Here is a 57,671-nt window from a genome sequence, read left to right on the forward strand (position 1 = left end):
AAGCGCCCCCTCCGACCCACCCCACACCACATCCCGCACCGGCGCATCCCACAAGGAACACACCTCATCAAACGCCCCCGCGAACACCGGAAACGCCTCATACAACCCCCGCCCCATCCCCAACCGCTGCGCCCCCTGACCCGCGAACACCACACCCAGACGCACACCGTCACGTGCGCGACTGAGAGACGCGGCAGTCAGGGCGTTCAGTCCTTCGATGGCCTGCTCGGCGTCTGCGGCGTGCACGACCGCGCGATGGCGCAGCGGGGATCGTGTCGCGGCCAACGACCGGGCTATGGCGGGGAGTTCGAGCCCCCGGTCAGCGGACAGCCGGCCGCGCAGGAGCTCGGCCAGACGCAGGGTGCCCTCGGGCGAGGAGCCCGACACCAGCAGAGGCATGCGGTGGGGCGGGGTGGCCGCCGCGGGTTGGCCGGCCTGGGGCGGCGGGGCCTGTTCCAGGATGAGGTGGGCGTTGGTGCCGCTGATCCCGAACGACGACACACCCGCCCGACGCGGACGCTCCCCCACCTCCCACGGCCGCGACTCGGTCAACAGCGACACCGCACCCGACGACCAGTCCACATGCGGCGACGGCTCATCCACATGCAACGTCCGCGGCAACGTCCCCTGCCGCATCGCCATCACCATCTTGATCACACCCGCCACACCCGCCGCCGCCTGGGTGTGCCCGATGTTGGACTTGACCGAGCCGAGCAGCAGGGGCTTCTCGGGGCTGTGTCCTGGGCCGTAGGTCGCCAGCAGTGCTTCGGCTTCGATGGGGTCGCCGAGCCGGGTGCCGGTGCCATGGGCCTCGACCGCGTCCACATCCGACGGCTCCAGCCCCGCACTCGCCAACGCCGCACGAATCACCCGCTGCTGCGACGGACCGTTCGGCGCGGTCAACCCGTTCGACGCACCGTCCTGGTTCACCGCCGAACCACGGATGACCGCCAGCACCCGATGCCCCCGGGCCACCGCATCCGACAACCGCTCCAGCACCAGCACACCCACACCCTCGGACCAGCCCGTGCCATCGGCCGCCGCGGCGAACGACTTGCACCGACCGTCCGCAGCCAGCCCCCGCTGACGGCTGAACTCCATGAACATGGCGGGTGTAGGCATGATGGCGGCGCCACCCGCGAGGGCCAGGTCGCTCTCGCCGCTCCGCAGGGACTGGGCCGCCAGGTGCAGGGCCACGAGTGAGGACGAGCAGGCAGTGTCCACGGTGATGGCGGGGCCTTCGAGGCCGAGAGCGAAAGCGACCCTCCCGGAGGCGACGCTGATGGTGGTGCCGGTGAGGGCGTATCCCTCGGCGGGACCGGTGACTTCGTGCAGACGCGGGCCGTAGTCGAGGAAGGTGGCGCCGGTGAAGACGCCGGTGGGTGTGTTGCGCAGGGAACGGGCGGGTATGCCGGCTCGCTCGAGCGCTTCCCAGGAGACCTCCAGCAGCAGTCGCTGCTGCGGGTCCATGGCGAGGGCCTCGCGGGGGGATATGTCGAAGAACTCCGCGTCGAACTCGGCCGCGTCGTGGAGGAAGCCGCCCGAGCGGGTGTAGGAACCGTTGCGCCGTTCGGGGTCCGGGTCGTAGAGGCGGGTGAGGTCCCAGCCGCGGTCGACGGGGAAGCCGGAGATGGCGTCACCACCGGAGTCCACCAACTCCCACAGCGACTCGGGCGAATCGACCCCGCCCGGATACCGACACGCCATACCGACGATCGCGACCGGTTCCCCGGCACCGGCCGTGGCCGCCGCCGGCACGGATCGGGGGGCGGGTGTGCCGGCCACCAGGCCGGCCAGGTGGTCCGCCAAGGCGGCCGGGGTCGGGTGGTCGTACAGGACGCCCGCGGCGAGGTCGCAGCCTGTGGCGGTGGCGAGGCGGTCGCGCAGTTCGAGCGCGCCGATCGAGTCGAAGCCGAGGTCCCGGAAGGTCCAGCCCGTTTCGATGCCGTCGGTGGAGCCGTGGCCGAGGACGGCCGCGATCTGGCCGCGTACCAGGTCGTGCAGGGCTCGGCCGCGTTCTCCCGAGGACAGCCGGGCCCAAGAAGCGCGTGGCCCGTCGGCAGCGGCGGGCTGCTCCTGCTGCGGGCTCCGGGACGGCGTGGCGGTCGCGGGTTGGGGGCTGTGCGGTGTGTCGGGGGTCTGCGGCTCCAGCCAGTGGCGCCGGCGCTGGAAGGCGTAGGTGGGCAGTGCGACACGACGGGGCGTGGTGGCGGGCAGTGCGCGGCTCCAGTCCGCGGGCGCGCCGTTGACGTACGTCGTGCCGAGGGCGGTGAGGAAGGTGCGTTCCTCCGAGTGGTCACCGCGCAGCGCGATGGCGAACGCGGCCCCCTCGACACAGCTCCGCCCGAGCGTGCACAGCACTCCGTCGGGCCCCAACTCGACGTACGTGGTGACCTTTTGCTCTTGCAGGGTCCGCATGCCGGCGGCGAACTGCACGGCGTTGCGCAGGTGTCGTACCCAGTGCTCGGGGCTGCCGAGTTCCGAAGCGTCGGCGAGGCGGCCGGTGAGCGTCGAGACGATCGGGATGCGCGGTGCGCGGTAGGTCAGGCTCTCCAGCACCGACCGGAACTCGTCGAGAACGGGGTCCATGTGCGGGGAGTGCGAGGCGCAACTGACCGCCAGTCGTTTCGTCCGGTGGCCTCCCGCCCGCAGTCGCGCGGCGATGTCCATGGCCGCGTCCTCGTCGCCGGAGATGACGACGGAGCGCGGTCCGTTCACGGCGGCCACGGACACTCGCCCGGCCGTACCGTCGAGCAGCGGACGTACGTCCTCCTCGGTGGCCTCCAGTGCCACCATCACGCCGTCGCCACCGGAGCACGACTGCATCAGGCCGCCGCGGGCAGCCACCAACGTGCATGCGTCGGCCAGCGACAGCACTCCGGACACATGTGCGGCGGCGACTTCGCCGATGGAGTGACCCATCAGGACGTCCGGGCGCACACCCCATTGCTCGAACAGACGGAACAGCGCCACCTCGAGCGCGAACAACGCGCCTTGGGTGTAGACGGTCTCGTCGAGCAGAGCACCCTGCTCAGGGGCGTCGGGGAACACGACGTCCCGCAGCGGCCGGTCGGCATAGGCCGCCAGTCGCTCGTCCAGCAATGCGCACGTCTCGTCGAAGGAGGCGGCGAACACGGGGTGCAGCTGGTGGAGTTCGCGTCCCATGCCGACGCGCTGGCTGCCCTGGCCGGTGAAGAGGAATGCCACTTTTCCGCTTCCGGCCACGCCGCGGACCACGCCCGGGGCACCGAGGAAGGGTTCGCGGGCCAAGGCTTCCAGCCCGTCGGCTGCTTCGCTTCTGCTCCCGGCCAGGACTACTGAACGGTACTCGAAGGCGGTCCGGGTGGAGTGGAGGGAGTGGGCGAGGTCGGCGAGCGGATGCTCGGGGTGCACGTCGAGATGGGCACGCAGGTGTGCGGCTTGGGCGGCCAGCGCGGCGGGGCTGCGGCTGGATACGGGAAGAGCCAGGATCCGGTCGGGGTCCTCGGCGGGCTCGCCTGCCGCCACGGGCGCCGGCGTCCCCTCGGACAGTACGACATGGCAGTTGGTGCCTCCCATCCCGAAGCTGTTGACGCCGGCGATCAGCGGCCGGTCGGTCGCGGGCCAGGGTTCCCTTGCGGTCTGGACGCTCAGCCGCAGGTCGTCGAGGGGGATGTGAGGGCTGGGGGTGGCGTGGTTGAGGCTCGGCGGCAGTTCGCGGTGGTGCAGCGCCAGGAGGGTCTTGACCAGGCCGGCGATGCCGGAGGCGCCTTCCAGGTGTCCGATGTTGGTCTTGACCGAGCCGACCCGCAGGGGTGATCGCCGTGACCGTTCGCGGCCGAGGACCGCGCCGAGTGCCGCCGCCTCGACCGGATCCCCGGCCACGCTCGCCGCACCGTGCAGTTCGACGTACTGCACGGCGGTCGGGGCCAGACCGGCGCGCTCGTAGGCAGCGTGCAGGACGCCTTCCTGGGCGGCTTGGCTGGGTGCGATCAGGCCGTCGGTCGCGCCGTCGTTGTTGACGGCGGTGGCCCGGATCACCCCGTACACGGTGTCGCCGTCGGCGCGAGCTCGTGCGAGTGGTTTGAGGACGACGACGGCGCCGCCCTCCCCTCGTACGAAACCGTTGGCGCGCGCGTCGAAGGTGAAGCAGCGTCCGTCCGGGGACAGTCCGCCCAGCTTGGACATCACCACCGCGTTCTCGCGCAGCAGGTTGAGGTGGACGCCGCCGGCCAGTGCCAGGGTCGACTCCCCGTCGAGCAGGCTGCGTACCGCCAGGTGGACGGCCACAAGGGAGGACGACTGAGCGGTGTCGACGGTGACACTGGGGCCGCCGAGACCGAGCACGTAGGACACTCGGTTGGCGATGACGGCTCGGCTGAGTCCGGCGGCTGTCTGCTGCGTGATCACGCCGGTGCCGTGCCGGTCGGTGAGCTTGGCGTAGTCGTCGGCGAACGCACCGACGAACACCCCGGTCGGCGTCTCCTTGAGGGAGCCGGGCACGATGCCCGCGTCCTCCAGAGCCTCCCAGGCCAGTTCGAGCATCAGACGCTGCTGTGGGTCCATGACGGCGGCCTCGCGGGGCGAGATGCCGAAGAACGCGGCGTCGAAGCCGTCGATTCCGTCCAGCGAACCGGCCCATCGAATGCCGGTCGGCTCCTGGCCGTCCGGGTCCGCCGCGCCGGCCCCGCCTCCTTCGTCCCGGGGCCAGGTGCGTTCCTCGATGCTGTCCACGCCGTCGCGGAGCAGTTCCCAAAAGCGCGTGGGGCCGCTCGCTCCGGGGAAACGGCAGCCCACCCCGACCACCGCGATCTGTCCGGTGTCGGCCGACGACGAGAACTCAGGCGATGACCCAGTCAAAGCGACCTCATTATCAGCGAATACGCCAGAAGACGGTTCCTCAGACTGACACCCCCACCGGTCGGCAACAAGGAAACCGCGAGTGAATCGGGGTGGCGAGGCAGGGATACAGGGGCCCCTATTCGGCCTGGCACCCCTATGCCCTCAGGGGGACTTCAGTGGATGGCGCCGCCGAATTACATTGACACCACGCGCGAGGGAAATGAGGAAGTGTCGAATGACCGAGACCCTGCCCGAGCCCAAGCCCTTACCCATCGATCGGCCCCATCCGCTGTCGGTGCCGCAGGAACTGCTCCGTCTGCAGCGTGAGACGCCCATCAGCCGACTGACCTACGCCGATGGCACGGTCGGGTGGCTGGTGACGGGTCACGCGCAGGCGCGATCGGTGCTCGGCGACCCGCGTTTCAGTTCCCGCAGCGATCTGCGGCGGGCGCCGATCCCGGTGTGGGCCATGGGACCACAACCGATCCAGCCCGGCTTCTTCATCACCATGGACCCGCCCGACCACACGCGCCTTCGCAAGCTTCTGACCGGTCAGTTCACGGTTAAACGCATCCGGGCGATCGAGGCTCGCATCGCCGAGGTCGCCGAGGAGTACCTCGACGAGATGGAACGCCGGGGTTCGCCGGTGGATCTGCTGCCGGTCTTCGCCATGCCGCTGCCCGCCCTGGTCCTCTGCGAAATTCTCGGGGTGCCCTTCGACGAGCGCAGTCGCTTCACCGAGTACCTGACGGCGCTGGTCGACATCACGAGCAGTCCGGAACAAGTCGGTATCGCCTACAACATGCTGGGCGAGTACACCCACGGCCTCGTCCGTCGCAAACGCAGCGAGCCGACCGACGACATGCTCAGCGGACTGGCCGCCAGCGACTCCGTGACCGAGCAGGAGGCGGCCGGCGTGGCAGGACTGCTGCTGACGGCGGGCTTCGAATCGACCGCTTACATGATCGCCACAGGCGCGTACGCGCTGTTGCAGAAGCCTGACCAACTCGCTGCCCTGCGCGCCGATCCGGCGCTGATCGAGGGAGCGGTCGAGGAGTTGTTGCGATACCTGACCCCCCTCCAGGCCGGGCCGGTGCGAGCCGCACTGGAGGACGTCGAGATCGACGGGCACCGCATCGCCGCGGGCGAGGTGGTCACGGTCTCACTGCCGACCGTCAACCGGGACCCGCAGCGCTTCGACAGCCCGGAAACCCTAGATGTGCAACGCAGCGCACGCGGGCACATGGCGTTCGGGCATGGCGTACATCAGTGCCTCGGCCAACAACTCGCGCGCTGTTCGCTGCGCGTGGGCTACACAGCACTGTTCCGGCGCTTCCCGACGCTCCGCCTGGCGGTCCCGGCGGAGGAGGTCCCGATGCGTCGGGAGATGCCGGTCTACGGAGTGAACGCCCTGCCGGTGACGTGGTAGCGGGCGGTAATCGTGAACATCTCTGTGAACACGCGGCGCTGCTGTTCATCCGGAGTGTGCGCGCTGACCGCTCCTGACGTCTTCGATCAGTCCGACGAGGACGGCACAGTGGTCTTGCTGACGGCGCAGCCACCGGTCGCGGCTCACGCCGCTGTCCGCGAGGCGGCGGAACTCTGCCCGTCCGGGGCCATCGAACTTCGGGAGCGCTTATGACGGACCGTCAACCCGACCTGCACAGCGGGGGATCACTCGAGTACCGACACGACGAAGCCACGCTCAAAGGGCTGCTGGAAGAACACTGCCGCCGGATGAACACGGGCGACGTCGAGCACATGCTGGATCTCTACACCGAGGACATCTACGCGGAGGATCCGGTCGGCTCACCACCGATGATCGGCCACGACGCGCTGCGTGCCCACTTCTCCCGCGCCGCCGAGTCAGCCACCTACGACATGCCCGGGACGCCGGTGGCCGCACAGGACGGCAGGCACGCCGCCATTCCGGTCTCCGTCCAGATGACCTATCTGCCCTTGGGGCCGACCCTGGTACACCACGGAGCACTCCAGGCGCCGGCCCGCCCGCGCCACACCCTCCTGACCCTGGAGGTCGTCGGGGTCATCCGCGCCAGCGTGGATGCCCGCATCGAAGCTCTGTGGATCTACTGGGGACGTTCGGACGTCGGACTCATCGACGCCTCAGCCGGCCTACGGCTGCGGCGGTGATCCTCGTCGCCGGCTTCGAGCGCCGAGTAACCGACCCTCATGCGAAGTGGGGCTGCATCCCGCAGACCCACTTCGATTTCCCTCTCCACACAATTCAGTAACTGCCCACTCCGGCAGTGATCTGGTTGAATTTTGCGGGCAGATCGCCTCTCCCCATGACTTCCAGTTTGCGGTAGACACGGGTGAGATGTTGCTCGACGGTACTCACCGTGATGAAAAGCCGTCGCGCAATCTCCCGGTTGGTGTCCCCACGAGCAGCGAGCGTAGCGACGCGCCACTCCGCCTCGCTGAGCTCGGTGAATCCTTCGGTGTCCTTGGTCGCCCCGTTGTCGTCCGCGACATCACGCACTTTTCCGATCAGGGAGTCCAACAACGGTCGCGCCCTGCACTCCCTCGCGATTTGGGCTGCCAACTTCGATGTCATCCTGGCATGCTCCAGTTGGCCCAGCTCGTGCTGAGCATGGGCCAGATCCGCCAGCGCATGCGCCATCTCCAGCCGGTCCCCGCTACGCTGCAAGTGGTCGATGGACTCTCGCAGCACCATGGGCCGGGACTTGAGATCGCCCGTCGCCGCCAGCACCCGCAGGAGGCCGCCCTTGGGCCTCGGCTGTTGGGCACCGGGCCGCTCCATCTGATCCCGCACGAGTTGGCGAGCGAGCTTGGGTTTGCCGACGCGCAGGCAGGCAGCCGCTGCGTCAGCGCGCCAGGGGATAAACCCCGGCAGGTCCATCTCCCATGACTTCATCAGGTCGCCACAGGCCAGAAAGTCATCGAGTGCGGCGCGGAACCGTCGCATCGTGAAGTGCAGGCGCCCCCGCGAATAGAGGTAGCCAAGACCGTAGCGACTCTTGAGCAGTGCCTCCGGCGTCGGTTCGTTCAGTACCGCCTCAGCCTCCGCGAACCGTCCCATCACCGACAACGCCTGGACGCGCACGGACATGGACAGCCCCACGGCCACACCCCAGGCCGTTGGCGACATCCGCCGGAGCGCTGCCGATGCAAGCAGCTCGGCACTGTCGGGGTCCCCACGCCGCAGGGCGATCTCGCCGCGTACGGCACCGAGCATCGCTGCCCAGCATGTGGCATCGCGCTGCCTCGCCGTCTCGAACAGCCTCTCGCACCAACGGCTCGCCGCATCCAACCGGTCGGCATAGACCAGCGTCAGAAGGGCGAGGGTAATGGGCTCCAAGGTGACGTCGTCCAGCCGTGCCGATTCGAGAACCTGCTCGGCCCGGCTCACACCGTCATCAGGGTTTCCACCACCCAGAACTGTCGTGAGGGCTACGGCCGCCGTCGTGTCCGGCCCCCCGGCCACCAGAGCCGAGGGCCGCGGCGACTGCGTTCCCGGCACCTCGGCAGAGACTTCGCGTACGGACGGGAAGCAGGCGGCCAGCCAGCGCCCGACCGCTTCCCGTGCCCCCGTGTCGTCGATTCCGTCCGTCCGGTGCAGCAGGTCGACGACCTCCTCCACGCGGCCGTGCCACAAGAGCGCCCGTAGGGCCAGCACGGCGTTGTGGTCGCGCAAGGTCCCGGCGCGCAGGGCTGTGGCGATGGCGGGAAGGCGGGACATGGACCGGCCTGGGTCGACCCGCCATTCGGCCGTGACTGCCGCCACCTGGAGGACCGCGCGGTCAACCGGATCGGTCGCCACCTTGTGGGCCAACTCCAGACACCGGACTGCTACGTCTACCTGGTCGTGGAGCTGCGTGGAGCGAGCAGCGTCTCGCAGCACCGGCAGGCTCCATGCCGGAGGGGTGCGCTCGCTGGCGATGAAATGGCTCGCCACGGTCACCGCTGCCGCACCGGCGTCGTGAAGGAGCCGGCCGGCGTCCAGGTGCAGACGAGCCCGCTGTTCAGGCTCCACATCGGACAGGACCGCGGTTCGGACGTGCGGGTGCCTGAATCGTCCTCCGGCCAGCAGGCCGGCTTCATTCAACGTGTGGATATGCAGTCCGACCGTCACGGGGTCCATACCGACCAGGGAGGCGACCAGCGCTGTAGGGACAGTCTCGTTGAAGATCGCGATCCCGTGCAGTACCGCGCGCGTCTCGGGAGCGCACCTCTCCAGACAACTCAGCACAGCCTGACGGAACGCCGGCCCGACCACAGGCTCACCCGGCCATCGCTCCGCTGCCGAGTGGGCCGGCTGGTCCTCCGCCAAGGCGCGCAGCAGCAGCGGGTTCCCCCCGGTCAGGTTGTGCCAGACGGGCGCGTGCCGCTCCGCGTCGGCGAGACCGAGTTCGTCGCGCAGCCCTCGGGCGACACCGCGCTCCGACAAGAGGGGCAGCCGTATGCGATGGCAGTAGGACAGCCCCAGTAGCTCGCGAAGCTCCGGTGAACGGTCCAGACGGGGCGACTCGGTACCGGTCAACACCACCAGGACCGGTGCGGATCTGATGCGGCGCACGCAGTAGAGCAGACACTTCAGTGACAAGGAGTCGGTGTACTCGGCGTCGTCCACCTCGATAACCATGGGGCGATCGCCCGCGACGCAGAGGAGCGCCTCACGGATGGTTTCCATCGCATGCGCGCCCTCCCGCCCCCCAGCCTCCAAGGCCGAACTCAGCGCCACGTGGCCCTGCTCGCCGAAGGGCGGGGACGGGTCTCCCCCCTGCGCCGGCGCGTTGTGCAGGAGCTGTCCGAGCAGCCCCAACGGCAGGGAGCTCTCAGCGTACGAACCCGTAGCCGACACTACTACGGCACCCGCTTTCAGGGCCTCTTGTGCGAATGCTTGCAACAGTCGGCTCTTCCCTGCGGCCATAGGCGACGTGACTACCGCCACGGTTCCCTCTCCTGGCCGACAGAAGTCGAGAAGTCCGATCAACTGGGACAGTTGAGAATCGCAATCCACAAAGTTCATAGGCGCGCACCACACGAAGGCGATACGGGGACCTCTGCCTTACCTGTTCCCTTGCGGGACTGCACTGGAAACACTTCTCTCACGCGCGACAACTCCCTTGATCTTCGGATAAGATCCGATCAATCTCAGCCGGCACAGGCACGACACCCGGGCAGGGCACCTCGACCTACCCATGTCGGACTTCTGCACTCTACCTTTCCGGATAGACCACAGATAATTTCACACGCACACCATCAAAGAATCAGATCGGCGAGCGGAATTTACGACTCCTTCACCGAAGTTCATCGGCTATTTTCTGCCACTCTTTGGAACAGTTCAGCGCGATCGCGGCCACGACATCCGCCCAATGAGCTGGAACGGCATCCACCAACCGCTTCCACTCGTCAGCCTCAACCGCATGCACGTCAAGCCACCGCAAAAGCGCACGACCTGACTCCGAGTACTTCAGCGCCGGGTCGTTCCTCAGTCGCTGGCGCACAGAGGCCCAGGCCGCATCATCGGCACTGCGCCCCTGGCCCGCGCGGTCGCCGCTCACCGAACGTATGGCCGAGGCATCGGCTGCTTCGGGAGCGCTGCCCTCGGTCGGCGGCACGGCGCTCTCAGTAATCACGGGAGACTCGTCCTGCTCGCCCTGCTCAGCCAGCTCGGTCCGCACCCTGTGGGCGGTGGAGACCGAAACTCCTGCCTTGCTTGCGATGACACGCAGCGACGCCTTGGGATGCTCGGAGATGACCGCGATCGTCCGCCGTCTGCCTTCCTCGCCATTGACGGGCCGAGCGCGCCCATCCCGTCCGATCCTGATGTTCGACTGCTCAAGATACGCAGTCGAACGCTGCCGGATCCGACGCACTGTCCCTGCCGCAACCCCCGAGGCCTCACCGACAGCCCTGTCCGACCACCAAGGATTCATGGCCAGAATACGCTCGGCCGCCGCCTCCCTGTCAGCCAGCGACAGGGGAAGTCCGTGCGATATGTTCTCCCGGACAGCCAGCAAGAAGAGTTCTTCGTTGCTGCCTTCGACGAAGCAGACAGAGATTCGCTCATCGCCACGTAGCCTCGCCGCCTGAACTCGATGCACACCATCCACGACCCGCATCGTGGCACGGTGCACCAGGATGGGCGGTAGCTCTACTTCGATCTGAGCCAGCAGGCGGGTGTGATTCACGTCTTCACCGCCGAGGCGAGGGGACTCCGCAAGCACCAGCTCGCTCAAAGGAACGACTTCTAAGCGTTCACGCCTGGCGACATGATTCACTCCGCCTTCGGCCACAGCTTCCCCCGCTTCAGCTCGAAATTCCAACCTCTAATCACGACTGGGACTCAGGAACGAGATACACCAAAAAAGAGCACGTGAAATTTCAGCACTGCAGCAGAAATGCACCAACTTTCGTTCACGGCCAGTTGTTACTCAGCCAACATTGCTCACTTTGATGATAGACACCCCCAAAGGAAGGGTCCAGGCAATCCGATCGCAGCCCCCGAAACACCTGACGTATGGGAACATTCGGACATTTGATCCCCGTATGGGCGCCCTCCTTAAGTCGGCCGTTCTGGTCACATACAGCAGGGGCAAACTTGAGCGACCCACCGATCAATCGCCCTCCGCGCCTTGGCGGGGTGATGGTCGGCGGACGTCATCAGGGCACGGCCAACTCGGCCGTTCACTCATGCCCCTCAACGCAACCTTGGCCCGGAGGCGCACGGGCCGGCGTCGCTCGACGTTGGCAGAGAGAACAGTCCTGAGCCGTCACGTCCTTGCGGAACATCGCCTGGCGGGTTGGGCATCAAGGCTGCCCAACCTGGCCTGCTCGCCAGTGAGCATCACCTGGGCAGCTGCCCTGTCACCCAGGGGACGACGGGCGTTTCGCCGATGACGAGGAGCCTCTGCCGGAGACAGTACGGAGCAACGTCGCACACGTTGGGTACGGACATGCGCGGCTTGAGGGGCACGTCTCCTCCCGTCGATCAACGGGAGCGAAGCGACGGTCATCGTCGCAGCCCGAGAATGCGTCCGGAGCCCGCTGAGACGCTGCACGCGAGCGGACTACTGACGAGTCAGTGCACTCGGTTGGTTCGAGGTGGTCAGGGAGAAGCCTTTCTGACGTCGGCGAGAACGCATCAAGGAGTCTTCGCCGACCAGACTTTCGGGCATACCGCTCAAGACGGTACGGCAAGACCACATCGCTGAGAGGCCGAGAATGAGTCAAGGTCTGGCGATACAGGTGTTCCACGAAGGGGAACGATGCGCCTGTCGGCGAGGCGCTCTGCACCTCTCCAACAGCAATGGCACCTGGTGAACGTTTTCCCGCCTCCCTACGACCGGAATGTTTCAGGCGCCGGTCCGGGGCCCACGCGTTTGCGGGGACGTATCTACCAGGGCGTTATGTGAGTCGCCGGTGGTGTTGTCCGGTTTGAGGGCTTGCGGTCGGCTGAGCCTGCGGTCTGCTGGTAGGCATGGGCGAACAGCAGCCTTGCCCGAGTGATCTGTCGGACGAAGCGGGGGAGCTGATCCGGCCGGTCATCACGTCCGGTAGCGGCAGCACCGCTCCTGCTCTGCCTGGCGTCCCGGAGGGCCGGATCTTCCTGGACCACGGACTGACCGGAACCAATGGCGACCGGCCCGGCCTGGCCCAGGCCCTCGCAGCCGTGCGCGCCGGCCACACCCTCGTCGTCTCGAAGCTCGACCGCCTCACGGACCTCGGCGTGCGGGTGACGGAGGAGGGGGCAGCAGGGCTGCGTCATCGGGGTTCCCCGGCTCGGCGAAGCCGAGGACCGCGGTCGGGACGACGGTGGCCGGTCGGAGCACAGTGCCTGGTAGTGCGCGCGGAGGTCGTACCCCTTCCACCCGGAGTTCGTGGCACGCGGTCACGCGCACGCCTCGGGACGGGTCCGTCAGGTACCGGGGCAGTTCGTTTCCACGGCCGGCACGGCACAGTCGTCCCACGGCGGCGAAGCGCACGAAGGTGTCCTGGGCGGAGAGCAGGGTGCCCGGTGGTCTCGCCGACCCCTGCACGCTGCGCGGCAGTTACGACGGCGTCGACGTCCTCGTAGCCTGCGCCTCCCGCGTCGGCGGCGCATACGATCGGCGCGAACTGATCGAGGTGTTGACCGTTTGAACACTGGCCGTCGAACACCACGGCATCCCTCTCCCCCACACGACCGCCGCCCTCGCCGACCACGCGACTGTGCGGAGCACTCGCGCGAGCCCGAGCCGACCGGGTCCGAACGCCGCACCTGCACCGCCACGGACCGGGCCGACCAGGAGAAGGTGTCGTCCCCACGCCCAAGCCCGGCAACGACGCAGTCGACGAGAACCGCTGGGACCGGCCCGCAATCGGCGAGCGCGGTCAGATCGGGACGTGCGCCCAGCCACCCGGGTCCGCACCGACCTCGCGCAGCAACTGCCCGAAGCGCTCGCCGTCGTAGAGAACGCCGCTGTACTCCACCGGATACGCCTGTCGTTGACGAAGGCTGTCGGTGTGCCGTGGCCCTCAGGCTCCTCCGCTCCCCCGGCCCGCTCGTACGCCTTCTGAGACGCGGTCACGAAGGATCGATACTTCATGGACCTGACCGCCGCGTCGAACGACGGGCCGCGCAGCCCTTTGACCTCGAAGTCCCGGCAGTACGGACAACGCGGGTCCTCGTACATGTGCACGACCGTCTCGGCGGCCGGATCACCCACCATGACGGTCGTGCCGTCCGCACCCAGCTTCTCCGGCACTTCCTCCGCGCGCGTACGGCGCCTGCGGGGCTTGCGCCGCGCTCTGCCCGCAGCCCGCCGGTACCAGCAACGCGACCGCACACAATGCGGCCCGCCGACCCCCACTCACCATGCGCATTTCCTCCCCGAGATCAGCGCGACCCCGGAGCATCCCCAGGACACGCCCGCCACCGGGTGGTGCGCCTAGTGGTTTCGTCAACCTGTTAGAGCGGGTTGGGGTTCGGAGAAGGCTCCGTCGCGGAGCATGGCGAAGAGCACGTCGGCTCGGCGCCTTGCGAGGCAGAGGAGGGCTCGGGCCGGGAGACCGGGTCGGCCAAGGCCGCGAACGCGGAGAGGAAGAAAGCCCGTTTGAGCTGCTTGTTTCCGCGTCCGGAAGGTTGTTCGTCGCGGACCGAGGTGCCCAAACTCCCCCTGTAGTACCCTCTACATAATGTCGGTCATTACATGGACGCCCGGCGCGGTCGCCGTACGGCAGGCAGTCGCCCAGGACGCCAAGCGGCTCACGCGGCTCGTGCGCAGGTCGCGCGCCTATGAGGGGCCGTACGCGGCGATGGTCGCCGGTTATCGCGTGGGCCCGGACTACATCGAGAGTCACCGGGTCTTCGTCGCTGTCGACACGTCGGATCCCGCGGGGCGGGTGCTCGGTTTCTATGCGTTGGTCCTCGCAGCCGCGGAGCTGGACCTGCTTTTCGTCGCGGACGAAGCACAGGGCCGGGGCATCGGGCGCCTGCTCGTCGGACACATGAAGTCAGAGGCACACACGGCTGGACTCGACCGCGTCCGCGTCGTGTCGCACCCTCCCGCCGAGGGGTTTTATCGCAGCCTGGGCGCACAGACCATCGGAACCGTCGCCGCGAATCCGCCCGCGGTGATGTGGGATCGCCCCGAGCTGGAGTTCCTGATCCCGTAGCCGCCGACCGCACCGCGACCGACCTGCTGGTGGAAGTCTTCGGCAGGTAGCTTCCGGGCCTTGAAAGTGGCTTGCGGGGCGCACGAACGCGCACCGGCCGGCCTGCTGCTGTGCCTGACTGCGGCCACGTGGGCTGCAGCGACAGCTCTCGCGGCGCTCACGCCACGAGCCACTTCGACTCCAGCGCACACCCGGTGGCACGCAACCTGGCAGGCGACCGGGAATGGGCCTGGTGTTACGAGGACGAGGTGTATCTGGAACCGCTGGAAGAGCCTGTGCCACGTTTCACCCTACGGACGCGCGAGTCGGTCTGGGACTACCCGCAGCCGCCCGTCATGCGGGAGGACGACCTGTCGTGCGGGTGGAGTGCGCCGGACAGGTGGTGGCCGAGACCCGCAGGGCCGTCCGGGTGCTGGAGACCAGCCATCCCCCCGTGTTCTCCATTCCACCGCAGGACGTCCGTACGGAGCTTCTGTTCCCGGCGGTCGCGGGCAGGACCTGGTGCGAATGGAAGGGGACGGCCCGGTACTGGGACGTCGTCGTGGGAAACGACGTGCGCGCTCGCGCCGCTTGGAGCCACCCCCGTCCTGAGCCCGGCTACGCACCTCTCGCCGACTTCATTGCCTTCTACCCGAGCCGCATGGACCGCTGTACGGTCGACGGAGAGGACGTCACGGCGCAGAAGGGCGACTTCTACGGCGGCTGGATCACCGCAGATGGCATGGGCCGTTCAAGGGCGCTTCGGGCACCCAACCTGTGGTGAGGCGGCGACGGTGAGAGCAGCTCAGCCGAGGATCGCAGTCGCCTCCACCTCGACGCGTCGAGACGGTCCGCGCCATCGCAATGACCGAACACCGCCCCCGCCGGCCGGTTCCGGACGGCCGCCAGGCCGGCGCCCCGCGGAGCGCCACCTTCACACGGGGCGGTACGGCCACCGTCACGCCGCCCGGTCCAGCTACTGGGCGTGATGATCATGAGCACAGAGTTCGGTGACCCCGCCGCTGCCCATGTCCTGCTGCCTCAAGGAGGTATCGGGGCGGCACCCGACGATGCGGCGATGCTGCTGGTGATCATCGCCGTGTGGTACATCATGAATCCTATGCATGCGTGCGCGTGCGCGCCGGCATCGGAGTTGGGAAAGCTCGGCACGTGCGAGAAGCTGTTCGTCGGCATGAACCGGTAGCCTGCGGGCGGGTTTTGCCGGAACCGCTGGGTGTAGCAGCTGGAAACGGCGCCGGGTGAGGGGGTCAGCTCCGCGGGTTCGGTGAGAATGAAAGGGCTGTCGAAGTCGATGACTTCGCGTATGAGTCCCGAGGGCTTCATCGCGGCGATGAACTTCCGCATAGCCTGGATGCCGGAGCTGAACGAGGTGACGCCGACGTCCGTGAGATTCGGTGGCGGGAGGAACGGGACGAACGCGGCCTGGGTGGCCGCTGTGATGTTACTGAGGGTCGCGACCGGGTCGATGGCGAACATGTTCTGCTCACGGTCGGCGCCCAGCGCGGCCATGGTGGTGAACGGGACCAGCAGCGGAACACGCCGGACGGACGCCAACTGACTGCCCTGAAGCGCGATGTACCTTTGCAGACTGCCGGACCAGCCACCGGTGAAGGTGGGGTAGTCGTCTTCCCTGGCGTGGACGATGGGGGGCTGTGGGGGCCGCAACTGGACGACTGTCGGGTGGAAGAAGACTTGTATCCGAGAGAAGTCGGTGGTGCCGAACGGTACCGCGACACCCACCCAGAATACGTGGTTGCCCTTGGTGACCTTGAACAGGAATTCGTGGATCGTCGCGGTCAGCTGCATCTCCTCCAAGAACTCACCCTGCATCACCGGTTTGATCACCGGCTTGTTCACGACATGCGGAATCGTCAGGGAGAGCGGGTTTGTTTGTGTGACCGTGATGTTCATGGTCATCATCCCACCTACTCGGTGACCTCGATCCGGCAGCACGTCGTGACCCACTTCGAGTCGCTCACCAGGTTGAGGTAGGCGGAGTTGGAGACCGCTGCCGTCCTATGCCCCTCGCAGCAGTACACAGGTATCTCGTGCACTCCCACAACTTCAGGACACACCCACCGCCCGGCATCTGCAACTGGGGCTGCCACCGAATGGGTTAGTGCATTGGTGGGCGCGCCTGCTGTGGTCAGATACGGCACTCACGGCCACGGGTCCGTGGGACGGACGGTGTCGAAGGCGAGGCCGCTGGAGCTCTCCCCGGTGCCGGGGGCTTTCTCCCGGCGCACCCAGCTGTGCCAGGAACCGTCGAACCAGCGGCCCAGTACCGGACGCCGGGTGACGAAGACGCCGTCGCGAGGCACCTCTTCCTCGTGCACCCACAGTCCCGGCGTGATCAGCCGGCCCTCCGGGCGCGAATCAAGACCGGGGCCGGTGAGCCTGGCCAGCCGGAAGCGGATCTGCCCGGCGCCGACTGCTTCCGGAACGAGCGGGAACCAGTAGTCCGGCACGATCGTCTGCACTGCGTACGCGGGCAGTTCTCCGGCCACGGCGGGCTCGGCGGGTGTGGTGCGGGCCCAACGGTCCCGGCGATCGATCTGTTCGCCCCGCCCGTCGGTGTAGTGGTGCTGGACGGCCCACGCCAGGTTGGCCAGTTCGTCACGGGCCAGTACCACGCGCTCCAGCGGCAGCCCCGTCTGGCCGTTGTGGGTGGGCAGGACCAGCAGTCCGGAGGCCGCCGGGTGATCCGGCTCCGGGCTGCTCAGAGTGAACATCGACCAGGCGGGATCATCCTGTCCTGCGCGCCGGACCAGATGGTGGCGGCCGAAGACATCGCGTACGAGGAGCCGGTCCAGGACGGTCAGCGAGGCCATCGGCACCTCCAGCGGTACCAGGAACCAGTCGTTGCCGAAGACCGTGGCGAAGGAAATCAGCAGGAGTCGGCCCGTGTCCAGTGTGGAGACGTCCGCCGCTCCGAGGTCGACGCGCGCGTCCTCCATCTCCCAGAACCGGTCGCCCGGCAGCCCGCCGTAGCGGATCGTCGAGGGCAGCCCCTCCTCGGTGAACGTGCGGCGCTCGCCCTGCGGTGCCGCCTCGGCGTCGGGGTCGGGGTGCACATCCAGGCTGTACCAGTCGAGTCCGTCGCCCTGGTACTCCTCGGCACGCAACACCGTCCCGCCGGTGGACAGTTCGGCACCGTACTCGAACCGGTGCGGGTCGAAGCAGTCGGGGCCGCGCTCGGCGAGCTGCCCGGCCCACCAGCTCCGCCACCGGGCGGCGACCTCCCCGAGCGTTCCGCCCTCGAAGGTGCCCGCGTCCAGTGCCGCCGCCACCAGCTCGGCGTCGGGCAGCCGGCCGTCGAGCAGCCCGATCAGGCTCCCGTCCGCCTCCCCGGACCGGAGCCGGTGGGGGGCCAGTGCCGCGAGGGCGGCTGCGAGCAGCCCGGCGTCGTCGGACATCCGCAGCAGCGCCGCACCACCCTCGGCTCGCAGCCGCTCGTCGGTCTCCACGGGCTCGTCCTCGATGTGGCTGTCCAGCGGCCCGAGGCGCGGATCGTAGGGCACCCATTCCGTGGTGCCGCCCGGTCGCCAGGCGTCGACGGGCGCACTGCCGCCGGTCATGCGCACCACCGCCGGGGAACCGGCGTCCTGGGCGGCGAATTCCCCGAACTGCCACTGACGGGTGAGCAGCCAGAGCGGATCGTGCACCCGGGCGGCCAGTCCCGCTTCGATGTCGGAGGTGCGGTGACGGGGCTCCAGCATGAACGGTCCCTCCGGGTCTGTGCCGGGACGCTCGGTCTCCATCCGGGACAGGGTCTGACCGGTCGGGCCGTGGGGCGAGATCCGGACGCCGGGGATCAGATCGTCCAGCTCCGGCAGGTCGTCGAGGTCCACTGCGCGCAGCTTGGCCAGTTCGAGGGTCTCGCGGACCACCTGCACCAGGCTGTCGGAGGTCCAGCCGCGCTCCAGGTTCGGGGGCACCGCGATGAGAACGTTGTGCGGGGCCTTGGCGTCCGGGCGATCGTAGTGAAATGCGACACCGGTCAGTTCGGTCTGCGCGGCCTCGTTCGACGGGACCGGATGATCGGAGCCGGGCAGCAGTTCGATCCATTCATCGAGGAGGACGCCCGTGACGGCCTCCCCCGGGGCGTGTTCGGCCGGGGCGTGCCAGACCAGGTGCGTGGTGGCGGACGGGCGCTGCCCGGCGGGGAAGGCACCGCCGATCCAGGCGTCGCCCGGACTCCCCGGGTGCTGTGCCGCACGCAGCCGCTCGACCCGCCCGGCGCGCGCGCCGGCCAGCAGCAGCGTCTCGTGCAGGGTGCGCACCATTGGTCGTACGGCCGCGTTGCGCCGCAACCAGTCTTCCAGGTCGGCTCCGGACACGTCCGAGCGACCGGCCGTGATCTGTGTCGGTACGGTGAGGTCGGGCAGGATGGGGATCTCCGCGCCGAGCACTTCGGCGAGTTCCGTCCGGGCCCGCGAGAGCCAGGCCTCGGCCGCATCCGGGGTGCTCTGCTCCGCGGCCACTTCGCTGAGCTTGGCCCCCGCCGGGTGGACTGCGGCGAAGGCGGCAAGGCGGGTGCGCAACGCATTCGTGTCGACCACGTGGCCGACCGGGTCCTCGGACAGATGGGTCGGCAGCAAGGGCTGGGCGGCGGACAGCAGCGACCGGATGCGTACCGCGCGGCCACGCAGACCGCTCCAGCCGGGCCCGCTGAAGGTGACGGGGGTGTCCGGTTCGGCGCCCTCGGCGCTTCGCACCGCGCGGCGCAGCCCGGCCGGTTCGGCGGAAGCCGCGTCCAGTACGGTGCGCACCGCGCCCAGCTGCAGGCGGTCCAGGGTGAGTTCGAACGGCTGACCGCCCACGGTTCCCGTAAGTGTCCAGCTCGCCGCCCGGCCGAGCACATGCGCGACCCAGGCCTCCAAGGCGGGTTGCAGGTCGGCGAGTTGATCGGTGGGCCAGCCGGTCGGACCCTCCGGTCGGGCCGGCAGCAGCGCGGCGACCCGGTGGGTCAGGGCGCGGGCCCGGTGCGGGGTGCGCAGGACGCGGAACGTGTCCGGCACGTCCTCGCCACGGCCCAGGGTGTCGGCGGTCAGACCCGCGCGGATGGGGCTGCCGCCCACCAGCTGATGCACGCTCTCCGCCAGTACCAGATCGCCCACGGCGTCCAGGGCATCGGCGAGGTCTTCCAACAGTGAGGTCACCGTCGCCAGGTCGCCGTCCGGGACACCGGCCAGTACGGGAGCTGCGGCTCCGGCCCTGACGAGGGCCATGCCGTCGACGACGTTGCGTGCCGCGATCACCTCCGCGCTGCGCGCCCACAGGTCCGCCCGGGGCTCCTCCGCTTGCGGCTCGGGCACGACCGGCAAGGGGAACCGGCGGCGGAACGCTTCGACCAGGTGGTCGAGTTCGGCGTCGTGCAGGGCTCGCTCGAACCGGTAGCCCAGCAGAGGGCCCAGGCTCTGGCCCTGGCGTACCGCGCCGAGCAGCCAACGGGCGATACGGGCGCGGCGGGAGGTGAGGTCGACGGCGTAGGTCTGCTCGTCGGGTTCGCTGAGGAACCCTGAGCGCAGCACGGCCGCAGTGGCCGCGTGCTGCAGCGACGGCGCGTGAATGTAGCCGTCCTTCGCGGAGACCTCCACGGTGGTGTCCACGTCGTCCAGCACGATGTCGATCTGTTCGCGCTGCACCGGCGCGCGCAGATCTTCCACCCAGCCGTAGCAGCCGAACCGGACGCCTTCGACGCCGGTTGACCTCAGCGCGGCCAGCCGTCGCGAGGCGAGCGAGGTGATCCAGGCGTCGAGCCGGTGCGAGTGGACGTCGATGACCTCCGCCAGGAGTTCGGGCAGCCGGGTCACCGGCACGGCGGCCAGGGTCCGCAGGGTTTGTTCCAGCCGGGGCAGTTCTGCGGCGGCTCGGGAGGCTGCCGCGACGCGTTCGGCGCGCTCCCTCTCGCTCAGCCCTTCGAGTACGTCCGCCACGAGTTGGTCCACGTCGCCCGTGACGGCCAGCGCTTGGCGCAGGGGGTCATCGGTGGCTTCGTCGTCACCTTGAAAGAAGGCCCAGTTGGGGAGGAACAGCAGGGCGTCGAGCAGCCCGCTCGCATCCGGTTCGGGTTCCGGCCCCTCTCCGTCGTCCGGTGGTTCCTCGCTCTCACCGGTGGGCACGGACCCCTCTTGGGCCCCCGGGAGGTCGAAGAACGTGCTACGCCGTGGCGGAGTTTCCCGGCCCGTCGACAAGTCCACCGGCCACGCCTGATCGTAGCCCGCTGCGTCGAGTTCGCCCGCGAGGAAGGCGCGCACCGCCTCCAGGTAGTCCGCGGTGGCCGCCGCTCGACCCGGAAAGGTCCGGGCATCCGGGGTGAGCCGGGCGACGAACTCCGGAACGCCGGTCTTCTCGTCCAGTCCGCCACCGAAGGAGGTGAAGCCGTCGCCCCGGGTCGTCCACCGCAGCATCCCGTGGGGCGACAGACCGGGCAGTCCCGGCCGTGCGGGGGGCTCGGTGCGATCGACCTTGCCTACTGCGGCCCCCGGGCTGTCCATGCGCCACATGGAGAGGCCGGTCGCCACGGGCAGCCGCTGCAGCGCGTTCACCGCAACCTCGTCGACCGGCATGCCCGGTTGGACTCTGGGGATGGGGTCGATGGCGGTCTCCCCCCTCACCGCCGCCCGCCAGCGTTCCCTGAGCCGTTCCAGCCACGGCGCGATCAGCGCGTCCACATCGCCGACGCGTTCGGCGCGCCAGTCGTCCAGTGCGGTGACCGGCAGGATGCCGTACGGCTGACGTCCGACGCGGAGCATCGGGAGCGGTCCGCGACCGCGCACATGCTCGGCGAGGTGCTCCCGGATCGCACGCCACGGGCGGCCGGGGGCGACCCCGGTGACCTGCCGGGTGCCCAGGTCGAGCGTGCTCAGGGCGGCCTCGGCGAAACCTTTGCCGAGCGTCGGCCAGGTGAGGAGGGTCAGCGCGGCGACGGCTGCGGGTTCCGGGTCGTCGGCGCCGGAACAGCCGCGCAGGAACCCGGCGTCCGGCAGGCCCAGCCCCGTCGCCAGCGCGTCGGCGACCGGCTGCTCCCCCGCCTCCGGGTCGGGGCCGGGGCCCGGGAAGGGAGGCGCCGAGGACCAGCCGGAGCGGGTCCGTGGGGTGTTGTTGGTCGCGGTGCCGGACGGCAGCAGGCCGAGACCGCCGCCGAACCTGTGGCCGTGCAGAAGGTCGCGCAGCCGGGCCGCGCCGTCGGCCGCCGATTCGTCGCGCACTCCGACGACCAGCAGCTCGTCCAGGCTCTCGGTGGCATCGGGTGGGAAGATCAGCTCGATGCCCATACCGGCCTTGACCGCTTCGAACCAGTCGGTCTCCCAGCCCTCCTCCTCGGCGCGCAGCAGGCCGATCGGCAGCGGGTCGGGCACCGGGCGGCCGAGCTTGTCCACCACCACCTCACCGTCGAGCAGGCCGAGGAAGCGCCAGCGTTTCGGCATCGCGACCGTCTGCGGCCGGTGCTGCCCCGGCTCGTCGGGGCGCAGGGACGGCGGCGGGGCGCCGGGGCGGGAGGCGCGCACCGCCCAGGACGCGCGGGCCGGGCGCAGCTGCGTGAGCACCTGCTGCCAGGCTTGCGGGCCCGGGTTCTGCCAGTACTCGGCGGCGGCCGCGGCCTCGGCCGGGGTCAGTCGGGGGTCGAAGGCGGAGAGCAGGATGTCGTCGGGGTAGATCCGTACCCGCAGGGTGCGCGGCTCCCACCAGATCGTCTCCACCCGCACCGGCAGCAACGCGACGGGGGCGGTGTTGTCGTCGGGGAACAGAGCTGTGCCCTCGCCCAGGGCGCGCATGAGTTCTTCTTCTGCACCGGCCGCCAGGCCGTTCAGCTCATCGGCCCTGCGCTGGAGTTCCAGCAGGGTGGCCTCGGCTTCGGCGAGCAGTTCGGAGCTGGGGCGCTGGCCGGGGATGTGGAGGGGGTCCGGCAGACCGGCGCGGATGTGGTCCTGGAGACGCCGCACCACGGCCTGCTGCTCGTCTGCGCGTGCCTGGGCGGCATCCGCCTCGCTGCGGGCCCGGTCCATCTGTGCGCGAGCGAGGAACGCGTCGTTCATGGCGAGGGCTCCTGTCCTCGGTGCAATGCTCAGCCGCCCAGCAACGTGGCCGCTCGGAAGGCCAGTTGGAACGGCTGTTGGAAGGCGATGCGGGCCATGTCGGCCGCGTCCCGGCCCCACACCGCGAGGTCCGGCGTTGGGGCGGGAGAGGCCGGCGCCCGGCCCAGGAGGACGAACCCACCGCCTGCCACCTGGACGCCGGCCCAGGTGAGGTCCGCCCATGACTTCATCCCGGCGGGCTGCGCGCCGGTGTCGAACCCGAACTGGGTGCCCCGCACGGGTTCGCGGAACACGAAGAAGAAGTCCTCGCCACGGGCCCGTTCGGCGTCGAGGCCGGAGAACAGGTAGAGCACGGTGGACTCGTCCAGCGCGAGCGCGGTGGCGGGCACTCCGTCGAACGCCTCGGGCAGCTTGCCCGCCACACCGCGGACGGCGAGCAGGGCGGTGCCAGGGAAGCGGCGCAGCAACTCCCCGCGCACGAGCAGCACGAGGTTCCCCGCACCGCCGGTGCGCAACTGGCCGCCCAGCGGCGTGTCCAGCGGCCACAGCGCGATCTCCTCGACGTCCGCGTCGTCGCTGGGCCAGAACCGGGCGAAGGGGGTGCCGCGCTGATCGGTGGGGTACTCCCGCCACAGCAGCTCCCGGTTGAACTCGTGGTTGAGTCCGACCAGTAGCGCGGCGATGAACGCGGGGTTGGTCTCCAGCAGGGTCACCGAGTCCGGCGGCAGCGCGCTGATACCGGGCAGCGCCCACTCCGGCCAGCGGGCCAGGAGTTCCTCGGCGATCGGCACGGTGAACTTCGGGTGGGCCATGATCGGCCGTAGGGGGCGGGCGTCGTCGTGGGTGCGTTCCGTCCAGAAGTCTCCAGGAACGCGGTCGGCCATCCGCAGCAGCTGGAGCCGCGTGGGACTGATCCGGTCGCGCAGCTCGCCCGACAGGCCGTCGACGTCCACGCCCATGTCCTGCAGGCCACGCAGGAGCACCGGAACAGGCGGTGGACCGTCGGGCACTTCGCCGTCGATTCCGCGCCGGGCGCGGCGGGCCAGGCTCCCGCCCGCGCGGACCAGCCGTGCGAACGAGGTGCTGGCCGCTGCCGTCGGCACCTTGTCGGTCGAGGCCAGCAGGGAGGCCAGGGTGGCCGCGTCCGGTCCGGCAGCGGTCAGTTTCACGCGACCGCTCACCGGCGCCATGACGGTGACCAGATCGGCCGCGCCCAGCGCGTCGAGGTGTTTGTGCTGGGCCCGCTCGGCCGCGGCCGCGGCCAGCTCCCCAGCGGCCAGCAGCCGGTTGGCCTGCCGGACCTCGCCGACCTGCTCCCAGGCGCGGGCCATCAGGAACTCCTGCTCCAGCTGCACGTACCGGGTGCCGAGCGCGGCGGCCACCCGGCGGCGGACCTCCAGGTTGAGCGTGCTCAGCCAGCTCTCCGGCTCATCCGGCACGGTCTGTTCGCCTGTGTGATGGCTGCCGTAGAGCGGTGGGCCGACAGCGACGACGTCCGTGTCGTCGACGGCTTCCTGACGTTGCCGGGCCGGGGCGTCCACGCGTTGTCGGAGCAGACCGCGGAAGTGCTCCTGAGCGGTGGGGTCGGTCCAGGTCTCGGGCCCCGCCGTGCCGGGCGCCTGTAGCGCGCCGTCCATGGGGACGGTGGCAGGACGGGAGGATTGCTCGGCAGGCCAGGGGTTGCCGACGTCGATCGTCCGGGTGCCGAGTCCGGCCTCGGCAGCGGGCCTGAAGCGCAGTCGGCGGGCCAGTTCCTCGAAGGTGCCCGACTGCCCGGTGCGGAAGCTCCACCAGTGGTAGACGGGCAGGTCGACGGTGTCCCGGCCGGCGATCGGCCAGGCGTCCGTCGTGGCCGGTCCCACGGGTGTCACTCTCAGGCCCGCGTCCCGCCCCGCAGCGGTGGCGGGTACCACGGCGGCGATCCAGCCGCGGTTCGGAAGCAGTCGGCGGGGGCACATCAGCCGTCCGACGACATCGGCCGAGTGACTGCGCACCCCCTGCTCGACGAGCCGCTGCGCCCCGGGGGCGTCGGTGACGGTGTCGGGAAGGCGCGCCTCCACGTGCGCCCACGCCCACCGCTCGGCCAGGGGAGGCAGCGCGGCGACCGGGGCGGTGAGCACCGGCAGGGGGTGGGAGTCGCGGGGTGGGGCCGCTTCGTCCTCGGCCAACACGATCAGCACGATCCAGGGCTGCGGGGTGGGCCCGCCCAGGGTGGCTGCCGTTCCCGGCGACAGCAGCCAGGGCAGGTCGGCGTGGGCCAGTTCGACCGAGGCCAGCACGTTCTCCGCGGCGTCGGGCGTGCCCGGCGGCGGTTCCTCCCTCAGAACCATGCCGCGGTCGAAACCGAACACGTCCCCGGGGCCGACCAGCGACAGTGTCGGCCCCAACACCGGCTTCTCCTCGCGGCGGCCCTCGATGTCCCGGGTGAACCGCACCGACGTGGACAGTTCCCGGCCCGTGGCCGATGCACCTGCGCCGACCCGTGCCGAGGAGAAGAACCAGCGCGTGCTCACGGCCGTAGCTCCCAGGTCTCGACGAGCCGCACTTCGTCAGTTGGTTCGGCGAGTTGTCCCCGGAGCGCGTCCCAGGCGTCCGTCGTGGCATTGACCAGGGTGACGTCGTCGAGCAGCGGCTTGAGGGTGTCGGCGGCTACCACGCTCAGCGTGGCCGGGCGTACGGTGAGGGCCGCTGCGCGGGTGCGCCACCTCTGCAGCCGCTCGGCGGCGCTCACCGCGAAGACGGCCTCCCTCCGGAAGAAGCCGGGCCACCGGGTGAACTGCCGCTCGGGCAGAGGCGGTTCGTACTCCGTCTCGCAGGTGTCGTCGACCCGGTGGCCGTCACCGATCCGGACGCCGTCGGCACGGGCCCGCAGCCCGCCCGCGTGCCTGACGAACGCGGGCGCGGTGAGCTGTTCGTCCTCGGTCAGTTCGAAGAACTCGCCGGGGACGAACCGCTCCGGCAGCGGAACGAGTCGACCGGCGGGCTGGGGCGTACCGAGGGTGACTTCCTTGACCGTCCAGGTCTGCACCGGTACTGGCCGCCGTTCGAACCTTGAGATCGGCGTGCCCAGCGGGACCACTCGCTGGATGATGCGCACACTGGCGTCGGGGTGCACGAGTCTCCCCTGGTTCAGTTTCTCGGTGCCCTCGGGGGTGAACCGGAGCGCGGTGCGTTCGGCGGTCGGCCGCTCCGCCGTCCAAGCCGTCGCTTTCGCCAGCTCGGGGGTGAGAGCGTCGAGCGGACTGCGTCCGGGCTGCTGCCGGATCGCCTGCCCGTGTCCCCAGCGGATGTCGAAGTCCAGCTCGACATCCCAGAACAGCACCGAGATACTGCCGGTGCCGAAGGCATGCCAGGGGGCCGGGCCCTCCAGGGTGAAATCCAAACCGATGCCCGCCAGCCGACGCCCGAACGCGCGCACCGCCACCCCGGCCCGTACATGCACCGAGAAGGCGAACACCGGGTCGAAGACGAACAGCGCGTCGAGCCCGAGCCAGCCCTGCACCCCGCAACCGGCGATCGTCGCGTCCAGCTGGACCTCGCCGCCGAACATGACTGCGTTGGAGGTGACCGCGAAGTAGGCCTCCATCCGCAGTCCGAAGCCGTTGCCCGGGGCCAGGTCGACCTGGAGCCGGCGTAGCGCGGGCACCCCGGCGGGCCGGGCGTAGCGGGGGTGGAAACCGCCGGCCGACAGGACGAACTCCGGCTGCCGGCCACCGCGTACGAGCAGGTACATCTCACCTCGAACGGCCAGACCCGCGATCCGCGAGCCCGACAACGACACCAGCAACTCGACCAGGGGAACGGCCGGTTCGATGCGGCCGAGCACACTTGCCTGGAGGCGGACGAGCGGCACCACGGGGTCGGGCAGTGCGACCAGGAGCCGGCCCACCAGGATCGCTCGGGCCGGGGCGGGCAGCTCCAGGATCAGCGCACCGGACAAGGACACCATCCGGGCGCCCCAGGTGATGCGGACCATCGGCCCGACCAGAACTCGCCCGGCGGCCACGGGGAACGCCGAATTGAGGGAAGTGATGATCTCCTGAGCACGCTCCACAGCGCGGTCCGGGAACAGCACATGGTCGGCGTTGCCGTCACACACCAGGGCCTGGAGTGCGGTGATGTCGGCACGCCGGTTGACTCCGACGAGACCGCCGACCGCCTCCAGTGCGAATCCCAGGCCCAGTTGGATGCCGGGGGTCGGGAACTGGGCGGCGAGCAGCACCACGAAGCTGGTGGGCGCTCTGCCGTCGGGCGGCCGGAACAGAGCGACCGCCTGGAGCCGCAGGACGCCCAGGTCGATCGAGATGAGGCCGCTGTAGCCCTGGTCGGGGGTACGCCGGACCAGGCCGCCACCGGAGACGGGCGGCACCTTGAGCTCGGTTCCGATGCCCTCCGGGAACAACTCCCGCAGCCGGCTCGGGTCGAGGCCCGGTCGGGCCGCCGGCGACAGAGCGACGGGCAGGTCGATACCGGCCCGGTCGAGGTGGACGCGGAGCGGCAGACCCGGCAACCCGGCGCTGGCCGACAGGGACAGGGCCAGCCGTGGCTCACCACCGTCGAAGGTCAGCTCGAGAGCGGCGCCCCTGATGGACACATGCGGCGCGTTGAGGCGGAGCGGGAGGGGAGCGCGCAGGGCGCCGGTACCGGCGAACCGCAACCCGTGCACCCGGTCGGCGGTGAGGGTGACCGGAGAAGGCGGGCCCGGCATGGGGCTTGATCCGGCGACGCCGAGCAGCTTGGCCAGGGGGGCCGGCAGGACGGCGGCGGTGAACCCACGCAACTCCAGTTCAGCGGCGGTGGGCGTGCCGGGGCTCGCGGTCACGGTCAGTGTGATGCCGTCGACGCTGATCCCGGGCCCGTCTGCGACTCCTGCGGCAAGCCGGCCGGTGCGCCGCAGCCGGATGGTCGCCGTGCCGCCCGGCGGAGGGGGCGGCAGGCCTGGGCCGAAGGCGGCGTCCCAGCCCTGCGGGGCGGTGATGGCCGACTCCGCGCTCCAGGGTGCGTGGCCGGTCGAGGGCGGGTTCAGAACCGTCCCGGGGGTGACCACCACGTCGAACACCGGCCCGTTCGGGGTCACTGCGAGCACGGCGCGCCCAGCCGCCGGCCCGGCCGGGTCGGTCAGCACCAGGGCAACGCCGAGCGGCGCGCCCGGTGCACGCCGCCAGCCGTGCAGTCGTACGGGCGAGGTGGAATCCAGGTCGCCGAGCGCTTCCCGTACGAGCTCCACCAAGGAGTTTCCCGCGGGCAGCCGGTCGTGCGCGGCGAGCAGGCGACCGGCAAGGACGGTGCCGGCGGCGGACGGGTCCTCGCCGAGTTCGGGCAGCGAGCGGAGCAAGCCGTCCACGGCGTCCCGGGCCAGCGCGCGCAGCCGGTCCGCGATGTGCTGCAGGAGTTCGTGCGGGTTCATGCTCGATCACCCCTGCTGGTTGGCTTCGCCGTTGTCGATGACCAGCGCACCGTTCATGGTGCCGACCCCCAGCCAGCGGCCGTTCGGGCTGAACCGCACGGTCAGGACCTCCTCGGTGGGCACGGCGTACAACTCCTTGCCGTCGAGGTTGAACAGCCGTACGACGTTGTCGATCGAGGCACTGGCCGCCAGCTTGCCGTTGGGGCTGAACGCCACATTCGTGACGGCTCCGAACCCCGGGTCCGGGGCGCCCGGGGTCAGCTTGGGTGCCCGGCCTCTCTCGGTCCCGGTGGCCGCGTCCAGGACGCGGGCGAACCCGTCGGCGCCGCCGACCACTGTCCACCTGCCCTTCGGGTCGTACGCCAGGCAGTTCGGGGCTGTGACCTGATCGTCGACCTCTTCCGGGAGCGGCCACACCTGTGCTCCGCCCTCCGCCTCGAACATGCGAGTGGTGTCGTCGGCGGCGCAGCACAGAACCAGCTTGCCGTCCGGGCTGAACGCGACCGCGTGCACGGCGTTGTCGGGGGTGAGCCGCCCGATCTCGCTGCCGGTGGCCAACTCCGCCACCCGCGCGGACCCGGCGGAATGATGGTCACCACCGTGCCGTTCGTCGACGGCAAGCGCGACGCGGCTGCCGTCCCGGCTCAGGTCGACATCGGCGATCAGCGGCCGCTCGACGGTGATCCGCCGCGCGATCGCTCCGGCGGCCGGATCGAGTACGGCGACGAGGGTGTCGGTCGCCGCGATCAGGTTCGCGCCGAACCGCACCGTGTTCACGGAGTTCCCCGGGTCGAGGGGCCCCTCCCAGACGACCGTGCCGGTGCTGCTGTCGTGCAGGGACACCTTCTCGAAGTCGGCCACGACGAGCCTCCCACCGTCGGGGCTGAAGTCGATGCCGGTCACGGACCCGTCGACGGGTACGTCCAGCGGAGCCCCGACACCGACGGTACGCACCCGCAGAAGGGAGTCGCTGCCACCTCTCGCGAAGCGGACGCTGTCCGGGCTGAATGCGACCGCCTGTACCGAGCCCTCCGGTTCGGCGGGGAGTGCCACGGTTCCCGGCTCACTCATTCCGGCACCTCCTTGTGCCTGCCTGACGGGGGCCGTCCGATCCGGTACCAGCCGGCGACAGCAACGGGAGCGGGCCCGGGGCGGGCGCGCCACGGCGATGGTTGGGCACCCGGAATCCGGCGATGTGCGTCTTCTGCACGCATGGCAGTGTCAGGGCCGATGTCCTCCGACCCGAGGCGTGTCGGTACCGGATACACGCCGTTGCGGTTCCGGCACTCCGCCATGGAGTACTGCTACTCACCAGCCTAGCCAGAGTATCGGCACTCGCCACACCAGCCTCCCGGCCGCTCACACGACGCTGACCGGTGCCTCCAAGCCATCGGTGACGTCCGTCCGGACGAGCACGGCACGCGTGCTGAGAAGGTCACCGGATTCCACGGTCCCGCTTCCGGAGCGGTCGATGTGGACGCGCAGCCCGTAGCGGGCAGCTGGATCCAGGCCGGGCACCTCCACCCGGAAGGGGACGCGGCCTCCCGGTGACAGCTGAACGTCCGTCTGGAGCTGCGCTCCGACCACTGTGGAAGGCGCGTCCGCCTGGGAGACATCGCGGACCTCGACCAGCACGGCTGCGGCTCTGCCCACTGGTGCGTCGGGTGGCAGGGCGACCAGACCGGTGACGGTGCCCGTCACGACGGCCCACCGCGCGCGGTCACCTCGAGTCGGCCTGTCACCGCGCGGGTGCGGTCTTCCTCGTGGGAGACGACCAGGATCATCGGAACTGCCCGGTGGCACCGCCGTACCAGGTTCTCACCTGCGCGAGCAGGTACTGGTGGCTCACCTGGACCGCGGACAGTTCCTGCTGCAGTCGGGCGACCGTCTGCCCCAACTGGCCGAGCTGCTCGACCACTCCCTCCGGCCGACCCGTCATCGCCGGTGGCTGGTGAGGCATGGTGGCCAGGACGAAGGGAGTGGCGGGCGCCGGCGCGCTCAACAGGTCCAGTTCCGCCGGCCTGGGACTTCCGTCGAACATCGGCTCCTTCGCCAACAACCGGTGTGCGGGCTGCACAGGGGCCGGGTACATCGCGTGGACTCCGTCGACGTCGCCCTGCGACAACCCTGTGCGCTGGCCCATCGTCACGCCGGACGGGATCGGTGCGCGCGGGACGAGGGTGGGTTGACCTGGGTCGATCGCGAAGGCCGTCGCCGGGTAGTGCATGATCGAGCCGAAGTCGTACGGACCGAGGTCATCGCCGTCCGCAATCTGTTGCAGGAAGTTGTGCTGCATGTCCGGCCGGATGTTCGCGAACACGATCATGACGTGCTGGTCCCGGTCCTCGCGGCTCTGCTCGTGCCATAGGCCCACGGTGTGACCGATCTCGTGAATCGCGTTTCCCGTGGAGCAGTTGGGGCCCAGTGTGATGCGCTGCTCGCCGCCCTGGCGACCCACGCGCGAAGAGCATCCGTTGCCCGGCACGAACCGCACGAAGTCCGGGAAGTGTGTCGCGTTGGCCGGGGTCCGTTCGATGAAGCGCATACGCGTACGGGTGTGCCAGTGAGCGATCGCGTCCGTGACCCGTTCCGGCCGGGGCAGACCGGGGTCGATCTCGAACGGCACCGTCGCGTCGGGCCAACGACGCGCCTCTCCTTCCTCGAACGGCACGATCCCGATGGACGCGACCGCAGGACCGCCGTCGGCTTCTTTCGCCAGCTCTTCCACGCTGCCGAGCACGATGTCCCCCTCGAACATCGCAAGCCCGTCCACCTCGGCATAGCGGAGAGCCTTGGCGCGAAAGGTCACGCCGTGCATCAGCGTGGTGCCCGCGATGGGCCCTGAGCGGAGTTCACCGCTCCCCTCGCTCTTGCGGGAGGGCGCGGTCTTGCGGGCTGTCTGCTTCCCCGAAGAGGCGGTCTCTTTTGCAGTGGTCCTGCCCTTGGCGGGGGCCTTCCCCGCCCGGCGGGAGGAAGCCGAGGAGTCAGCGTTCATGGCACACCTTCGTTGTAATGAGGGAGGAAAGGGGTAGGGACCCGGTCGGATCCGCACCCTGGGCGCGCTACTGGATCGGTGAGTCGGGGCGGGGCAGCCGGGTGGTGCGCTCGCGGTCGACGGAGTCGACGCCGTCGACCGCGGCGAGGGCGTCGATCCGATCCTCCGGAACGGTGCCGGACAGCGTGCCGAGTACCGGTTGCTCACTCGTGACGGTCAGTCCAGCCTGCCGCAGGCCTGCGACCACTTCTGTGAAGCGGTCGGGGTCGACCGCGAGGACGACCCCGACCGGTGTCGCCCGGGATGCCCCGTTCACGGCGCCTGCAGCAGGCCCGCTCCGACGTCGACGGCGGGCTGTCCCAAGGGGAACGCGTCGGCGACCAGAGCGGCCGAGAGATCGGCTGCGGAGGCGTCGGTATGCGCCTGGCTGAGCAGGGCGACGACGCCCGCCACGTGCGGTGTCGCCATGCTGGTCCCGCTCATGACCTGGTAGCCGCCGCCGGGGGCGGCCGAGCGCACCTGCCAGCCGGGCGCGGCGATGTTGATTTCTCCGCCTTGGCCATTGACAGCGGTGTTGGAGAAGTACGGGGGCGTCAGCGCATTGTCGAGCGCGGCCACCGAGAGGATGGAGGGACAGTTGGCCGGCCGGTTCACGGGTTCGGTCCTGACCGGCCTGCGGCTGTCGTTTCCCGCGGCGGCGACGATCAGCGTTCCCAGGGCGAGAGCACGCACGGCCAGCGTCTCGTACGTCTGCGGGAAGATCTCGCCCGGTCGCACCCGCGCGCCGAGTGACATGGAGATCACCCGGGCTCCGTGGGAGACGGCCCAGGCCATGCCCGCAAGAATCTGACCATCGGGGCCCCTGCCCATGTTGCTGAGCACCTTCGCTGCGAGGATCCGGGCCTCGGGGGCCACACCGTACCGCGGGCCCTGTTGAGGACTGACCGGACCGGCGACGGTGCCGGCGCAGTGTGTGCCGTGGCCGTGGACGTCCTCCACGGTCTCGCCGGGCACGAAGGATTTCGCCGCTTCCAGCCGGCCGGCGAGGTCCGGGTGATCGGTGTCCACACCGGTGTCCAGGACGGCGACCTTCACGCCGTCCCCGGTCAGGTGGGACAGCTGGGCCCGGATGGCCTGCAGACCCCAGGTGCATCCGTCCTCGTTCCAGGACGGGCCCTGCGCGGCGGCTGTCTCGGCCCTGGTATGACGGGCGATCACGTCGTCGTCGCTGCGGAAGGCCGGAAAGAACTCGGTCGGGGCCTGCTGCGGCGTGGTGACCGGCAGCGCGTAGACCATCCGTTCCGGTTCCGCCGTGACGATGGACGGCTCGGCCTCGGCAGTGGTCACCAGCGCGTGACGCTGCTCGGGCCTGACCTCGACGACCGCGGCGCCGAGATCCTGGAAGAGGACCGAGACTTCGGGGCGTTGCAGAAGTTCGGCGACGTTACCCGCCTCGGTGCCCGCTACGCGTTCGAGGGGCGCGATACCGGCGGCGGAACTCAGCGCGCTGATTCCGTCCTCCTGACTGCTCGGATCGAACAGGACGACGTACCGTCCGGTGTACTCGGAATCGTCTCGCGGGACGGTGCCGTTGGGCCTGCTCGGCTGCTCCCCGGAGCCGTACCTGTCCATGGGATGGTTGACCATTGCTGTTCACCCGTCTTCTTCTGCGGTTCCTCCGGCCGGGCGGGGGGACGCCGGAGCATGACCGTGCAGACACCCTCCACCGGTACCGTGAAGAGAAAAGGCCGTCGCGTCCCGTCACGGCCCCGCGATGTCCGTGAATTCGGCGGGCCTGTTCAGGCAGGGAGGCGAGCGGAGCGGATTTCGACCGGGGGTCGTCCTGACGCCCTCCCTCTCTTGTCATGGAACGCTCCGAGCGCCGTGATCGCCACTGGGCGGGATGGCGAATACCGTTGTCTGCCGCAACTGTTGAGGCGTGGCGAGCCACGGCGGGCCTTCCGCTGGTACGGCACCTCCCGCATCGGCCGCACGGTCGCCACCACTGGCACAGCGACATCGTTCGGAATTCGGGATGACAAGCGTTCACTGACGGGGGACGCGCAGCGCCCGACCGGCGGACCGACTTCGTATGTGGGAGCATTTATTCAGGGGCATTGACAGGACACCACGTGGCAGGGACGGGATATCCGCCGCCACGACTCGACCCGCTCGGCACCGGTGCGATCTGTCGCACGTCACGCCGCAACAGACACACGCCGGCGCACCAGGTGTGCGCAAGCAGCCTCGCCCACTCGAGGAGGCATCCGGTGGCAGTACACACGATAGTGATCGAGGACATGCACACGCCGCCGGGATCGCCACGGCAGCTGTTCGTCGTGCTGACCGATCCGTTCTTCCCCTTCAGCAGCAAGACATGGGCCATCACCATGCCCAACAACTGGGTGCGGATGAGTTCCGGTGAGTTCAGGATTGTCGGCTTCGACTCCCGGACCGTCGAGCTGAGGCAGGGTGCTTGGCAGAACGGGGACACGCGCGTGCAGCTGTTCATGAAATTCCCTGACGACTGCAAGCCGAACCCCGACGGGACGTTCAAAACCGGCCCGGGGATCTATACCCGTCCACAGGATGCACCCGGACCGCTCAAGTGGATCGGCAGAAACATCCTGCCCGAGCCCTAACAGTGGCTTGTCGCACCCGAACTCTCGGCACGATGCCCTCCGGAGGTTCACATGCCCACATCCGCGGCGAGGGAGCCGCCGCCTGATGACTTTGCGGGGTCCGGTGAAGAAGTCGCCATCACAGATCCGGCGATTCCTCTCGCCCCGACCGACCCCGGCCCCGGCCCCGACGAATTCCCGCCCGACCTGCTCGAGGCGCGAGCCGCACTGGAGGCGGTGCTCAGCGGCCAGGCCGACCGGCGCAACGAAAGCAGGCCCGAGGCGGACGTGCGCGACACGACGAACATACAGGGGGTCGGTATCGGTAGATCCGCATCGTCCGGACAGCAGACGCTCAACGTCTACCTGGCACAGCCCCGGGAAACCGAGGACGTCGAAACGTTGCTCGTCGAACGCTTGCGTGTCGATGCTGCAGGCTCTCCCAGGGTCGCCGTGGTGCCGGTCGTCACCGGGATGATCGAACCTCAGGCATACACGTTCCACAGACGACCGGCGCCCGGAGGCATATCGGTCCACCGCACACCCACATCACAGCCTGTCTCCGGCACCCTCGGCTGTCTGGTCACCGGCCGGTCGGACCCACGCGACAAGAGAACACTCATCCTCGGCTGCAATCACGTACTCGCGAACAGCAACAACGCCGCCCTCGGGGACGTCATCATCCAACCCGGCGGGCGTGACGGCGGATCCGCACCGCAGGATCTGATCGCCGTTCTGGAGCGCTTCGTCGAGTTGAAGTTCGACGGGTCCATCAATTCCGTCGACGGCGCGACCGCCTGGGCCGCTCCGGCCGACGTGAGCCCCAACATACTGATGACCGGAGTGCTGGGCCCCGTCGAAGTGCCGATCGACTCGACCACCGGAGCAGTCACGGTGAACTCACTCGTCTTCAAGAGCGGGCGGACGACGGAAATCACCGCCGGCATCGTCCGGGAGGTCGGCGCTTCCCACTGGGTGGACTATCCGACAGGACGCGCCTTCTTCTCCGGCGGTATCGGGATAGAGGGGACGATCGGCCACTTCAGCGAAGTGGGAGATTCGGGTTCGATCGTGTGGTCCCTTGAATTTGTCCGCAACCCGGTCGGGATGATCTACGGCGGTACCCAGAACTTCAGCCGATCGTTCGCACATCCGATAGACATCGTCACTCAGGCCCTTGATGTATTCATCATCAACACGCTCTAGATCACGACCCTGCCCGGAGAGGAGATGGCAGACGATGAGTCAGACGGACACCCTCATCTCCATCGAGAAGGCCGAAGTGGGGTACCGCGAAGGTTTCTCGAACGGTCACTACAACAACCATCAGAAATTCTCCCCCGCCGTTCCGGGGCTGGAGTGGTCCCAGAATCAGGCTTGGTGTCAGACGTTCCAGTCGTGGGCCTTCCAGCAGGCGGGCGTGAAGGGTCTGGCACCTGTGACCGCCTCATGCCCGACGGCAGTCGGCTGGTACAAGAGCCGCGGCAGGTTCTCGTACTATCCCGCGATCGGTGCGATGGTGTTCTTCGGCCCCTCGGGAGGCCAACACGTAGGGCTGGTCTACAAATACGACGCGAATCACGCGTACACCATCGAAGGGAACACCAACGCCAACGGTTCGTCCGAGGGCAATGGGGTCTATCTGAAGAAGCGTGTCCGTCGGGACGGTTTCGTCTACGGATACGGACTGCCGAAATTCGCGGAGGGAATCGTCACGGCCGATCCGGGTCTGAAGAACAAGCCCGGATTCACCTACATGGCCGCTGCCTCATCCCGTGGTGCGTCCGACGCACCGTCCGTGGCCGAGGCCGACGAGGCGCTCCCGTGGGTGTCCTGGCAGCAACTGGCCTGGGCGGCCACGCATGCCACAGCGACGGAGCAGGCCACGGGCAACGGCGGCGGTGCCACCGCGGACGACGTCGCTCTTGTGCAGGATGCGCTGGAGAAGGTCATGGGCGTCGCCCCGGACGACCCGCACTCCGTGTTCGAGGCGGACACACAGGAACTCTTCGAGCGATTCCGGACGGAGAAGCTGGGCCACGCAGGGACGGACGGCCACGGCCCTCCCGCCCCGCAGGAGCTGGTCGAACTGGGCAAGCAGTCGCACCTGTTCCATGTGAGGGCGGGTGCGTCCCCGGCAGCGGAGCAGCCCTGGGTCAGCCTGAACCAGGTGGTCTGGGCGTCGGCCCACAGTGCCGAGGAGGAGCATGCTCAGCCGGACGGGGACGCCAGCTCCAAGGCTGATGTCGCTCTGGTGCAGGACGGGCTGGAGAGGGTCCTGCACACGAGCGTGGCCGATGAACGCGGGATCTTCGAGACCGCCACTCAGAGCCTTTACGACGAGTTTCGCCGGACGATGCTGCACCTCTCCGGCAGTGACGCCGTCGGAACGCCCGGCATGCGGTCGCTCACGGAACTCGGACAGCGCGCCGGACTGTTTCAAGTGCGCACGGGTTTCCCGGTCGGCGGAGGGGCGGACGGCGCCGGCATGGACGCCACGGGGCGGATCGACCCGAAGCAGGTGACGTTCCATCGGTACACGCCCGAGGGCACGCTGGAGGACTGGATCACCCAGGCGTGCACAGCGGCGGGTGTCCAGGCGAGCACTCACTGGGTGAAAGGCTTCAGGACGGCCGTGGCACGCGAATCGTCCGGCAACCCCAACGCCTGCAATCTCTGGGACTCCAACGCGGTAACGCCTTCCGGCTTCACCAAGGTCAAGGACTTCGGGGACGGTTGTCTGAGCGATGGGCGGATCGTGCGGCTGAACGGCGCGCCCACACATTTCCAGTGCTCCAGGGGCATCGTCCAGTGCATCCCGCAGACGTTCGCCCAACGCCACGCCCCCGGTACATCGGTGAACATCTACGACCCCGTGGCATGCATCGCCGCGGCGATGCGGTACGTCCGCAGCCGGTACGGCGTAGCCGTCGACGGTTCCAATCTCGCCAGGAAGGTCCAGCAGTTCGACCCCAACCGGCCTCCCCGCGGGTACTGACAGCGGTTACCGGCGGACCGACCTCACCTGGGTGGGAGACGCGCCTCGGGCTATCTTCCTTTTCGGGTTCCGAAGGCCAACGCGCCAACCGCGGCCACTGCCGCGCTCAGGACGCCCGTGGCCGGGGCCACGGCGCCTTGGTCGATGAAGTACTTGGCGAGGAGAAGAACAGCGGTGAACGCGGTCGCGCCGAAGACGGCACCGGCCAGGCGGAACCGATAGTTCATCACATCCATACGCATCTGGTGCTGGTCGAGCTGGAGCCGGCGCAGGCTCTCCGCCCGCTGCATCTCGATCTGTGCCGCGGACTCCTGTTCCACGATGCGCAGCACCCGCTCCGGTGCCCCCTCCACGACCCGCTTCCACACCTCCATGTCCTCACCCAGGGGCAGCGCCCTGTAGGGGGAGGCAGGCTGAGGGACCGGCGAGTCCTGACCATTTCCGCTGTCGGGGCCCGGCGGTGACGGCTGCTGGGGCACGGGGGCGGTCACGAGGTGTCCTCGCCTGCCCGGGCGGCGGCCGCCAGCCGGGCGCACACATCACGCACGGCCTCCGTCACCTGCGCCTCGCTGCTCTCGCGCGGTGGCGGTGCACCGTCCGGCAGGGACCGCCCGCGTGCTGCGGCGAATGGACGAGGGGGCATCAGCACCGTGAGCACTCCCTCGGCAAAGGCGCGTTCGGGCGTCGCCGAAGCGGTGTACCGGGCGTCGCCGTCGCGTCCGCGACGGGCACCCGCGGTCATGGTGGCCTGTCGGCGGACCGTCGTGACGCCGATCGTCGCCAGTGACGTCCAGACCAGGAACAGCACCGCGGACCACCACCCGGCGAGCAATGTGACCGCGCCCGCGGCAAGCAGCAGCACGAGTGCCCTCCAGTAGCGGGGCCGCGCGGTGGACCAGAAGGGTGCGGCGTCCGGGGTGCCGGTGTCCCACCCCTGCGCCGACTGGTTCCAGCCGACCGTCGGCTGCTCCTTGATCCGTCTGCGTCGGGACCACAGCCGCTGGGGACGTGCTCGTATGCGCCGCACCAGCCGGCGCAACCACGGGCGGCGCCGCCCGATGCGGTACGTGTCCCGGACTTCGCCCCTCCAGCCCTGCATCTCCGCGTCCCAGAGCGGCTGGCTGATACTCATACCGCTCCGCCCTCCACCCACGACACATCCGGCTGCGCAGGCTGTCGGCCCGCCGGCTCGGTCAGCGGGCCCGACGCCCTTGTCCTCGCCTCGAACTCGTCCGTCCGCCAGCCGGCTTGCTGCAGCGCATCCGCCATACCCTGGACAATGCCTTGGCGGACGGCTTCCAGGTAACGCTGGACATCCAACTCCTGGAAGGCGCTCATGCGCCGCTCGGACGCCAGTTCCCGCACGGACACCGCGGGGCCCTCCGGCAAGCTGTTCCCATGTCCTCCGGCGACCTCCTGCCATGCGACCTTCGCCGCACGCCAGAGGACCAGCGGGGCGTACCCGGCCGTCTCAGGGGTGCGCAGCACGGCCGTCGCCGCCTTGGCAACGATCCCGCTACGGCGTTGCCGGTGCGCGATCCTGTCGGCCTCCCGGAATGCGGACCGCACTGGCCGCAGTACGTAGGGGGCGACCTCCAGCGTCACCAGTCCGCCCTGAGTGTGCGTGCGGACGAAGACGGTGACCACCACTTCCTCGTCCCAGCCCCTCACCTGGACCCGCAGGAAGTGGCGGCGCTTCTCGCCGCCCTCCTCCACGGCCGACGTACGGTGCATCTCGAACTCGACAACGCTCTGGGGCGCGACGGACCGGCTGGGCAGCCCCTCCACGGGGAGGAACACACACTCGTCGACGGTCAGGTGCCGCAGCCGGTCCCGCGCGTTCGGTACCGCGCGCTCGGAGGTGATGCGCAGGCTCGCCAGCCGCTCCTCGATGTGCCGCAGGATCTGCCCGTTGAGGAGCGGTTCGGGCTCCCGCGTCCCGAAACCCGACTCGTGGGCCGGCCGCAGGCTCACGGCGTACGTCCGGGCCGGATACGGGACGCCGGCCCCCCGGAACGGCGCCTCGATGTCGTACAGCAGCAGCGGCGCGTGCTGTTCCCTGCGAATCCGCTGCCGCAGCCGCTGGAACCGGATGCCGATCGCTGCCTCGGCCGGGTCAGCCGCCGCGTCGGGGAAGTGAGCGGGGGAGAGTTCCCGATCCAGGGTCGCAGACCACTGCACACGCCGTGCGGCCTCCACGAGCGTCATCGAAAGGAGGGAACAGATCACCACCCACCCGTGGAACGGCTGGTAACCGACGTCCGCAGAAAGGCCAGGGACCCGGAAGAGGCCTTCGCCGGCGGTGCCGTCCAGGGAGTCAGGGGGTCCCGGTTCGGGCCGAATCGCCCACAGCCACAGCGCGACGCTCCCCAGCCAGATGCGCCCCCACCAGCGCAGCACGGTGGCCGTGACCGCCCTTGCCCTGCCTGGCTCCGGGCGCCGCACCGACGTTCCGCGGAGCCGGGAGGCAGCGGCGAGGAGAGCGAAGGGCGGCACGAAGGCAAGAAGCAGGCCGTCGCTGAGCGTGATACCCCACATCCAAAGAGTCATCACCAACGCTGTCCAGGCCACCGCGCGGCGCCGGGCGCGCAGGGCGTGCGCCAGCACACGGGCCGCGTCGAAGCCGAACGACGGCGCGACCATCCGCTCCTCATGGACGTAGAGTTCGTCGATCACCGCATCGCGGAAGCTCTCGTCGAGGTATGTACCGGCACACAGCAGCCTGGAGGCTTCGCTCGCATGCGGGGGCGGTGGACTGTACGCAGACGACATCGGTGCTCCCCACCCCCGTCCGGCGCACCAACCGGCCGGCTACTCAGGCATGTTGATGAATAACGCACCGTGTGGGCGCACGTCAACCCGCGGTCAACCCGGGCATCGACCGGACCATCGAACGAGTGACATCGGGAGGGGCAGGTGCTCCCGCGGGGAGCGTGTCCGGGTCGACACCCGACCGCCGTGACCATGCCCCCATCCCGTCAGGCTGAGCAGCGATCAACCGTACGGCGGGGGAAGCAGAGGAACTCCGGATGCCATGAGGAGCCCAGAAGGCGAGCACACGACGGGAACGGGGCGTCCCGTTTCACGGGACGTCGCCCGGCTCGCAGGCGTGTCGCACACCGCCGTCTCCTTCGTCTTCCATGGCCGCGCCCAGGGCATCCTCTCCCCCGCCACCCAGGAACGCATCCGGCCGGCGGCCGCTCAGCTCGGTTACCGGCCGGACCCCGTCGCACGCGGTCTGCGCCGCCGCCGTACGGCCGCGATCGGGCTGGTCACCGACGAGATCGCGTCCTCCCCGTTCGCGCCGGCTGCTGGGCGGCGCGATGGAGACGGCCTGGGCGAGCGAGCACCTCGTGCTCACCATCGACTCCGGCGGCGACCCCGCCAAGGAGGACGCGGCCGTCGCCGAACTCCTGGACCGGCGGGTGGACGGCGCGTCGCCCGGGCGTCGGTAGAACCGCTCGGTCACCGCGGCCCGATCGTCCACGAACGCCAACACCACGCCCACCCTCGACACCGACGGATGCAACGGCACCGACTCCATCGTCCGCGAGGTGCCCCTGAAGCGCGCCGGCACCGGCACTTGCGCCGCTCCAACGACGGCGGTCGTCACGTCGACGCGGGGGTGTACCGCGACTATGCCTTCCTCAACCGGAGGTCCGCACTCAACCCGGATGCCTCGGGGCGTTGGCAGGAGAGCAAGAGCCCCTTCGATCCGTCGGCGCGGCGGATGCGGCTGCGGGTTGTGGTGGATGGCACATCGGTGGAGATGTTCGTGGACGACGGCAGGTATGTGCACACCTCGGAGGTGTTCCCGTACCTCATCGTCGACCGGCTTGCGCTGTTCACGATCGACGGCCGGGCAGTTTTCCGGAGAACGGTCAAGGTTCCGATGCATCGAGGGTGACTGTCTCGCCGGCGCACTCGGCATCGCTCACGTCCGAGCCGCGCCGGTACAGGTCGACGTACTCAGCCGTTCCGGCCTGCGGGAAGCGGGGACCGCAACGTGGTGGGTGCCACCTCACGTGGCCGGCCTCCTCGCCGTCACCCGGAAGCCACCACCTCACCGGCCACCACCTGGGGAGGATGGGGAAGCAGTGACGCGAGGTTGTCCCGCACGTAGTCCGCGGCCCTGGAGATCGATTCTTCGGCACCCGCCTGGTCCTGGAACACGCTGGTCGAGACCATCACGCCATCTCCGGCATCGATCCAGTAGTAAGCCACGAAGCCGGCGACTTGGCGCATCAGCGGCACGAACTCCTCGTTCACGAGACGTGCGGCCTCGGCGGGATCGGTCACGCCGTCGTACCGCCGGACTGCTGCGTACATCCTCTTGCTCCTCACGCCGTTCCGGGTTCATCACGTGCCGAGACGTCGTACCCCGGCGTCGGTCGTCCGGCCCTCGAGGTGTGGGGCAATCACCTGATGGGTCACCTGCTTTGACCCGAACGGTGGCCCCCAACCGGAGGCAAGCCGTCACGCGCCCTTCCTGAACTCGGCGGCGTGGTCGGAGGCCCACTGGTGGAATGTCCGCGGCGCCGTTCCCAGGACGTCGGCCACCGTCGTGGTGACGTACGCCGGTTGTCCGACCGCCGCGTTCCACGCGTCCAGCAGCATGTCGACGACGGAGCTGGGCACTGCGCCCTTCGACATGCTGCGGAACTCGTCCGGCGTCATCTCCTCGAACGGGATCCGGTGCCCCAGAACGTCACCAATGACGCCCACCTGTGCGGCCTGGGTCAGTGACTGAGGGCCTGTCAGGACATAGTCGGCCCCGGTATGTCCTTCCTCATGAAGTGTCAGCGCCGCGACGGCTGCGACGTCGCGGTCGTCGACCGGTGCCGTCTCGGCAGCACCGTAGGGCCACCGGACGGCCTCGCCCGCTCTGATGGCGGGGGCCCACCAGGCCAGCGCGTTCGACGCGAGCATCCCGGGCCGGATGATCGTCCGCTCCAGTGCGGTGGCGGCGATGAGCCGCTCGATCTCGGCGTGGAGTTCTGCCATGGGGTTGGGCTGCCGGAAGAAGGGGTGCGGTGTCCGGTGCGGGGAGGAGAGGAAGACAACTCGCCGCACGTGGGCCGCCAGCCGTTCGACGACTGCGGCGGCGGTCCGAGGCGGGGCGGTCCAGACGAGGAAGACCGCGCCGGCGCCCTTCAGCGCCGGTTCGAGCGACTCGGGCACGGTGAGGTCGCCGGTGAAGACGTCGACCATCGCAGGCAGTGTCGTTGCCGCCGTGGAGCGGTGGGTGAGGGCGCGGACCGGCACGCCTGCATCGAGGAGCCGGTCGACGACGTGGCTACCGATCCGGCCCGTCGCTCCGGTGACGAGCACGGGAGAGGTGTCTGTCGGATTCACGCCGCCCATAGAAACGTTACTCGGTTAAAAACGCAACTCGGTCACAAATGTTACGGTGGTCCGGTGAGCGAGCCGACGGGGCTGCGGGCCCGCAAGAAGCAGCGCACGCGCGACACCATCGCCGACGCGGCTGTTTCGCTGTTTCTGGAGCACGGCTTCGACAGCGTCTCTGTCAACGACATCGCCGCGGCGGCCGACATCTCCAAGCCCACCCTCTTCCGGTACTTCCCCACCAAGGAAGACCTGGTACTGCACCGCTTCTCGGACCACCAGGGCGAGGCCGCACGCGTCGTACGGGACCGTGAGACGAACGTCGAGCCGGTGACCGCGCTGCACCGGCACTTCCTCGCCGGCCTCGATCGGTACGACCCCGTCACCGGCCTCAATGACCACCCGGAGGTGGTGGCGTTCCATCGCCTGGTGTTCAACACCCCGAGCCTGGCGGGACGGCTCGCGCGGTACCAGCTCGAGGACGAGGAGGAGCTGGCTGACGCCTTCGGCGGTGGCATCCGGGCCCGCCTGCGAGCCGCCCAGGTGCTCGCGGTCCAACGAGTGCTCGCCCGGGCCAACTGGCAGAGGATCGCCGACGGCCGGACCGCCCGCGCCGTCCACCCCGAAGCCGTAGCCGACGCGGAACACGCCTTCGGTCAACTGCGGTGACGGGCAACGGTCCCGCCCGTGGACGGCTCCGCGTCCTGGTTCACGCCGTTGCCACGGGCCCGTGGGGGCGGCCGAAGCGGCGGTGCTGGTGCTCGAGCGGCGGCACCGCATCCACCGGTCGCGCATCGAGATGTTGCGCGGCTACGCCGAGACGCCGTCCTGCCGACGCCAGTACCTCCTGGGCTACTTCGGTGAGCAGCTCGACGTGCCGTGCGGAGCGTGCGACGTGTGCGACCGCGAGGACGAGCTCCCTGCCAAGGGGGGCGGGCATCGGGACGCCGCTCCCCCGCCCGGACACGGCGAGCTCTTTGAGCCGAACGACCGGGTGCACCACGCGGAGTGGGGCGCCGGCACCGTCCTGCGCACGGAGGAGGACCGTCTCGTCGTGCTGTTCGAGCAGGTCGGCTACAAGACGCTGTCCCTGACAGCCGTACACGAGGGCGATCTGCTGACCGATGCCTGATGCACACGGCGACCGCGTCGTTGCGTACTTCCCGGTGGTCCCCAGCTGATCGTTTCGAGTAGATGGAACACCCGGGCCCGGGCCTGTGCTCGACAATTTTGGTGCACTGTCCGGACCATGCCCGGTTCGATCGCCCACGCACAGATGAGAGGAACAGCACCCGTGAACGAATGGCAGCTTGCCGAGACGTTCCGCAGTACGTCGGGCGAAGTCCGCTGGGGCAGCCTCGGGGAGCCCGGCCGGGATCCGGTCGTGCTCCTGCACGGCACTCCGTTCTCCTCGTACGTGTGGCGCGCCGTCGCCCGCTCACTCGCCCGCCGTCACCAGGTGTTCGTGTGGGACATGCCCGGGTACGGGGCATCGGAGATGTCCGTCGGCCAGGATGTCTCGCTGGCCGCCCAGGGAAGGGTTCTCACCGAGCTCCTGGCGCACTGGGGGCTGGAGGAGCCGTTGGTGGTCGCCCACGATTTCGGAGGTGCCGTCTCCCTGCGGGCGCATCTGCTGCACGGCGCCCGCTACCGCGCCCTGGCCCTGGTCGACCCGGTCGCGCTGGCGCCGTGGGGGTCACCGTTCTTCCGGCTCGTCGGTGAGCACTCCGAGGTCTTCGAGCAGTTGCCGCCCGCGCTGCACCGCGCCCTGGTGCGCGAGTACGTCGCTTCGGCCAGCAGCCCCGGTCTGCACCCGGCCGTCCTCGACCGGCTCGTCCAGCCCTGGCACGGCGAAGCCGGTCAGGCGGCCTTCTACCGGCAGATCGCCCAGGCCGACGAGCTCTACACCGACGAGGTGCAGGACCGGTACGGCGAGATCGGCATCCCCACGCTGGTGTGCTGGGGCGAGGACGACACCTGGATCCCCGTGGCGAAGGGGCGGGAGCTCGCGGCCCGCATCCCGGGTGCGCGACTCGAACCCATCGCCGGTGCGGGTCATCTCGTGCAGGAGGACGCGCCCGCCGAGCTCACAGCGGCCCTCATCGCCTTCCTCCAAGACCATCGGCACCAGGGCACCGCGGCGCGCTGATCATCGGAGTCACGGCACCGGCCGCCCGGAAAGTACGGGTGGAGGCGGCCGGCCGGTCGCGCTCTGCCTCACTCCGCTTCCACGGGCAGCCAGAGTTCGCACGTCGCGGTGCTGAAGTCGTCGGCGCGCTCGAGGACCGCGACGATGGAGGGGCCCGGCCGCAGTCGCCACGGGTTGGAGGGGAACCACTCGGTCGCGGTCGCGGCCCAGGTGGTCTGCAGGGCCTGCGGATACGGTCCGGCGGTGCGGAAGACCGCCCACGTGCCGGCCGGTACCTCGATGGCGTCGAGGCCGTCGGGGGCCGGCGTGTCCCGGGAGACCGCGACTCCGTGCAGATAGGTCAGTTCGCTCCCCTCCGTGCCGTCGGGGTCGACGTCGTCGCACACCTGCAGCAGGCCCGCCGGTTCGGTGTCGCCGAGGGCCTTGAGCCGGACGTGCTCCTCTTGCGGCAGGGCGGCGATGTGCTGCTGGATGTGCGGGTTGACGCCCTGGTGGATGAGCGGAACCCGGGTCGCGTGTCCGACGAGCCGGAACGCGGGGCGGTCGATGAGTCGGGTGTCCATGGGGATGCTCCCTTCGACGGTCAGGTGGAACCTGAGCTGTGGTTGTGTGCGCAGGGGGCCTCCGTCGCGGCGTACCTCGCTGAGACCGGCGCCGTGGACCGCACGGAACGCGCGCCCGAACGCCTCGGTCGAGCCGTATCCGTGCCGGACGGCGATGCTCAGCAGATCGTCCTCGCCCCGGACCACGTCGGCAGCGGCGACGGTCATGCGGCGCCGGCGCACGTATTCCGACAGCGGCATGCCCGCCAACGAGGAGAACATCCGGCGCAGGTGGTATTCGGTCGTGCCGAGCTCCGCTGCCAGTCGACGGACGTCGAGCTCCTCGGTGAGGTGCTTCTCGACGCGATCGACGAGCCGGTTCAGTGCCGAGATCACGAGACCCTCCTTTCGATGACAACCCTGCCTGCCAGGCCCGCACCGGACCCGACCGCTGCGATCCGATGCGATCAGGCGTCCGGACGGCTCGCCGAACCGGCCACGCCCGTACTCGCGGGGCGATCTCACACTGCGACAACCTGGTTCGCGGCGTCGGCTGACGCGGCGGAGGGCCTGCCGCGCAGCCCCGGGATCAGTACCGCCGCAACCGACAGGTGCATCAGGGCGAGGGAGACTCGGGTGCCGCCGTCCATGCCGTCGCCGGTGAACGGCAGGAAGGACACGGCCAGTACTGCGCCCGCCGTCACGGTCCAGGCTGCGCGGGCGCGGCGCGCCGCGAATCGCTCGAGGGCCGCCAGCAGTCCCCAGCCGGCCAGCGACGCAAGCAGTGCGACGAACGCTACGGCCCCGGCGCCGATCTCGAGCGTCTGCTCGCCGTCGGCGATGCGAATGCGGTGCCCCAGCAGGGGGTCCGTGACCAGCCACACCAGGACGGGGGTCAGGACGGCAAGGGCCGTGATCCGCAGGCGCCGTGTGCGCGCACTCACTCGGCGCCTCCCGAGTGCGCCCCGCGCAGGAAGACCTCCACCAGTTCCTGTGGGGTCAGATTGGGCTCGTCGTCCGTACGCGGCTGGGCGAAGAGCAAGCCGAAGAAGAGGGCCGCGATCTGCTCCGGTGGCCGGCGCAGGGCAGCCTTGTCGGGTTCCAGCAGCTCCGCGAGGGCGGCGCGGATACGCGTCGTCGACTCCTCGCGACCCGCGCCGCGCACCGTGCCGGGGTGCTTGCCGCCGCGGTGCCCCAGCGCGCCGATGATCGCGCCCATCCTGGACATGTGCGCCTGCAGCGCCTCGGCCGCCTCCGCGAGCCGGGCGGCGAGCGGCTGGGACATGTCGATCGCGTCGAGCTCACGGACCGCGTCGTCAGGAGCGAGCGCCTTGGCCACGCAGGCCTGCAGCAGCTCGTCCTTGTCGGCGAAGACCCGGAAGATCGTTCCTTCGCCGATGCCGGCGGCACGGGCGATCTTCGCGGTGGTCACCGCGGCGCCGTACTCGGCGATCAGCGGAATGGCGGTCTGGATGACCATCTCGCGGCGCAGCTCCGGCGACATGCCGGGGGCGCGGCGGCGGGTGGTCCGACTTTCCTTGGATGCTGTCATGGGAGTGAGCGTACGGAGTGAGTACTCACTTCGTCAATGAGTGAGTACTCACTCCGCCGGCTGCCCGTTCTCTGGCTCAGGCCGGTCGGAGGCACGCGCGGCCGGGCCCGTTAGGCTTGATCGCTCCAGCGACAGGGGCATGACCCTCGTGCGGCTGCCCCGGACCACCCCACTCAAGGACGGCAACCGAGTGTCTTTCTTCACCATCGGCCACCGCGGTGTCATGGCCGCCGAACCGGAGAACACCCTGCGCTCCTTCCTGCGGGCCGAACGCGAAGGGCTGGACGGCATCGAACTGGACCTGCACCTGAGCAAGGACGGCGAACTGGTCGTCATGCACGACGGAACCCTGGACCGCACGACGAACGGCTCAGGGCCGATCGCGGACCAGGAGCTGAAGCAGCTCAAGAAGCTCGATGCCGGCCGCGGCGAACGCATCCCCACGTTCGGGGAGGTGCTGGACGCCGTTGGGCCGACACTGCCGATCCAGGCAGAGATCAAGGACGTGGCCGCCGCGCGGTCGCTCGCCAAGGTGCTCACCGAACGCGATCTGCTGGGCCGTGTTTCCGTGCTGTCCTTCCACGAGTCGGCGCTGATCGAGATCCACGACCTGCTGCCGCAGGCCCGCACCGTGCTGGTCGCGGGCGCGAGCGCCCACCGCGATGCCTTCGTCGACCGTGCACGGAAGGCCGGTTCGCGCCTGGTCAGCGTGGACTTGCGGCAGCTGAACCGGGCCATCGTGGACAAGTGCGCCGCGGCCGGCATCGACGTCATGGCCTGGACCGTCAACGACGAGCGCGACCTGGCACTCGCCCGGGCCCTCGGTCTGGTGGGCTGCGTGACCGACGAACCCGGCATGAAGCGGCTGGTCGAGGTTACCCTCTGACGCCAGGGCGAGAGTTGAACGGCGGGCCCGCCGCCGTTCAGTGCCACGCCGCGGGATGTGCGGGCCGAGTTGCCGCGTCAGCGTCGCCGCCCGTGCTCAGGTGGCCGTGGGCCAGTTGCGCAGCAGAGTGGCGATCTTCCCGGCGGTGCAGGCCGGGTCGAGGAGCAGGTCCTTCAGGGCGACGGCGTCTTCGCGGGTGGGCTTGACCGTGATCCCCGCGGCCTCGAGGTACATGACGCCCGTCGCGGCGGCGACGGCCATGTTGGAGCGTTCCAGCCAGCGGCAGCGTCCCAGGGTGTGCACGAGGGCGGCGGCCTTGGCGTAGGGGCCGTCGTAGACGGGCTGCTCGAACAGTTCGGCCTGATGGCGGGCGACCGCCGCGACGGGGACGCCGTAGTCGTCGGGGGCCGGGTCGTTCACTCCGGCGGCTTCGGCGACCTGCAGGATCCAGGGGACGTCGATGTGCAGGTGCATCAGGCGGCGCGCACTCCCCCGGCCGTCGTGGGCGACTGGGCGTTCTCCGCCTCGTCGAAGACCATCTGGTGCTCCGTGAGGAATCGGGCGGCGGCGTCCACGGCGCGGGCGCGCAGGCCGCTGGCGTCGTCCTGCACCAGGCGGGCCAGGTAGTCCCCGATGCTCAGTCCCAGGTCGGCGGCGCGCTTCTTCGCGAGTTCCGCGATGTCCTCGTCCACGCGCGCGCCCAGTTGTGTCTTCGCCATGCCTGCATGGTAACAGCCGTTACCGATGATGGGGGGTGCCTGGACGTCCGTTCGCGCGTCCGGTGAGCTCCAGGGCAACCATTCGCCGGCCCCATGGATCAAACGACCGGACCTGACTCCTGGAGGGCTTCTTGAACTTTCGCCGCGCCATCGCCACCGCCGCAAAGCACGGCCCAACTCACCAGTGACCTGGAGAGCGAGACTTCAGGACCCCGATTCACCATCCTCGCCGGCAGCGGCTGGCAGGAGTTCACGTTCCATGTGCGCAATCGCAGCGACCACGAGATCGAGGACATCCAGCCGTTGATCGGCGGCGGCGTCCAGGGCCGGGAAGACGACAACGACTACTCCCGCCACCTCACCGTGCAGGCGTTCGACAGGACGACCGGCGCGTGGACCACGCTCACTCACCCCAAGGGAGGAGTCAGTACGCTCACCGCGTTCCCGCTCGGTCCCGGTCAGTCGGTCTCTCACCGGTTTCGGCTCCGCGTCAGCGGCGAGGTGCCGGAAGCGGTCGGACACATCACAGGGAAGGCGCGGTACGCGGACAAGCACGGCTGCTGGCAGGCCGACGACCCCGGAGAATCGATCTCCTTCTTCGAGGTCCGCCCCACCGGCACCGAGCCCGGCAGGGTCGACACGGGATCCGGAGCGTCCTGAGGGCCGGGCTCAGCGCCAGTCGTCGATCACGTAGGCGTCCCGGTGGCTGTAGCCGGGTTCATTGGGCTTGTGCATGGTCACGCCTTGCAGCCAGGTACGGAACCCGTGGTCGGCCATGCGCCGGTAGGCATCCTGGCGGGCCAGGTTCATTCCGGCGTCCAGTTGCCCCAGTCCCTTCTCGGCGGCCAGCTGCTCGCACGCGTTCAGCAGCCGCTCGAACCGGTCCGCTGCGTCCGGCCCGGGGCGTACGGCGCCGAATTTGACGAAACACACGTCCGCACCGGCCTCCGACCCCGCTCCGCAGTGGCAGACGGCCAGGCCGTCCAGGTCGGAGCCGGCGCCCTCGAGGAGGACGGTGTCACCCAGCCCCTGCTCCAGTGTGGCCATGATCTCGCGTACCAGGCTCAGACCCTCGTACACGGCCCCCGTCAGTGCGCTGCTACGGCTCAGTGCGTCGGGCCGCTCGGCCTCGGTCAGCTCGCCGAACAGCATCCGGCCGGGAACTGCGGTTCCGCCTGTGACCTGCTTCTTCATGATGGCGGTCAGGAAGCGGGGCCAGAAGCCGTACCGGCGGTAGAGCTCGAGGTGCTTGGGACTGTGCGAGAAGGTGAACAGGCCGAGATGGCGGTTCTCCCAGGTGTCGAAGCAGGCCATGACCGGTTCCATGAGCCGCCTGCCGATGCCCTGGTCCCACAGATCCGGGCGTACGGTCAGCGGGCCGAAGTACCCGACGCTCCCCCAGTCGGCGGCGAAGTTCGATCCGACGAGGTCGCCCTTGACGGTCGCCGCGAAGGCCGCGTGGGGATCCGCCGCCCAGCGGGTGCGGACGTAGTCGGCGCTCCCGAAGAACGTCTCCGGCTCGGGGATCCCGAGGAAGGTCCCGAAGGCGACCCTGAAGATCTCGTCGGCCCGGTCCAGGTCCGGCTCCATCAGCGGGCGGACCGACACCGAGGCGGCGACACTCGTACGCTTCGCTGCGGACATGATCGCCCTCCTTCCGCCCCCGGTTCCATCGCACCACGGACGTGGCCGGGGGGCGAAGCGAGAGGTCCGGCGAGACCTCGAGGGTCGGGCGTCCTCGTCGCCGTAGGCCGCCCGACGGTCCGCGAACCGCTCCCGCGACGGACCGCCCGGGCACCCGAGGCCGCGTGCTCGCTCGTCAGGGCATCATCTCGTACGCCCCCGACAACGCCTCGACGCGCTGCCAGACACGCTCGGAACGTGCCGCGTCGACGACCGGGCGCCGGACCGCGCCGAGCGCCCACCGCTGCTGCTCCTCGGTCGCGGAGTCCTTGCCGTGCAGCTCGACGGCGTGGGCGGAGAAGTCCCGTACGAGGACGGTGAACAGCTCGTCGAGCACGTCCTCGTCGAGGCCCGAAAGGGCCGCCTGCTCCAGGACCAGTTGGCCGTGGACGACGAGCGCGAAGAGCTGGCCGATGGCGAGGAGGAGGTCGAGGTCGCGGCTCTGCTCCTCGTCGGGAGCGGCCGTGCGGACGAACTCGCAGAGTGCGTCGGCCTGTTCGCGGAAGCGTGCGACGTTGGGCAGGTGGGCGTATGTGTCGTAGGCCGGTCGCCAGTCGTGGAAGCGGACCGAGCCGAGCCCGCGGGCCGGGCCCTGGCGGAAGAGGAAGTCGTCGTCGGCCGCGTCGAGGCGGGTGGGGACGGGCTCGTAGGCGACCGGGTCGAGCAGGTGGTTGCGCATGAACTTGAGGATCAGCGCCAGGTTGACGTGGACGGTGCCCTCCAGCTTGGGCAGGCCTCGGATCTCGACGGCCGCCTGGGCGAAGTAGTTGTCCTTCTCGAAGCCCTTGGCGGCGATGACGTCCCACATGAGGTCGATGACCTTCTCGCCCTCCGTGGTCACCTTCATCTTCGTCATCGGGTTGAAGAGGAGGTAGCGGCGGTCGTCGGGGCCCGCGGTGCGGAAGTAGTCGACGGCGCGGTCGCTGAACAGCTTCATGCCGACGAGCCGCACGTAGGCGTCGGCCAACTCGCGTCGTACATGCGGGAAGGCGGTGACGGGGCGGCCGTAGAGGATGCGGTTCTGTGCGTGGGTGACGGCCTCGTACATCGCGTGCTCGCAGATGCCGATCGAGGCGGTGCACAGGTTGAACTTGCCCACGTTGACGGTGTTGAGGGCGGCGTCGAAGGCGGCGCGGCCGGTGTGCAGGACGTCCTCCGGGGCCACGGGGTAGTCCGCGAGGCGGAACTCGCTGACGTACTTGGAGGAGTCGACGACGTTCTTGACCAGGTGGTAGGCCGGGTGGCGGCTGTCGGCGGCGAAGAAGACGTAGCCGTCGGGGCCCTCGACGTCGGTGCGGCGGCCGAAGACGGAGACGAGGCCCGCGGCGTTGCCGTTGCCGATGTAGTACTTGGAGCCGGTGGCGCGGAAGCCGCCCGTGCCGTCGGGCTCCAGGAGCATGTCGGTGGAGTAGATGTCGGCGCCGTGCGCCTTCTCGGACAGGCCGAAGGCGAACACCTGGCCCTGGGCGAGGAGTTCGGCGGCGCGGGCGCGGGCGGCGGGGTTGTCGCTCTGCCAGACGGGCCCGAGGCCGAGGATGGTGACCTGCCAGGCGTACCAGTAGTCGAGACCGTAGAAGCCGAGTATCTCGTTGAGGGCGGCGATGCGGGCGGTGTCCCACCGCTTGTCACCCTCGCCGTCCGCGGCTGCGGAGGCGGGGGTGAGGAAGGTCGCGAAGAGTCCCTCCTTCGCGGCGAAGGCCAGGAAGTCGCCGAGCCAGGCACGCGTTCGGTAGTCCTCGATCAGCCGGCGCTTGCCCCGCTCCTCGAACCAGTCGACGGTGGCGCGCAGCAGCCTGCGGGTCTCCGGGTCGAAGTGCGCGGGGTCGTAGGTGCGCGGGTTGAAGAGCAGCGCGTCGGCCATGAATGCCGCCTTTCGGCTGGGAGGGGTGAGGATGGGTGTACGCGTTCGGGTGCGGGTCCCGGGGTGGCCTGCTCGGCCGGTCAGCGGCCGGTCTCGAATCGGGCCAGGGTGGCGAGGACGTCGTCGAGCCAGGCGATCATCATGCGCTCGTATGCGATGCCGCCGCGGAGCACGGCGTGCTGGAGCTCCCGCTCGGCGTCGAGCCCGCCGTCCGGCGCGGGGTCGCCGAAGTCGCGGGTTTCGCCGGCGAGGTAGTGGGCGAGGCGGTCCGTGTGTGCCTGCCGGTGCCGCTCGACCTCGCTGATCAAGGCGGTCGGATCGTCGAAGGCGGCGCCCCGGACCTTCACCGCCAGGTCGTGCCGGACGCTTTCGGGCTCGGTCGGTTCGTTCAGCCACGCGCAGAGGGCGTCCCGTCCGCGCCCTGCGACGGAGTATTCCTTCTTGTCAGGGCGTCCGTACTGGGCGACGTCCCGGACCTCGACCCAGCCGTCGCTCTCCATGCGCTTGAGCACGCGGTAGATCTGCTGGTGGGTGGCGGTCCAGAAGTATCCGATGGACCGCTCGAACCGCCGGGCCAGTTCGTAGCCGGAGCCCGGCTTCTCCAGCAGGGAGACAAGGATCGCGTGCTCGAGCGCCATGCCCACGATCCTCCTATGCACTTTGTTGCATAGCAACGTCGGCGCGGTGAGACACGGCTCACGCGCGACGGGTAGGGCCCGGAGACCCTGCTGCCGCCTGCGGAGGTGCGGCGCGTCAGACCGCGGGGAGCCGGTCCACCAGCAGCTTCACCCTGCGCTCGGTGTCCTCCGGCGGCAGTCGTCGTGCCCTGGTCAGGGTGGCCAGTCCGTGCAGCGCCGCCCAGAACGTCTCGGTGAACAGGCCGGGGTCGACGCCGTCTCCGGCGACCTCGCCGAGGCTTTCCAGCAGGGCGGCGAAGCCGTCCTTCAGCGGTTCCGGGGTGTCCTCGTGCGCGAACGCCAGACCGCCGTCGAGGCGGAACAGGGCGTCGTAGACCGCGGGATTGCGTTCGGCGAAGTCGAGGTACGTGCGGGCGAGAGCGGTGACCCGGGCGCGGGGGCCGTCCGCGGCGGAGGCCGCCGCCCGCAGCGCCGCGGCCATCTCAGTGGCCCCTTCGAGGGCGACCGCGCCGATGATCTCGCGTTTGCCGCGGAAGTGACTGTAGAGGACGGGCTGACTGTATTCGATGCGCTCGGCGAGCCGGCGGGTGGTGACCGCGTCCCAGCCCTGCTGCTCGGCGAGTTCGCGTGCCGTCGCCACGATGAGGCGTTCGCGTTCCGCCCGTTCGCGCTGCTTGCGCTCCTGTACCGACATGGCTCGATTCTAGCACCGCTAGACATTCGAGCGGCAGCAGTACTAGCGTTGCCTCATCCGCTAGCAACGCTAGATTCCCGGAGGGGATCATCATGCTCAACGCACTCCAGGTGTTCACCACCGTGTTCGTCGGCGTGATGGTGGGGGTGGAGTTCTCCGTCGCCTTCGTCATCAACCGCATCCTCGACGCACTCCCCGAGGACAGCGGCCAACTCGGCCGCGCCCACGGGGGCCGGATGCTCGGCGCCGTGATGCCGGTCTGGTACATCACCTCGCTCGTCCTCGTCGCGGTCTGGGCCCTCGCCGGACGGGACCACGACGGCACCGGGCTTGTCGTCACCGCCGGCGGGCTGCTGATCCTCAGCGTGATCATGTCGCTGCTGCTGCTCGTCCCGATCAACAACCGCGGGAAGACATGGACCCCCGAGAACCGGCCCGCCGACTGGAAGGAGCAGATGAACCGCTGGGACCGCTACCACTACCTCCGCGTCGCGGTCATCATCGCCGCCTTCGCCCTGCTGGCCGCCGCCCTCGCCTGAGCCGGCACACCGCTAGCTCGCATTGATGCCGGGCACGCGGATGCCGTAGAAGTTCAGCATCTTCACAGTACGCGCCTGGGAACGTTCCTTCATGTGCGGCCAGGCGGCCTCCACGAGACCGTCCGCGTTCAGAAGCGGTTCAAGGACCTCGAAGTACACGGCGCCACTGACGTGTCGCAGAGAATGATCCACGAGGCGTTCCACGAAGTCCCAGCAGCGCCTGAGCAGTTCCGGTTCCGGGTTGGAACTCTCCAACTGCGGAATCAGCACGGATGTCGTGAAGCACTCGGCCAGTACTTCGTACATGTCCACGATGGCCTCTCGGGTGAGAACGGCCGCTTCCGCGGGCATCCGGTACTTCTCCGCGAGGGACACCGCGGATTCGGGGACGGTGTGCAGCAGGAGAGGGGGATCTCCTCGGCGGGGACGTCACTCATGGCTCTCACTGTGGCCCGGCGGTCGGCTACGGGCGGTAGAGGGTGCGGGCGCGTGTGCGGTCGGCGGGTCCGTTCGGGTCAAGGCGGAGGAAGTACTCCACTTGCCACTGTTGGGTGCTGCGGGCCTGTCGGCCGGCCGTGGTGACCCACGGCGGGTAGACGCGGAATCCGCGCTTCCCGCCCGAGCCGCTCCGGGAGACGATGGCGCGCCGGCACAACACCTCCCGGGGGAACACGAAGTGTCCGAAGCCGTTGTCGTCACGGCTGCTGACGATGAGGAGATCCACTCCGTCGTCGGCGTCGAAGGGACGGATCGGTCCCTCGTCGGACCGCTGCCAGAAGGTGACGAACTGGCCCACCTTCGTCGGCGTGGTCTTGGCCACACGGAATCGAACGGAGCGGCCGTCGAGCGTGAACGCGCAAGCCGCGTACTCGGCGCTCTCCGGCTCGGGCACCGGTTGCGAGCAGGCGAAGCCGCTCGGGTCCCAGACCAACGCCTTCGCCGCCGCCAAGTCTGCGTGAAGCCCCGTCCACGGCTGATCCCCCATCATGCCGTCATTCTGCCAGCGCTCCCGTGCGCACTGGCTCACGGGGCTTCCTCGGGCCCCATGGGCTGCGCCGTCTCCACCGCGGCAAGACTCGACGCCGAGCCGTCCACTCCCGCCACGACCAGACCGCTCATCGCACCTCCCGTTGCCCTGCCGCCCAGCTTCTCTCCGGCAGCCCTGGCCCGCCACGAGCGGCGGGCGTATGGCGCAACCTTCTCTGTCACGCAGTGTTGACGTATGCGTACAGAGGGGTGGGTTTCGCGAACGGTTCAGCGGCGAAGGTGTTGTGAGCTGTCGTCGAGGCCAGGGCCGTTCCGGGTGCGGAACGTGCGGCGGTAGGCGTGCGGGGGCAGGCCGACCGCGCGGTTGAAGTGCCGGCGCAGCGTGGTGGCGGTGCCCATGCCGGTGGCTGCCGCGACGGCGTCCACGCTGTCATCGGTGGTTTCCAGCAACTCCTGGGCGCGCCGGATGCGTTGGGTGAGCAGCCACTGCAGAGGGGTGGTGCCGGTGGCGGCCCTGAAGTGGCGGCCCAGGTGGCGCGAGCTCATCCGCGCGCGACGGGCCAGGTCCTCCACCGTCAGCGGCTGGTCGAGCCGTTCCAGCACCCAGGGGAGCAGTTCGGCGAGGGGGTGATGATCCGGCGCGGGCATCGGTGCAGTGATGAACTGGGCTTGGCCGCCGTCCCGGTGCGGTGGCACGACCAGGCGGCGGGCGACCGCGTTGGCGGTGGCCGCCCCCCGGTCGAGGCGGATGAGGTGCAGGCACAGGTCCATGGCGGCGGCCTTGCCGGCGGACGTGAGCACGCTGCCGTTGTCCACGTAGAGGACGTCCGGGTCCACCTCGACCTTCGGATGGCGGTCGGCCAGGGCTCGTGTGTGCGCCCAATGTGTCGTCGCCCTCAGCCCGTCCAGCAGACCGGCCGAGGCCAGCACGAAGGCGCCGGTGCACAGGGAGACCAGGCGTGCGCCCGCCTCGTGAGCCGTGCGCACCGCGTCGAGCAGGTCGGCGGGCGGGGGCTCGTCGATGTCGGCCCAGCCGGGGACGATCACGGTGTCGGCGCGGGAGAGCCCGTCGAGTCCCTGGTCGGGTGTGATCAGGAACCGGCCGGCGCGTACCGGGCCGGGGCCGCAGACGACGAGGCGGTACCACGGTCCCGTCACGCCGTCCGGGGCGGAGCCGAACACCTCGTACGCCAGGGCCAGTTCGAAGTGCAGCATGCCGTCGGTGACGGCCAGCGCAACAGTGTCCACGTCCGGAATTGTACGGGACATGTCGTTCCGGACACTCGTGCGCGGGTGCGGCTCCCGCGACGATGGGGCGCAACGGAGTTGGATGGATCATGCGAACGAAGGCGAAGGAAGCATCCATGACATCGGGGATCAGGGTCGCGGTCTACGGAGCGTACGGACACACCGGACGGTTCGTCGTTGCGGAGTTGCAGGAGCGGGGGTTCATCCCGGTTCTCTCCGGCCGCGACGCGGACAAGCTGAAGGCGTTGGCTGCCGAAACCGGGCTGGAGGCCCGCCCCGCATCGGTCGGCGACCCCGCTTCACTCGACGGGATGTCGGCCGACACGGCGGCCGTCGTCAACTGCGCCGGCCCCTTCGCCGCGACCGCCGCCCCACTGATCGAGACGGCCCTGCGGGTCGGCATCCCGTACGTCGACGTGGCGGCCGAGATCGAGGCGGTCGCCGACACCTTCGCCCACTTCGCCGACCGGGCGCGGGAGGCCGATGCTCTGATCGTTCCGGCGATGGCCTTCTTCGGTGGCCTCGGTGACCTGCTGATCACCACGGCCATGGGCGACTGGACGGAGGCCGACGAGGCGCACATCGCCTATGGGCTGAGCAGTTGGCACCCCACCGCCGGGACGCGCGCCGCGGGCGCCGTCTCCCGGGAACGGCGGGACGGCCGTGGCGTCCGGTACAGGAACGGGCGGCTGGAGTACCACCAGGACGACCTGCCCACGCTGGACTGGCCGTTTCCCGCCCCGATGGGTTCCCGCGCTGTCATCGGGGAGTTCACGATGGCCGACGTCGTCACCGTGCCCAGCCACCTGTCCATCCCCGACGTGCGCACCTACATGGCGGCCGAAGCGGCCCGGGACATCGCGGCTCCCGACACGCCGGCACCGGTCGCGGCCGACGGGTACGGACGGTCCGGGCAGACCTTCCTCGTCGACGCCGTCGTGCGTTCGGGCACGAGGGAACGGCGTGCGGTGGCCGGCGGCCGGGACATCTACGCCGTCACGGCACCGCTCGCGGTGGAAGCGCTCGACCGCATTCTCACGGGACGGACCAAAGCGACCGGTGTCGTCTCCGCCGGCGAGATCTTCGACGCCCCCGATTTCCTCCGCGCGCTGTCCCCGCACATCACCCTGGAGCAGCGGCCGTAGCAGGTCCGTCTCGCCCACGGCCGCCTTGTGCCGAATCCGCCGAGTGGGCCGACTCCTTCCCGCACGCACGCGCGACCGACGCCGACGTCCTGGCCGCCTTCGGCCCACGGGACGGACTCGACCACGCACCGTGAACGAGGCGTCGAAGGCAGCCCGTTCCGGCTACGCGGGCGTCGTCCGTGGGAGACTCGGCCGTCGATTCGTGTGTCTGAAGGGTGCTGTGCCGTGCAGGACGACATACCGCCGCCGGTCCACCTCGATGAGGTGGTGGAGGGCCTCGCGGAGAATCCCGCGCTGCCGCCCGAGTTCGTCCGCCGCCTCCTCGTCCACCGCACGGGCCAAGGCGGCGTCGCCGGGCGCACGGACCTGAGTGACGGCGTGATCGCCGAGATCATCGCCCTGGACGATCACCGGCTCACCCACTCGCTCGCTCTCAACCGCCGCCTGCCGCACGCCTTCCGGATGACGCTCGCCGAGCACCCGGACGCGACGATCCGCGCGGCCGTGGCCGTCGGCGCGGACGGCGGCGCGCCACGCGAGCTGTTCGAGCGGCTGCTGGGCGACAGCGACCCGGGGGTGCGCGAGTACCTGGCCCAGAGCGACCACGTGCCGGAGGATCTGCGGGCACGGCAGGCGGCCGACCCGGAGCCCCGGGTGCGGGTGGCGCTCGCCCAGTGGTGGACACAGGCACCCGAAGCCGTGCGCCGGCTGCTGCTGACCGACCGAGAGGACGTGGTGCGTGCGGCGGCCTGTGCCACCTATTACCGGCACCTCCCCCACCCCGTTCCGCTCGCCGACCTGATCCCGGCCCTGCTGACCGACCCGGTCACGCGCGCCGGGGCGGTGCGCCACTGCACCCTCGACGCCGGCACGGCCCGCCGACTGGCCGGGGACCGGGATCCGGAAGTGCGGGAAGAGGTGGCCGGCCACCCCGGCCTCCCCACGCTGCTGCGTGACGATCTGGCCGAGGATCCCGTTCCGCAGGTCCGCCTCCGGATCTTCGCGCGTCAGGACACGCCGGAGCCGGTTCGCGCCGCCATCCACGCCCGGCTCCTCTCCGAGATGCCCGCCCGGGACTGGCTCAGCGACCTCCACGGCGACCTGGACGAGGACGCACTCGAACGGCAGATCATGGCCAAGATGGCCCGGCTGCAAC

47 protein-coding genes and 5 pseudogenes (1 of these 52 running past the window's edge) are annotated in these 57,671 nt (G+C 69.7%); 21 read left to right on the forward strand and 31 right to left on the reverse strand.

Annotated elements, in window-relative coordinates; all coding sequences use genetic code 11:
• On the reverse strand, positions 1–4,839 hold a 4,839-nt coding region (locus tag ACZ44S_RS32810; protein ID WP_466935687.1), incomplete at its 3' end, for a beta-ketoacyl synthase N-terminal-like domain-containing protein.
• A gap of 217 nt (positions 4,840–5,056) precedes the next feature.
• On the opposite strand from ACZ44S_RS32810, the gene ACZ44S_RS32815 reads away from it, so the two are divergent.
• Genes ACZ44S_RS32815 through ACZ44S_RS32825 form a run of 3 tightly spaced genes read left to right on the forward strand, consistent with a single transcriptional unit; the run spans position 5,057 to position 6,972 of the window.
• A complete protein-coding gene (locus ACZ44S_RS32815) occupies positions 5,057–6,250 on the forward strand; it encodes a cytochrome P450 (protein ID WP_466935689.1) in 1,194 nt (397 codons plus the stop codon).
• 24 nt (positions 6,251–6,274) lie between these two features.
• On the forward strand, positions 6,275–6,463 hold the full coding sequence (locus tag ACZ44S_RS32820; protein ID WP_466935918.1) for a ferredoxin: 189 nt from the start codon (positions 6,275–6,277) through the stop codon (positions 6,461–6,463).
• The gene (locus ACZ44S_RS32825; RefSeq protein WP_466935691.1) at positions 6,460–6,972 is read left to right on the forward strand and encodes a nuclear transport factor 2 family protein; all 513 of its coding nucleotides are present in this window, start codon (positions 6,460–6,462) and stop codon (positions 6,970–6,972) included. The genes ACZ44S_RS32820 and ACZ44S_RS32825 overlap by 4 nt, the downstream gene beginning before the upstream one ends.
• Positions 6,973–7,066: 94 nt before the next feature.
• Here ACZ44S_RS32825 and ACZ44S_RS32830 read toward each other — a convergent pair whose 3' ends face one another.
• Both ACZ44S_RS32830 and ACZ44S_RS32835 read right to left on the reverse strand, forming a co-directional pair.
• Complete coding sequence (locus tag ACZ44S_RS32830) at positions 7,067–9,832, reverse strand: helix-turn-helix transcriptional regulator (protein ID WP_466935693.1); 2,766 nt, start codon at positions 9,830–9,832, stop codon at positions 7,067–7,069.
• Between the two features lie 271 nt (positions 9,833–10,103).
• Positions 10,104–11,045 (reverse strand): ParB/RepB/Spo0J family partition protein, encoded by a 942-nt coding sequence (locus ACZ44S_RS32835; protein WP_466935695.1) that lies wholly within the window; start codon positions 11,043–11,045, stop codon positions 10,104–10,106.
• A gap of 1,241 nt (positions 11,046–12,286) precedes the next feature.
• Between ACZ44S_RS32835 and ACZ44S_RS32840 the strand changes: the two are divergent.
• Positions 12,287–12,514 (forward strand): annotated as a pseudogene (locus tag ACZ44S_RS32840) (recombinase family protein); the annotation flags it as partial.
• A gap of 281 nt (positions 12,515–12,795) precedes the next feature.
• Positions 12,796–12,948, forward strand: a complete 153-nt coding sequence (locus ACZ44S_RS32845; RefSeq protein WP_466935930.1) for a hypothetical protein — start codon at positions 12,796–12,798, stop codon at positions 12,946–12,948.
• Positions 12,949–13,748: 800 nt separating this feature from the next.
• Here ACZ44S_RS32845 and ACZ44S_RS32850 read toward each other — a convergent pair.
• Positions 13,749–13,954, reverse strand: a pseudogene (locus ACZ44S_RS32850) (IS110 family transposase); the annotation flags it as partial.
• Between the two features lie 29 nt (positions 13,955–13,983).
• On the opposite strand from ACZ44S_RS32850, the gene ACZ44S_RS32855 reads away from it, so the two are divergent.
• From ACZ44S_RS32855 to ACZ44S_RS32865, 3 genes and pseudogenes are all read left to right on the forward strand, one after another.
• Positions 13,984–14,463, forward strand: coding sequence for a GNAT family N-acetyltransferase (locus ACZ44S_RS32855; protein ID WP_466935697.1), 480 nt, complete (start codon positions 13,984–13,986; stop codon positions 14,461–14,463).
• A gap of 128 nt (positions 14,464–14,591) precedes the next feature.
• Positions 14,592–14,714 (forward strand): annotated as a pseudogene (locus tag ACZ44S_RS32860) (UBP-type zinc finger domain-containing protein); the annotation flags it as partial.
• A gap of 104 nt (positions 14,715–14,818) precedes the next feature.
• Positions 14,819–15,226: a DUF427 domain-containing protein gene (locus tag ACZ44S_RS32865; RefSeq protein WP_466935700.1), complete on the forward strand. Its 408-nt coding sequence runs from the start codon at positions 14,819–14,821 to the stop codon at positions 15,224–15,226.
• Positions 15,227–15,483: 257 nt separating this feature from the next.
• Here ACZ44S_RS32865 and ACZ44S_RS32870 read toward each other — a convergent pair whose 3' ends face one another.
• The 10 genes from ACZ44S_RS32870 to ACZ44S_RS32915 all read right to left on the reverse strand — a co-directional run bounded on the left by ACZ44S_RS32870 (position 15,484) and on the right by ACZ44S_RS32915 (position 32,554).
• Positions 15,484–16,374 (reverse strand): hypothetical protein, encoded by an 891-nt coding sequence (locus ACZ44S_RS32870; protein WP_466935702.1) that lies wholly within the window; start codon positions 16,372–16,374, stop codon positions 15,484–15,486.
• Positions 16,375–16,388: 14 nt separating this feature from the next.
• On the reverse strand, positions 16,389–16,517 hold the full coding sequence (locus ACZ44S_RS32875) for a hypothetical protein (protein ID WP_466935704.1): 129 nt from the start codon (positions 16,515–16,517) through the stop codon (positions 16,389–16,391).
• A 105-nt stretch (positions 16,518–16,622) separates the two neighbouring features.
• Positions 16,623–22,505, reverse strand: coding sequence for a hypothetical protein (locus ACZ44S_RS32880; RefSeq protein WP_466935707.1), 5,883 nt, complete (start codon positions 22,503–22,505; stop codon positions 16,623–16,625).
• Positions 22,506–22,534: 29 nt separating this feature from the next.
• Positions 22,535–25,018 carry a hypothetical protein gene (locus ACZ44S_RS32885; RefSeq protein ID WP_466935709.1) on the reverse strand — a complete coding sequence of 828 codons (2,484 nt, stop codon included), beginning with the start codon at positions 25,016–25,018 and terminating at the stop codon, positions 22,535–22,537.
• Positions 25,015–27,912, reverse strand: coding sequence for a DUF6603 domain-containing protein (locus ACZ44S_RS32890; RefSeq protein ID WP_466935712.1), 2,898 nt, complete (start codon positions 27,910–27,912; stop codon positions 25,015–25,017). The genes ACZ44S_RS32885 and ACZ44S_RS32890 overlap by 4 nt, the downstream gene beginning before the upstream one ends.
• Before the next feature lie 6 nt (positions 27,913–27,918).
• Positions 27,919–28,983 (reverse strand): WD40 repeat domain-containing protein, encoded by a 1,065-nt coding sequence (locus ACZ44S_RS32895; protein ID WP_466935714.1) that lies wholly within the window; start codon positions 28,981–28,983, stop codon positions 27,919–27,921.
• A gap of 288 nt (positions 28,984–29,271) precedes the next feature.
• Entirely contained in the window at positions 29,272–29,613 is a 342-nt protein-coding gene (locus tag ACZ44S_RS32900; protein WP_466935716.1) for a YbaY family lipoprotein, read from the reverse strand.
• A gap of 79 nt (positions 29,614–29,692) precedes the next feature.
• The gene (locus ACZ44S_RS32905) at positions 29,693–30,721 is read right to left on the reverse strand and encodes a M12 family metallopeptidase (protein WP_466935717.1); all 1,029 of its coding nucleotides are present in this window, start codon (positions 30,719–30,721) and stop codon (positions 29,693–29,695) included.
• Between the two features lie 253 nt (positions 30,722–30,974).
• Positions 30,975–31,223 carry a hypothetical protein gene (locus ACZ44S_RS32910; RefSeq protein WP_466935719.1) on the reverse strand — a complete coding sequence of 83 codons (249 nt, stop codon included), beginning with the start codon at positions 31,221–31,223 and terminating at the stop codon, positions 30,975–30,977.
• On the reverse strand, positions 31,220–32,554 hold the full coding sequence (locus ACZ44S_RS32915; RefSeq protein ID WP_466935721.1) for a S8 family serine peptidase: 1,335 nt from the start codon (positions 32,552–32,554) through the stop codon (positions 31,220–31,222). Before ACZ44S_RS32915 ends, ACZ44S_RS32910 begins: the two co-directional genes overlap by 4 nt.
• A 623-nt stretch (positions 32,555–33,177) precedes the next feature.
• Between ACZ44S_RS32915 and ACZ44S_RS32920 the strand changes: the two genes are divergently transcribed.
• From ACZ44S_RS32920 to ACZ44S_RS32930, 3 genes are read left to right on the forward strand one after another with little or no spacing between them, the layout of a single operon-like run.
• Positions 33,178–33,549 (forward strand): hypothetical protein, encoded by a 372-nt coding sequence (locus ACZ44S_RS32920; protein WP_466935723.1) that lies wholly within the window; start codon positions 33,178–33,180, stop codon positions 33,547–33,549.
• Positions 33,550–33,600: 51 nt separating this feature from the next.
• Positions 33,601–34,734, forward strand: a complete 1,134-nt coding sequence (locus ACZ44S_RS32925; protein WP_466935726.1) for a chymotrypsin family serine protease — start codon at positions 33,601–33,603, stop codon at positions 34,732–34,734.
• Positions 34,706–36,526 carry a CHAP domain-containing protein gene (locus ACZ44S_RS32930; protein WP_466935728.1) on the forward strand — a complete coding sequence of 607 codons (1,821 nt, stop codon included), beginning with the start codon at positions 34,706–34,708 and terminating at the stop codon, positions 36,524–36,526. The genes ACZ44S_RS32925 and ACZ44S_RS32930 overlap by 29 nt, the downstream gene beginning before the upstream one ends.
• A gap of 50 nt (positions 36,527–36,576) precedes the next feature.
• Here the strand turns inward: ACZ44S_RS32930 and ACZ44S_RS32935 are convergent, their stop codons facing one another.
• The 3 genes from ACZ44S_RS32935 to ACZ44S_RS32945 are packed head-to-tail and all read right to left on the reverse strand — an operon-like array spanning position 36,577 to position 39,298.
• The gene (locus tag ACZ44S_RS32935) at positions 36,577–37,017 is read right to left on the reverse strand and encodes a hypothetical protein (protein WP_466935731.1); all 441 of its coding nucleotides are present in this window, start codon (positions 37,015–37,017) and stop codon (positions 36,577–36,579) included.
• Positions 37,014–37,658, reverse strand: coding sequence for a hypothetical protein (locus ACZ44S_RS32940; RefSeq protein ID WP_466935734.1), 645 nt, complete (start codon positions 37,656–37,658; stop codon positions 37,014–37,016). The genes ACZ44S_RS32935 and ACZ44S_RS32940 overlap by 4 nt, the downstream gene beginning before the upstream one ends.
• Positions 37,655–39,298: a hypothetical protein gene (locus tag ACZ44S_RS32945; protein ID WP_466935736.1), complete on the reverse strand. Its 1,644-nt coding sequence runs from the start codon at positions 39,296–39,298 to the stop codon at positions 37,655–37,657. Before ACZ44S_RS32945 ends, ACZ44S_RS32940 begins: the two co-directional genes overlap by 4 nt.
• A 262-nt stretch (positions 39,299–39,560) precedes the next feature.
• On the opposite strand from ACZ44S_RS32945, the pseudogene ACZ44S_RS32950 reads away from it, so the two are divergent.
• Together ACZ44S_RS32950 and ACZ44S_RS32955 are read left to right on the forward strand one after the other, a co-directional pair.
• Positions 39,561–39,960, forward strand: a pseudogene (locus ACZ44S_RS32950) (LacI family DNA-binding transcriptional regulator); the annotation flags it as partial.
• Positions 39,961–40,017: 57 nt separating this feature from the next.
• A pseudogene (locus tag ACZ44S_RS32955) lies at positions 40,018–40,433 on the forward strand (GH32 C-terminal domain-containing protein); the annotation flags it as partial.
• A 137-nt stretch (positions 40,434–40,570) separates the two neighbouring features.
• Here ACZ44S_RS32955 and ACZ44S_RS32960 read toward each other — a convergent pair.
• Together ACZ44S_RS32960 and ACZ44S_RS32965 are read right to left on the reverse strand one after the other, a co-directional pair.
• Positions 40,571–40,855, reverse strand: coding sequence for a hypothetical protein (locus tag ACZ44S_RS32960; protein ID WP_466935739.1), 285 nt, complete (start codon positions 40,853–40,855; stop codon positions 40,571–40,573).
• Between the two features lie 147 nt (positions 40,856–41,002).
• Entirely contained in the window at positions 41,003–41,890 is an 888-nt protein-coding gene (locus ACZ44S_RS32965) for an NAD(P)H-binding protein (RefSeq protein WP_466935741.1), read from the reverse strand.
• 54 nt (positions 41,891–41,944) lie between these two features.
• Here ACZ44S_RS32965 and ACZ44S_RS32970 point away from each other — a divergent pair, with 54 nt between their 5' ends.
• The 3 genes from ACZ44S_RS32970 (at position 41,945) to ACZ44S_RS32980 (ending at position 44,021) form a co-directional block, all read left to right on the forward strand.
• Positions 41,945–42,541, forward strand: coding sequence for a TetR/AcrR family transcriptional regulator (locus ACZ44S_RS32970; protein ID WP_466935743.1), 597 nt, complete (start codon positions 41,945–41,947; stop codon positions 42,539–42,541).
• Between the two features lie 61 nt (positions 42,542–42,602).
• Positions 42,603–43,004 carry a RecQ family zinc-binding domain-containing protein gene (locus ACZ44S_RS32975; protein ID WP_466935746.1) on the forward strand — a complete coding sequence of 134 codons (402 nt, stop codon included), beginning with the start codon at positions 42,603–42,605 and terminating at the stop codon, positions 43,002–43,004.
• A 162-nt stretch (positions 43,005–43,166) separates the two neighbouring features.
• Complete coding sequence (locus ACZ44S_RS32980) at positions 43,167–44,021, forward strand: alpha/beta fold hydrolase (RefSeq protein WP_466935748.1); 855 nt, start codon at positions 43,167–43,169, stop codon at positions 44,019–44,021.
• Positions 44,022–44,089: 68 nt separating this feature from the next.
• On the opposite strand, the gene ACZ44S_RS32985 is transcribed toward ACZ44S_RS32980, so the two are convergent.
• The 3 genes from ACZ44S_RS32985 to ACZ44S_RS32995 form a co-directional block, all read right to left on the reverse strand.
• Positions 44,090–44,959, reverse strand: a complete 870-nt coding sequence (locus ACZ44S_RS32985) for an AraC family transcriptional regulator (RefSeq protein WP_466935751.1) — start codon at positions 44,957–44,959, stop codon at positions 44,090–44,092.
• 125 nt (positions 44,960–45,084) lie between these two features.
• A complete protein-coding gene (locus ACZ44S_RS32990; RefSeq protein WP_466935753.1) occupies positions 45,085–45,507 on the reverse strand; it encodes a DUF6069 family protein in 423 nt (140 codons plus the stop codon).
• Positions 45,504–46,115 (reverse strand): TetR/AcrR family transcriptional regulator, encoded by a 612-nt coding sequence (locus tag ACZ44S_RS32995; RefSeq protein WP_466935756.1) that lies wholly within the window; start codon positions 46,113–46,115, stop codon positions 45,504–45,506. Before ACZ44S_RS32995 ends, ACZ44S_RS32990 begins: the two co-directional genes overlap by 4 nt.
• Positions 46,116–46,305: 190 nt before the next feature.
• On the opposite strand from ACZ44S_RS32995, the gene ACZ44S_RS33000 reads away from it, so the two are divergent.
• Positions 46,306–47,001, forward strand: coding sequence for a glycerophosphodiester phosphodiesterase (locus tag ACZ44S_RS33000; protein WP_466935758.1), 696 nt, complete (start codon positions 46,306–46,308; stop codon positions 46,999–47,001).
• 96 nt (positions 47,002–47,097) lie between these two features.
• Here ACZ44S_RS33000 and ACZ44S_RS33005 read toward each other — a convergent pair whose 3' ends face one another.
• Positions 47,098–47,475, reverse strand: a complete 378-nt coding sequence (locus ACZ44S_RS33005; protein ID WP_466935761.1) for a fic family toxin-antitoxin system, toxin component — start codon at positions 47,473–47,475, stop codon at positions 47,098–47,100.
• Positions 47,475–47,720 carry a hypothetical protein gene (locus ACZ44S_RS33010; protein ID WP_466935763.1) on the reverse strand — a complete coding sequence of 82 codons (246 nt, stop codon included), beginning with the start codon at positions 47,718–47,720 and terminating at the stop codon, positions 47,475–47,477. The genes ACZ44S_RS33005 and ACZ44S_RS33010 overlap by 1 nt, the downstream gene beginning before the upstream one ends.
• Positions 47,721–47,981: 261 nt before the next feature.
• On the opposite strand from ACZ44S_RS33010, the gene ACZ44S_RS33015 reads away from it, so the two are divergent.
• Positions 47,982–48,380: a hypothetical protein gene (locus ACZ44S_RS33015; RefSeq protein WP_466935766.1), complete on the forward strand. Its 399-nt coding sequence runs from the start codon at positions 47,982–47,984 to the stop codon at positions 48,378–48,380.
• A gap of 9 nt (positions 48,381–48,389) precedes the next feature.
• Here ACZ44S_RS33015 and ACZ44S_RS33020 read toward each other — a convergent pair whose 3' ends face one another.
• From ACZ44S_RS33020 to ACZ44S_RS33035, 4 genes are all read right to left on the reverse strand, one after another.
• A complete protein-coding gene (locus ACZ44S_RS33020; protein WP_466935768.1) occupies positions 48,390–49,364 on the reverse strand; it encodes a GNAT family N-acetyltransferase in 975 nt (324 codons plus the stop codon).
• A gap of 175 nt (positions 49,365–49,539) precedes the next feature.
• Positions 49,540–51,264, reverse strand: coding sequence for an acyl-CoA dehydrogenase family protein (locus ACZ44S_RS33025; RefSeq protein ID WP_466935771.1), 1,725 nt, complete (start codon positions 51,262–51,264; stop codon positions 49,540–49,542).
• Positions 51,265–51,344: 80 nt separating this feature from the next.
• A complete protein-coding gene (locus ACZ44S_RS33030; protein WP_466935774.1) occupies positions 51,345–51,902 on the reverse strand; it encodes a PadR family transcriptional regulator in 558 nt (185 codons plus the stop codon).
• Positions 51,903–52,017: 115 nt separating this feature from the next.
• Positions 52,018–52,596 carry a TetR/AcrR family transcriptional regulator gene (locus ACZ44S_RS33035; RefSeq protein WP_466935776.1) on the reverse strand — a complete coding sequence of 193 codons (579 nt, stop codon included), beginning with the start codon at positions 52,594–52,596 and terminating at the stop codon, positions 52,018–52,020.
• 92 nt (positions 52,597–52,688) lie between these two features.
• Between ACZ44S_RS33035 and ACZ44S_RS33040 the strand changes: the two genes are divergently transcribed.
• Positions 52,689–53,135: an anthrone oxygenase family protein gene (locus ACZ44S_RS33040; RefSeq protein ID WP_466935779.1), complete on the forward strand. Its 447-nt coding sequence runs from the start codon at positions 52,689–52,691 to the stop codon at positions 53,133–53,135.
• 12 nt (positions 53,136–53,147) lie between these two features.
• Here ACZ44S_RS33040 and ACZ44S_RS33045 read toward each other — a convergent pair whose 3' ends face one another.
• The 3 genes from ACZ44S_RS33045 to ACZ44S_RS33055 all read right to left on the reverse strand — a co-directional run bounded on the left by ACZ44S_RS33045 (position 53,148) and on the right by ACZ44S_RS33055 (position 55,370).
• Positions 53,148–53,486: a hypothetical protein gene (locus ACZ44S_RS33045; RefSeq protein ID WP_466935782.1), complete on the reverse strand. Its 339-nt coding sequence runs from the start codon at positions 53,484–53,486 to the stop codon at positions 53,148–53,150.
• A gap of 112 nt (positions 53,487–53,598) precedes the next feature.
• On the reverse strand, positions 53,599–54,123 hold the full coding sequence (locus ACZ44S_RS33050; RefSeq protein ID WP_466935921.1) for a MepB family protein: 525 nt from the start codon (positions 54,121–54,123) through the stop codon (positions 53,599–53,601).
• 266 nt (positions 54,124–54,389) lie between these two features.
• On the reverse strand, positions 54,390–55,370 hold the full coding sequence (locus ACZ44S_RS33055) for a helix-turn-helix domain-containing protein (RefSeq protein ID WP_466935785.1): 981 nt from the start codon (positions 55,368–55,370) through the stop codon (positions 54,390–54,392).
• A 116-nt stretch (positions 55,371–55,486) separates the two neighbouring features.
• On the opposite strand from ACZ44S_RS33055, the gene ACZ44S_RS33060 reads away from it, so the two are divergent.
• Both ACZ44S_RS33060 and ACZ44S_RS33065 read left to right on the forward strand, forming a co-directional pair.
• Positions 55,487–56,515, forward strand: a complete 1,029-nt coding sequence (locus ACZ44S_RS33060; protein ID WP_466935788.1) for a saccharopine dehydrogenase family protein — start codon at positions 55,487–55,489, stop codon at positions 56,513–56,515.
• A 225-nt stretch (positions 56,516–56,740) separates the two neighbouring features.
• A protein-coding gene (locus ACZ44S_RS33065) for a hypothetical protein (protein WP_466935791.1) crosses the window boundary here: on the forward strand, positions 56,741–57,671 show its 5' portion. 548 nt of this gene lie beyond the right edge of the window; the window shows 931 of its 1,479 coding nt (coding positions 1–931); the start codon lies at positions 56,741–56,743; its stop codon lies beyond the right edge, outside the window.

It is taken from the genome of Streptomyces malachitofuscus (assembly GCF_055571035.1).

Bases quoted from the DNA above. Each gene is read 5' to 3' on its own strand.
- ACZ44S_RS32815 (WP_466935689.1), top strand. From the start codon at position 5,057: ATGACCGAGACCCTGCCCGAGCCCAAGCCCTTACCCATCGATCGGCCC.
- ACZ44S_RS32825 (WP_466935691.1), top strand. From the start codon at position 6,460: ATGACGGACCGTCAACCCGACCTGCACAGCGGGGGATCACTCGAGTAC.
- ACZ44S_RS32830 (WP_466935693.1), bottom strand. From the start codon at position 9,832: ATGAACTTTGTGGATTGCGATTCTCAACTGTCCCAGTTGATCGGACTT.
- ACZ44S_RS32855 (WP_466935697.1), top strand. From the start codon at position 13,984: ATGTCGGTCATTACATGGACGCCCGGCGCGGTCGCCGTACGGCAGGCA.
- ACZ44S_RS32870 (WP_466935702.1), bottom strand. From the start codon at position 16,374: ATGAACATCACGGTCACACAAACAAACCCGCTCTCCCTGACGATTCCG.
- ACZ44S_RS32880 (WP_466935707.1), bottom strand. From the start codon at position 22,505: ATGAACGACGCGTTCCTCGCTCGCGCACAGATGGACCGGGCCCGCAGC.
- ACZ44S_RS32890 (WP_466935712.1), bottom strand. From the start codon at position 27,912: ATGAACCCGCACGAACTCCTGCAGCACATCGCGGACCGGCTGCGCGCG.
- ACZ44S_RS32895 (WP_466935714.1), bottom strand. From the start codon at position 28,983: ATGAGTGAGCCGGGAACCGTGGCACTCCCCGCCGAACCGGAGGGCTCG.
- ACZ44S_RS32915 (WP_466935721.1), bottom strand. From the start codon at position 32,554: ATGGTCAACCATCCCATGGACAGGTACGGCTCCGGGGAGCAGCCGAGC.
- ACZ44S_RS32925 (WP_466935726.1), top strand. From the start codon at position 33,601: ATGCCCACATCCGCGGCGAGGGAGCCGCCGCCTGATGACTTTGCGGGG.
- ACZ44S_RS32940 (WP_466935734.1), bottom strand. From the start codon at position 37,658: ATGAGTATCAGCCAGCCGCTCTGGGACGCGGAGATGCAGGGCTGGAGG.
- ACZ44S_RS32945 (WP_466935736.1), bottom strand. From the start codon at position 39,298: ATGTCGTCTGCGTACAGTCCACCGCCCCCGCATGCGAGCGAAGCCTCC.
- ACZ44S_RS32960 (WP_466935739.1), bottom strand. From the start codon at position 40,855: ATGTACGCAGCAGTCCGGCGGTACGACGGCGTGACCGATCCCGCCGAG.
- ACZ44S_RS32965 (WP_466935741.1), bottom strand. From the start codon at position 41,890: ATGGGCGGCGTGAATCCGACAGACACCTCTCCCGTGCTCGTCACCGGA.
- ACZ44S_RS32995 (WP_466935756.1), bottom strand. From the start codon at position 46,115: ATGACAGCATCCAAGGAAAGTCGGACCACCCGCCGCCGCGCCCCCGGC.
- ACZ44S_RS33005 (WP_466935761.1), bottom strand. From the start codon at position 47,475: ATGCACCTGCACATCGACGTCCCCTGGATCCTGCAGGTCGCCGAAGCC.
- ACZ44S_RS33010 (WP_466935763.1), bottom strand. From the start codon at position 47,720: ATGGCGAAGACACAACTGGGCGCGCGCGTGGACGAGGACATCGCGGAA.
- ACZ44S_RS33020 (WP_466935768.1), bottom strand. From the start codon at position 49,364: ATGTCCGCAGCGAAGCGTACGAGTGTCGCCGCCTCGGTGTCGGTCCGC.
- ACZ44S_RS33025 (WP_466935771.1), bottom strand. From the start codon at position 51,264: ATGGCCGACGCGCTGCTCTTCAACCCGCGCACCTACGACCCCGCGCAC.
- ACZ44S_RS33030 (WP_466935774.1), bottom strand. From the start codon at position 51,902: ATGGCGCTCGAGCACGCGATCCTTGTCTCCCTGCTGGAGAAGCCGGGC.
- ACZ44S_RS33035 (WP_466935776.1), bottom strand. From the start codon at position 52,596: ATGTCGGTACAGGAGCGCAAGCAGCGCGAACGGGCGGAACGCGAACGC.
- ACZ44S_RS33040 (WP_466935779.1), top strand. From the start codon at position 52,689: ATGCTCAACGCACTCCAGGTGTTCACCACCGTGTTCGTCGGCGTGATG.
- ACZ44S_RS33045 (WP_466935782.1), bottom strand. From the start codon at position 53,486: ATGCCCGCGGAAGCGGCCGTTCTCACCCGAGAGGCCATCGTGGACATG.
- ACZ44S_RS33050 (WP_466935921.1), bottom strand. From the start codon at position 54,123: ATGATGGGGGATCAGCCGTGGACGGGGCTTCACGCAGACTTGGCGGCG.
- ACZ44S_RS33060 (WP_466935788.1), top strand. From the start codon at position 55,487: ATGACATCGGGGATCAGGGTCGCGGTCTACGGAGCGTACGGACACACC.